General features: G+C 72.0%; 54 protein-coding genes (1 of these 54 cut by a window edge). 16 read left to right on the top strand and 38 right to left on the bottom strand.

The annotated features are described in order from the left end of the window. The 3 genes from ACIBH3_RS25345 to ACIBH3_RS25335 form a co-directional block, all read right to left on the bottom strand. Nucleotides 1–270: the 5' portion of a nuclear transport factor 2 family protein gene (locus ACIBH3_RS25345; protein WP_396314365.1), read on the bottom strand. It extends 213 nt beyond the left edge of the window; only the first 270 of its 483 coding nucleotides appear in the window; the start codon lies at nt 268–270; the stop codon falls past the left edge of the window. 30 nt (nt 271–300) lie between these two features. Further along, nucleotides 301–1,173, bottom strand: coding sequence for a dihydropteroate synthase (gene folP / locus ACIBH3_RS25340; RefSeq protein ID WP_396314364.1), 873 nt, complete (start codon nt 1,171–1,173; stop codon nt 301–303). 335 nt (nt 1,174–1,508) lie between these two features. Beyond that, nucleotides 1,509–3,344, bottom strand: coding sequence for a phosphatidylglycerol lysyltransferase domain-containing protein (locus tag ACIBH3_RS25335; RefSeq protein WP_396314363.1), 1,836 nt, complete (start codon nt 3,342–3,344; stop codon nt 1,509–1,511). Nucleotides 3,345–3,721: 377 nt separating this feature from the next. Here ACIBH3_RS25335 and ACIBH3_RS25330 point away from each other — a divergent pair, with 377 nt between their 5' ends. Next, nucleotides 3,722–4,903: an alpha/beta hydrolase gene (locus tag ACIBH3_RS25330; protein ID WP_396314362.1), complete on the top strand. Its 1,182-nt coding sequence runs from the start codon at nt 3,722–3,724 to the stop codon at nt 4,901–4,903. Between the two features lie 33 nt (nt 4,904–4,936). Next, complete coding sequence (locus ACIBH3_RS25325; protein ID WP_396314361.1) at nt 4,937–5,722, top strand: ferritin-like domain-containing protein; 786 nt, start codon at nt 4,937–4,939, stop codon at nt 5,720–5,722. Nucleotides 5,723–5,740: 18 nt separating this feature from the next. On the opposite strand, the gene folE is transcribed toward ACIBH3_RS25325, so the two are convergent. From folE to dacB, 6 genes are all read right to left on the bottom strand, one after another. Continuing rightward, a complete protein-coding gene (folE, locus tag ACIBH3_RS25320) occupies nt 5,741–6,346 on the bottom strand; it encodes a GTP cyclohydrolase I FolE (RefSeq protein WP_396314360.1) in 606 nt (201 codons plus the stop codon). A gap of 117 nt (nt 6,347–6,463) precedes the next feature. Next, entirely contained in the window at nt 6,464–8,521 is a 2,058-nt protein-coding gene (ftsH, locus tag ACIBH3_RS25315; protein WP_396314359.1) for an ATP-dependent zinc metalloprotease FtsH, read from the bottom strand. A 225-nt stretch (nt 8,522–8,746) separates the two neighbouring features. Further along, nucleotides 8,747–9,301, bottom strand: a complete 555-nt coding sequence (gene hpt / locus ACIBH3_RS25310; RefSeq protein WP_396314358.1) for a hypoxanthine phosphoribosyltransferase — start codon at nt 9,299–9,301, stop codon at nt 8,747–8,749. A 70-nt stretch (nt 9,302–9,371) separates the two neighbouring features. Then, nucleotides 9,372–10,544, bottom strand: a complete 1,173-nt coding sequence (gene tilS, locus ACIBH3_RS25305) for a tRNA lysidine(34) synthetase TilS (RefSeq protein ID WP_396314357.1) — start codon at nt 10,542–10,544, stop codon at nt 9,372–9,374. 279 nt (nt 10,545–10,823) lie between these two features. Then, entirely contained in the window at nt 10,824–11,999 is a 1,176-nt protein-coding gene (locus ACIBH3_RS25300; RefSeq protein WP_396314356.1) for a zinc-dependent metalloprotease, read from the bottom strand. Nucleotides 12,000–12,113: 114 nt separating this feature from the next. Beyond that, nucleotides 12,114–13,835 (bottom strand): D-alanyl-D-alanine carboxypeptidase/D-alanyl-D-alanine-endopeptidase, encoded by a 1,722-nt coding sequence (gene dacB / locus ACIBH3_RS25295; RefSeq protein WP_396314355.1) that lies wholly within the window; start codon nt 13,833–13,835, stop codon nt 12,114–12,116. A gap of 76 nt (nt 13,836–13,911) precedes the next feature. Between dacB and ACIBH3_RS25290 the strand changes: the two genes are divergently transcribed. After that, on the top strand, nt 13,912–14,403 hold the full coding sequence (locus ACIBH3_RS25290; RefSeq protein WP_396314427.1) for an inorganic diphosphatase: 492 nt from the start codon (nt 13,912–13,914) through the stop codon (nt 14,401–14,403). 382 nt (nt 14,404–14,785) lie between these two features. Here the strand turns inward: ACIBH3_RS25290 and ACIBH3_RS25285 are convergent, their stop codons facing one another. From ACIBH3_RS25285 to ACIBH3_RS25275, 3 genes are all read right to left on the bottom strand, one after another. Continuing rightward, a complete protein-coding gene (locus ACIBH3_RS25285; RefSeq protein ID WP_396314354.1) occupies nt 14,786–15,001 on the bottom strand; it encodes a dodecin in 216 nt (71 codons plus the stop codon). A gap of 86 nt (nt 15,002–15,087) precedes the next feature. After that, complete coding sequence (locus ACIBH3_RS25280; protein ID WP_396314353.1) at nt 15,088–16,047, bottom strand: asparaginase; 960 nt, start codon at nt 16,045–16,047, stop codon at nt 15,088–15,090. Between the two features lie 71 nt (nt 16,048–16,118). Beyond that, entirely contained in the window at nt 16,119–16,799 is a 681-nt protein-coding gene (locus tag ACIBH3_RS25275; RefSeq protein ID WP_396314352.1) for an ABC transporter substrate-binding protein, read from the bottom strand. A gap of 440 nt (nt 16,800–17,239) precedes the next feature. On the opposite strand from ACIBH3_RS25275, the gene dtd reads away from it, so the two are divergent. After that, nucleotides 17,240–17,680, top strand: a complete 441-nt coding sequence (gene dtd / locus ACIBH3_RS25270) for a D-aminoacyl-tRNA deacylase (protein ID WP_396314351.1) — start codon at nt 17,240–17,242, stop codon at nt 17,678–17,680. A gap of 38 nt (nt 17,681–17,718) precedes the next feature. Here the strand turns inward: dtd and ACIBH3_RS25265 are convergent, their stop codons facing one another. From ACIBH3_RS25265 to ACIBH3_RS25255, 3 genes are all read right to left on the bottom strand, one after another. After that, entirely contained in the window at nt 17,719–18,681 is a 963-nt protein-coding gene (locus ACIBH3_RS25265; protein WP_396314350.1) for a YgfZ/GcvT domain-containing protein, read from the bottom strand. A gap of 95 nt (nt 18,682–18,776) precedes the next feature. Continuing rightward, on the bottom strand, nt 18,777–19,262 hold the full coding sequence (locus ACIBH3_RS25260; protein WP_396314349.1) for a Fur family transcriptional regulator: 486 nt from the start codon (nt 19,260–19,262) through the stop codon (nt 18,777–18,779). Between the two features lie 110 nt (nt 19,263–19,372). Further along, nucleotides 19,373–19,957: an FABP family protein gene (locus ACIBH3_RS25255; RefSeq protein WP_396314426.1), complete on the bottom strand. Its 585-nt coding sequence runs from the start codon at nt 19,955–19,957 to the stop codon at nt 19,373–19,375. A gap of 279 nt (nt 19,958–20,236) precedes the next feature. Between ACIBH3_RS25255 and ACIBH3_RS25250 the strand changes: the two genes are divergently transcribed. Then, nucleotides 20,237–20,599, top strand: coding sequence for a DsrE family protein (locus ACIBH3_RS25250; protein WP_396314348.1), 363 nt, complete (start codon nt 20,237–20,239; stop codon nt 20,597–20,599). Between the two features lie 13 nt (nt 20,600–20,612). Here ACIBH3_RS25250 and ACIBH3_RS25245 read toward each other — a convergent pair whose 3' ends face one another. From ACIBH3_RS25245 to ACIBH3_RS25215, 7 genes are all read right to left on the bottom strand, one after another. Beyond that, nucleotides 20,613–20,885 (bottom strand): DUF3099 domain-containing protein, encoded by a 273-nt coding sequence (locus ACIBH3_RS25245; RefSeq protein ID WP_396314347.1) that lies wholly within the window; start codon nt 20,883–20,885, stop codon nt 20,613–20,615. Between the two features lie 77 nt (nt 20,886–20,962). After that, nucleotides 20,963–21,253, bottom strand: coding sequence for a DUF1416 domain-containing protein (locus ACIBH3_RS25240; RefSeq protein ID WP_396314346.1), 291 nt, complete (start codon nt 21,251–21,253; stop codon nt 20,963–20,965). A 35-nt stretch (nt 21,254–21,288) separates the two neighbouring features. Then, the gene (locus ACIBH3_RS25235) at nt 21,289–22,122 is read right to left on the bottom strand and encodes a sulfurtransferase (protein ID WP_396314345.1); all 834 of its coding nucleotides are present in this window, start codon (nt 22,120–22,122) and stop codon (nt 21,289–21,291) included. 217 nt (nt 22,123–22,339) lie between these two features. After that, nucleotides 22,340–22,420: an Ms5788A family Cys-rich leader peptide gene (locus ACIBH3_RS25230; protein WP_350517234.1), complete on the bottom strand. Its 81-nt coding sequence runs from the start codon at nt 22,418–22,420 to the stop codon at nt 22,340–22,342. A gap of 329 nt (nt 22,421–22,749) precedes the next feature. Continuing rightward, the gene (locus ACIBH3_RS25225) at nt 22,750–23,463 is read right to left on the bottom strand and encodes a DUF2993 domain-containing protein (RefSeq protein ID WP_396314344.1); all 714 of its coding nucleotides are present in this window, start codon (nt 23,461–23,463) and stop codon (nt 22,750–22,752) included. A 99-nt stretch (nt 23,464–23,562) separates the two neighbouring features. After that, entirely contained in the window at nt 23,563–24,825 is a 1,263-nt protein-coding gene (locus ACIBH3_RS25220; protein ID WP_396314343.1) for a hypothetical protein, read from the bottom strand. Continuing rightward, a complete protein-coding gene (locus ACIBH3_RS25215) occupies nt 24,822–25,139 on the bottom strand; it encodes a MoaD/ThiS family protein (RefSeq protein ID WP_396314342.1) in 318 nt (105 codons plus the stop codon). The genes ACIBH3_RS25220 and ACIBH3_RS25215 overlap by 4 nt, the downstream gene beginning before the upstream one ends. 725 nt (nt 25,140–25,864) lie before the next feature. Here ACIBH3_RS25215 and ACIBH3_RS25210 point away from each other — a divergent pair. The 5 genes from ACIBH3_RS25210 to ACIBH3_RS25190 all read left to right on the top strand — a co-directional run bounded on the left by ACIBH3_RS25210 (nt 25,865) and on the right by ACIBH3_RS25190 (nt 31,478). Beyond that, nucleotides 25,865–26,596: a response regulator transcription factor gene (locus tag ACIBH3_RS25210; protein ID WP_396314341.1), complete on the top strand. Its 732-nt coding sequence runs from the start codon at nt 25,865–25,867 to the stop codon at nt 26,594–26,596. A 178-nt stretch (nt 26,597–26,774) separates the two neighbouring features. Continuing rightward, nucleotides 26,775–27,818 (top strand): LacI family DNA-binding transcriptional regulator, encoded by a 1,044-nt coding sequence (locus tag ACIBH3_RS25205; protein ID WP_396314340.1) that lies wholly within the window; start codon nt 26,775–26,777, stop codon nt 27,816–27,818. A gap of 145 nt (nt 27,819–27,963) precedes the next feature. Beyond that, the gene (locus ACIBH3_RS25200) at nt 27,964–29,121 is read left to right on the top strand and encodes a S1C family serine protease (protein ID WP_396314339.1); all 1,158 of its coding nucleotides are present in this window, start codon (nt 27,964–27,966) and stop codon (nt 29,119–29,121) included. An 87-nt stretch (nt 29,122–29,208) separates the two neighbouring features. Next, nucleotides 29,209–29,982: a response regulator transcription factor gene (locus ACIBH3_RS25195; RefSeq protein WP_396314338.1), complete on the top strand. Its 774-nt coding sequence runs from the start codon at nt 29,209–29,211 to the stop codon at nt 29,980–29,982. Beyond that, the gene (locus ACIBH3_RS25190; RefSeq protein ID WP_396314337.1) at nt 29,979–31,478 is read left to right on the top strand and encodes a sensor histidine kinase; all 1,500 of its coding nucleotides are present in this window, start codon (nt 29,979–29,981) and stop codon (nt 31,476–31,478) included. The genes ACIBH3_RS25195 and ACIBH3_RS25190 overlap by 4 nt, the downstream gene beginning before the upstream one ends. A gap of 54 nt (nt 31,479–31,532) precedes the next feature. On the opposite strand, the gene ACIBH3_RS25185 is transcribed toward ACIBH3_RS25190, so the two are convergent. From ACIBH3_RS25185 to ACIBH3_RS25160, 6 genes are all read right to left on the bottom strand, one after another. Then, nucleotides 31,533–33,371, bottom strand: coding sequence for a bifunctional metallophosphatase/5'-nucleotidase (locus ACIBH3_RS25185; RefSeq protein WP_396314336.1), 1,839 nt, complete (start codon nt 33,369–33,371; stop codon nt 31,533–31,535). 272 nt (nt 33,372–33,643) lie between these two features. After that, nucleotides 33,644–34,993: an ATP-binding protein gene (locus tag ACIBH3_RS25180; RefSeq protein WP_396314335.1), complete on the bottom strand. Its 1,350-nt coding sequence runs from the start codon at nt 34,991–34,993 to the stop codon at nt 33,644–33,646. Nucleotides 34,994–35,037: 44 nt separating this feature from the next. Continuing rightward, entirely contained in the window at nt 35,038–36,606 is a 1,569-nt protein-coding gene (locus ACIBH3_RS25175; RefSeq protein ID WP_396314334.1) for an SCO6880 family protein, read from the bottom strand. Between the two features lie 7 nt (nt 36,607–36,613). Beyond that, complete coding sequence (locus ACIBH3_RS25170; protein WP_396314333.1) at nt 36,614–37,900, bottom strand: hypothetical protein; 1,287 nt, start codon at nt 37,898–37,900, stop codon at nt 36,614–36,616. A 130-nt stretch (nt 37,901–38,030) separates the two neighbouring features. Further along, complete coding sequence (locus ACIBH3_RS25165) at nt 38,031–38,852, bottom strand: hypothetical protein (RefSeq protein WP_396314332.1); 822 nt, start codon at nt 38,850–38,852, stop codon at nt 38,031–38,033. 162 nt (nt 38,853–39,014) lie between these two features. Further along, a complete protein-coding gene (locus ACIBH3_RS25160; protein ID WP_396314331.1) occupies nt 39,015–39,365 on the bottom strand; it encodes a hypothetical protein in 351 nt (116 codons plus the stop codon). A gap of 248 nt (nt 39,366–39,613) precedes the next feature. Here ACIBH3_RS25160 and ACIBH3_RS25155 point away from each other — a divergent pair, with 248 nt between their 5' ends. Both ACIBH3_RS25155 and ACIBH3_RS25150 read left to right on the top strand, forming a co-directional pair. Beyond that, nucleotides 39,614–40,756, top strand: a complete 1,143-nt coding sequence (locus ACIBH3_RS25155) for an NlpC/P60 family protein (protein WP_396314330.1) — start codon at nt 39,614–39,616, stop codon at nt 40,754–40,756. Nucleotides 40,757–40,949: 193 nt separating this feature from the next. Next, nucleotides 40,950–41,696 carry a phosphatase PAP2 family protein gene (locus ACIBH3_RS25150; RefSeq protein WP_396314329.1) on the top strand — a complete coding sequence of 249 codons (747 nt, stop codon included), beginning with the start codon at nt 40,950–40,952 and terminating at the stop codon, nt 41,694–41,696. Nucleotides 41,697–41,760: 64 nt separating this feature from the next. On the opposite strand, the gene ACIBH3_RS25145 is transcribed toward ACIBH3_RS25150, so the two are convergent. Beyond that, complete coding sequence (locus ACIBH3_RS25145; RefSeq protein ID WP_396314328.1) at nt 41,761–41,955, bottom strand: hypothetical protein; 195 nt, start codon at nt 41,953–41,955, stop codon at nt 41,761–41,763. Nucleotides 41,956–42,114: 159 nt separating this feature from the next. Here ACIBH3_RS25145 and ACIBH3_RS25140 point away from each other — a divergent pair, with 159 nt between their 5' ends. Together ACIBH3_RS25140 and ACIBH3_RS25135 are read left to right on the top strand one after the other, a co-directional pair. Continuing rightward, a complete protein-coding gene (locus ACIBH3_RS25140; RefSeq protein ID WP_396314327.1) occupies nt 42,115–42,996 on the top strand; it encodes a hypothetical protein in 882 nt (293 codons plus the stop codon). A gap of 148 nt (nt 42,997–43,144) precedes the next feature. Continuing rightward, nucleotides 43,145–43,393 (top strand): hypothetical protein, encoded by a 249-nt coding sequence (locus tag ACIBH3_RS25135; RefSeq protein ID WP_396314326.1) that lies wholly within the window; start codon nt 43,145–43,147, stop codon nt 43,391–43,393. Between the two features lie 53 nt (nt 43,394–43,446). Here ACIBH3_RS25135 and ACIBH3_RS25130 read toward each other — a convergent pair whose 3' ends face one another. Further along, nucleotides 43,447–43,839: a metal-sensitive transcriptional regulator gene (locus tag ACIBH3_RS25130; protein WP_396314325.1), complete on the bottom strand. Its 393-nt coding sequence runs from the start codon at nt 43,837–43,839 to the stop codon at nt 43,447–43,449. Between the two features lie 294 nt (nt 43,840–44,133). On the opposite strand from ACIBH3_RS25130, the gene ACIBH3_RS25125 reads away from it, so the two are divergent. After that, complete coding sequence (locus ACIBH3_RS25125; protein WP_396314324.1) at nt 44,134–44,754, top strand: DUF47 domain-containing protein; 621 nt, start codon at nt 44,134–44,136, stop codon at nt 44,752–44,754. Nucleotides 44,755–44,759: 5 nt separating this feature from the next. Continuing rightward, nucleotides 44,760–45,755 (top strand): anion permease, encoded by a 996-nt coding sequence (locus tag ACIBH3_RS25120; RefSeq protein ID WP_396314323.1) that lies wholly within the window; start codon nt 44,760–44,762, stop codon nt 45,753–45,755. Between the two features lie 116 nt (nt 45,756–45,871). On the opposite strand, the gene pstB is transcribed toward ACIBH3_RS25120, so the two are convergent. The 8 genes from pstB to mshD all read right to left on the bottom strand — a co-directional run bounded on the left by pstB (nt 45,872) and on the right by mshD (nt 55,705). Further along, on the bottom strand, nt 45,872–46,648 hold the full coding sequence (pstB, locus tag ACIBH3_RS25115; RefSeq protein ID WP_396314322.1) for a phosphate ABC transporter ATP-binding protein PstB: 777 nt from the start codon (nt 46,646–46,648) through the stop codon (nt 45,872–45,874). Between the two features lie 43 nt (nt 46,649–46,691). Continuing rightward, nucleotides 46,692–47,771, bottom strand: coding sequence for a phosphate ABC transporter permease PstA (gene pstA, locus ACIBH3_RS25110; protein ID WP_396314321.1), 1,080 nt, complete (start codon nt 47,769–47,771; stop codon nt 46,692–46,694). Further along, on the bottom strand, nt 47,768–48,748 hold the full coding sequence (gene pstC / locus ACIBH3_RS25105; RefSeq protein ID WP_396314320.1) for a phosphate ABC transporter permease subunit PstC: 981 nt from the start codon (nt 48,746–48,748) through the stop codon (nt 47,768–47,770). Before pstC ends, pstA begins: the two co-directional genes overlap by 4 nt. Before the next feature lie 144 nt (nt 48,749–48,892). After that, complete coding sequence (gene pstS, locus ACIBH3_RS25100; RefSeq protein WP_396314319.1) at nt 48,893–50,032, bottom strand: phosphate ABC transporter substrate-binding protein PstS; 1,140 nt, start codon at nt 50,030–50,032, stop codon at nt 48,893–48,895. 284 nt (nt 50,033–50,316) lie between these two features. Next, nucleotides 50,317–50,796, bottom strand: coding sequence for an NUDIX hydrolase (locus ACIBH3_RS25095; RefSeq protein WP_396314425.1), 480 nt, complete (start codon nt 50,794–50,796; stop codon nt 50,317–50,319). Nucleotides 50,797–51,009: 213 nt separating this feature from the next. Further along, nucleotides 51,010–52,080, bottom strand: coding sequence for a CHAD domain-containing protein (locus ACIBH3_RS25090; RefSeq protein WP_396314318.1), 1,071 nt, complete (start codon nt 52,078–52,080; stop codon nt 51,010–51,012). Between the two features lie 112 nt (nt 52,081–52,192). Continuing rightward, nucleotides 52,193–54,373, bottom strand: a complete 2,181-nt coding sequence (locus tag ACIBH3_RS25085) for an RNA degradosome polyphosphate kinase (RefSeq protein WP_396314317.1) — start codon at nt 54,371–54,373, stop codon at nt 52,193–52,195. A 267-nt stretch (nt 54,374–54,640) separates the two neighbouring features. After that, a complete protein-coding gene (gene mshD, locus ACIBH3_RS25080) occupies nt 54,641–55,705 on the bottom strand; it encodes a mycothiol synthase (protein ID WP_396314316.1) in 1,065 nt (354 codons plus the stop codon). Nucleotides 55,706–55,903 lie beyond the last annotated feature (198 nt).

Genomic DNA, 55,903 nt, shown 5'->3' with positions numbered 1-55,903 from the left:
GACATCGGTCAGGAAGAACTGGATGTACTCCGTGTTCATCATGATCAGCATGTACGAGCGGGTGACCTGGGCCCGTCCGCGCAGCACCGGCCAGCCGGGGTGCACACACACCACCCCGCCCTTGTCGTCGGCCTCCGCGGCCCCGAGCCAGGCGCTCTCCACCGCTTCCAGGTCACCGTTCTCCAGTGCCTCGTACAGCGCCTGGTTGGCCGCCAGGACGGCCTCCCGGTCCGACTCCTGCGAACGCTGACCCGATGTCTCGCCGCTCAACCTGCCGTCACCTGCCACAAACCCTCCCGTTCACCCCAACCGTGCCGCGCGCTGCCAGGCCGCGACCACCCGTACGGCGTCCGCCGTGCCGGCCACGTCGTGCACCCGCACCGCCCAGGCTCCGGCCTGGGCCGACAGGACCGACACCGCAGCGGTCGCGTCGTCGCGCTGCCGCGCCGGGCGCAGCTCCCGGGTTTCCGGGTTGGCCAGCAGCGTACCCAGGAACCGCTTGCGCGAAGCGGCGACCAGGACGGGCCGGCCGAGCTCGGTGAGCGCGGCCAGCCGACCGAGCAGCGCCCAGTTGTGCTCGGCCGTCTTGGCGAAGCCCAGGCCCGGGTCCAGGATCAGCTGCTCCTCCTTGACCCCGGCCTCCAGCAGCGCCCGCATCCGCGCGGTCAGCTCGGCCACCACATCGGTGACCACGTCCCCGTACACCGCCTGGCTGTCCATGTCGGCGGACTGCCCGCGCCAGTGCATCACCACGAACGGCACGCCGGTGTCCGCGATCACCGAGGCCATCGCCGGGTCGGCCAGGCCCCCGGAGACGTCGTTGACCAGCCGCGCACCGGCCGCCACGGCCTGCTCGGCGACACTCGCCCGCATGGTGTCGATGCTGACGACCACACCGGCGTCGGCCAGCTCCCGGACCACCGGGAGCACCCGGCCGAGCTCCTCCTGCTCGGTCACCCGCTGGGCGCCCGGACGGGTGGACTCGCCGCCGACGTCCACCAGGTCCGCGCCCTTCGCGCGCAGCGCGAGACCATGGGCGATCGCGCGCGCCGGGTCGTGCCAGAGGCCGCCGTCCGAGAAGGAATCGGGGGTCACGTTGACCACGCCCATCACGGCACAACGGTCGAGCCGCGGGAGACCGGCCGGCGGGGGGAAGGGCAGCGGGTTGCTCATGGGCCCCATTATTTCTCAAGCGCCCGCTCGCCTCCGGGGCGCTTCGGTCCGGTGCCGACACTCGTCGCTCCCGCGTTCGCTTCGCTCTCTTCCTCGCTCCTCCCTTTCGGCACCGGCGCGCCCCTTCGGCTCGGGGCGCGGCCGGCGGGGGTGAACGTCAGGACACGGGGGTCCGGGCCAAGACGCCGGGGTGGGCGTCAGGGCCGCAGGGGGCGGGGGCGTGGTGGCCCGGGCGAGGGGCCGGGTCGCGGTGGGGACGGCGGCCACGGACGGCGAAGGGCCCCCGCCGGGCGTGGTGCGCTCGGCGGGGGCCCTTGGCGGGGTGTCCGGGTGGCTCAGGCGGCCTCGGTGACCTCCGGGCGCGCCGGTGCGGGCATCAGGCCCTGGCGCTGGCGCTTGCGGCCGAACTTCGGCATGCCGAGGGTGATGAACGCCTCCGCCTGCATCACGGCGAAGCCGATCCGCGGCAGGTCCCGGGTCTGCGGGTAGACCAGGAAGCGCGGCTCCCACGCGGGCTGGAACTTGGCGTTGAACTTGTACAGCGACTCGATCTGGAACCAGCGGGAGGAGAAGACCAGCAGCCCGCGCCAGGCGCGCAGCACCGGGCCCGCGCCGATCCGCTCACCGCGCGCCAGTGCCGAGCGGAACATCGCGAAGTTCAGCGACACCCGCCGCACACCCAGCGCCGGCACGGCCTGGAGTGCCGCGACGATCAGCAGCTCGTTCAGGCCGGGGTCGGCGGCGCGGTCGCGGCGCATCAGCTCCAGCGAGATGCCGTCGGGCCCCCACGGGACGAAGTGCAGCACGGCCTTGAGGTCGTCGCCGCCCTCCCCCTCCGCAGACTCCTTGTGGGCCGTGACGACCACGCACGCGTCGTCGCCCGGGTCGCCGAAGCGGCCCAGCGCCATCGAGAAGCCACGCTCGGTGTCGGTCCCGCGCCAGCGGGCGGCGGCCTCGGCGATCTTGAACTTCTCCTCCTGGGTGAGCTCGGCGACCCGGCGCACCTTGCAGGAGTAACCGTTGCGCTCGATCCGCTTGACCATCTGGCGGACGTTGCGCATGGCCCGGCCGGAGAGCGAGAAGGCGCTGGTGTCGACGATCGCCTCGTCGCCCAGCTCCAGCGCGTCCAGGCCCGCCTCACGGGTCCAGACCTCGCCGCCGACCTCGCTGCACCCGACCACGGCCGGCACCCAGGCGTGCTCGCGGGCCTCGTTCATGAACAGCTTGATCGCGCCGGGCCAGGCCTCGACGTCGCCGACCGGGTCGCCGGACGCCAGCATCACGCCGGAGATCACCCGGTAGGAGATCGCCGCCTTGCCGCTGGGCGAGAACAGCACGCTCTTGTCCCGGCGCAGCGCGAAGTAGCCGAGCGAGTCCCGCTCGCCGTGGCGCGCCAGCAGCGCGCGGACCTTGTCCTCGTCCTCCGCGGTGAGCTCCGGCTCGGGCTTCTCCGGGCGCAGCGCCAGGTACGCGGTGGTGAACGCGGTGAGCAGGCCGAGGCCGCCCAACAGGTACGCGACCAGGTCGGAGACCCGCTCGGAGGTGTAGTCGATCGGCCCCTCGAAGCCGAACAGCCCGTACAGCACGTGCTGGATCCGGTCGAGGAAGCTCGGGTCGTGGATCTCGGACTTCCACCGGACGCTGACGATCAGCAGACCGAGCAGCACGCTGACGGTGCCCATGACGACGAAGTTGGCGACGGCCCGCCAGCGGGTACGCGGGTCGGCCTTGGCGTAGAACTCGCGGCGGTGCACCAGCATCACGGCCAGCAGCACCAGCGAGACCACCGCCGGGCCGACCTGGTGCCAGCGCAGCAGGTGCAGCGCGGCACCGACCGGCAGCAGGACGCAGGCGGCCCGCCAGGCCCGCCGCTTGCGCCGCCGCAGCGCGTGCGCGAGCAGCACCAGCAGCAGCCCGACCATGAGCGTGCCGACCGCCGCGAGCGTGGTCGTCCCGCCGGGCAGCTGCCCGGCGAAGGTCTGCACGCGGCTGTGCCGCAGCCTGGGGAACACCGCGCTGGCGATGTCCAGCAGACCGATCAGCAGACAGGCATACCCGACCACGCTCGGGAGCCAGGCCCGGGGGACGGCGGCGGCTTGGGTACGAAGCGTCTGCAGTCCGCTGCGGCGGGGCTGCTCGGGCGACGGCTCAACGGACACGGGAACGCTCATGGAAGCTCAGCGTAGAGGCTGCGGAGCGCTGTCCTGTCACTCCGGAGGAGGAGTTGTGATGGACCTTCATGCCTATTCCTTAATCAAGCAAGACGCACGTCAAGAAAAGGCCATCGAATGGTAATCCGATGGCGTTCATTGCCCCGCGCGGTTGAGCCGTGGGTGGGGAGTGGACCCTGGTGCCGCGTGGCGCGACCGGGCGCCGGCACACGCGGTACGTACGGTGGACGCCGCATTCTAGGGCGTCGGTTGCGGCCGCCGCAGACGTTGCTCCGGAACGCCGCTGGCGTCCGGTCAGCCTAGCGCCGGTCGCCCCGATTGACGCCGCACCAGACGATGAATCCTGCACCGACAGCGAAACACCGAAGGGCGACGGCATGGAACTGACCAGCGATGCGCTGGTGAACACGCTGCTTGCCGTGGGCGCGGCGTCCCTGCTCACCACACTCTGGGTCTGGCCGCGGCTGGCCCGCCAGCGCCCGCTCCCGATGCTGGGGCGCATCCTGTTACTCGCCATCACCCAGACCACCGTGCTGGCGGTGCTCGCGCTGTCGGTGAACAACTCTTACGGGTTCTACACCTCCTGGGACGACCTGTTGCACCCCGGGGGCGCGGCGCTCGCGCTCACCACCGCCGAACACCAGAAGGGCGCCGCCCCCGACGGCGACGCGCTCGTCCAGCCGGCCCCGCCGAGCGGTCTGGAGACGATCACCGACCTGCCCAAGGGCACGCCGGAGGAGGTCGGCAAGGTGGAGTCGATCCAGGTGACGGGGAAGGACAGCGGCCTGTCCGACCAGATGTTCATCTACTTGCCACCCGAGTACTTCAATCCGAAGTACTCCCGGGTGCGCTTCCCCGTCCTGCTCACCCTCGCGGGTTACCCGGGCACCGCGATGCACCTGCTGCACGAGCTGCCCGTCCCGCAGACCGCCTGGGAGCTCCAGCGCACCGGCCGGATGGCGCCCACCGTCATCGTGATGGCCCGCCCCACCGTCGCCGCGCCCCGCAACACCGAGTGCGTGGACGTCCCCGGCGGCGCGGCCTCCGAGACCTGGTTCAGCAAGGACCTGCCGGCCGCCCTGCGCTCGACCTACCGGGTCAGCCACTCCGCCACCTCCTGGGGCGTCCTCGGCTACTCCACCGGCGGTGGCTGCGCGCTGCGCCTGTCGATGCGCAACCCCGACTCCTACGGCAGTGCCGCCGGGATGCACGCCGAGTTCAAGGTGCCCGAGGGCGCCGGCACCGACGGCAACCTCTTCAACGGCGACAAGGCGCTGAACGACCAGGGCGACCTGACCTGGCGGCTGCAGAACCTCCCGCCGCCCAACGTCGCCGTGCTGGCGGTCAGCACCCGGGCCGAGGAGGACTACCAGGACACCATGAAGTTCCTGGACGTCGCCAAGCAGGCCTCGACGGCACACCCCGAGTTCCGTGTCGACTCGCTGTTCCTCGACGACGGCGGCCACAACTTCGACAGCTGGAACCGCGAGCTGCCCGCGTCCCTGGAGTGGATGAGCGACCATCTGGCACCGCCACAGGACCGCGAGCCGCGCGACTAGCCCCTCGGAACCCGGACCCGTACAGGAGAGCAGATGCTCAGTACCCGATCACTGTTCGACCAGATCTACCGCAACGACGAGGCGTACCAGCTCTTCTGCAGCATCGCCGCCGGCGGGGAGGACCAGGGCGGCTGGGAGAACGAGCGCATCGAGGCGTTGACGACGGATCCGGTGCTGGCTCCCAAGATCGCCCGGCACGGCGCGGACGAGCGCAAGCACGGCCGGATCTTCACCCAGCTGCTGCACAAGCGCGGCCTGGAGAAGGTGGCCGTGCCCGCCGCCGCGGACTACTGCATGCTGCTGGAGCGCCAGGGCATCGGCCTGGCGCACGAGCGGTTGAGGTCCGAGGTGCCGCTGACGGAGCGGGAGATCGTCATCTATCTGGTGCACAGCCGGGTCACCGAGCAGCGCGCCTCGGAGCAGATGCGCCAGTTGGTGAAGGCCTACGGCGACAATCCGGACCTCGCCCGGGCGATGCGGATGATCTCGGCCGACGAGGACAACCACCTCGCGTACTGCCACGAGGAGCTGCTGCGGCTGGCCGCCGCCGGCCACGGCCCGTACATCCGGCACGCCCTGGCGCACACCGCCAAGGGCGAGATCCGCACCCACCGGGATGTCGGGCTCGCCGTGAGCGCCGCGATGGCCCGGATCCTGCGGTGGCCGCGCTGGCAGCTCGCCGTCGTCATGGCCGGGCTGTGGGCGCTCTACCTCTACGACAGCGTGATCGGCTGGCGGCGGATGGTGAGGCTGCGGATGCCCGAGCGCCGCAACGCCCTCGGCGCCCCGGCCCCGCCGCATGCGGAGCACGGATTCTGAGCCGGGGGCCGGGGCGCGTCAGCGGCCGATGATCAGGCTCATCGCCTCGGCGCGGGTGGCCGGGTCACGCAGCTGGCCGCGCACGCACGAGGTGATGGTCTTGGCGCCCGGCTTGCGGATGCCGCGCATCGACATGCACATGTGCTCGCACTCGACCACCACGATCGCCCCGCGCGGTTCGAGTATCCGCATCAGCGCGTCGGCGACCTGGCTGGTCAGCCGCTCCTGGACCTGCGGGCGACGGGCGTAGACGTCGACCAGCCGGGCCAGCTTGGACAGGCCCGTGATCTTGCCGCTGGCGGACGGGATGTACCCGACGTGCGCCACGCCCCGGAACGGCACCAGGTGGTGCTCGCAGACCGAGGTCAGCTCGATGTCCTTCACCAGCACCATCTCGTCGTGGCCGAGGTCGAAGGTGGTGGTCAGGACGTCCTCGGGCTCCTGCCAGAGACCGGCGAATATCTCCTTGTAGGCGCGCGCGACCCGGGCCGGGGTCTCCAGCAGGCCCTCGCGGTCAGGGTCCTCGCCGACTGCGAGCAGCAGTTCCCGGATGGCGTTCTCAGCCCGCTTCTGGTCGAAGGTACCGACGGCGGACGGACCGTCGAGGGTGACCGGGTCGATCATGCGGGCCTCACAGAGTAGCTGGGACTTATGGCGCGGAACGGCACGGAACAGCACGGATGCCGCGCCTCCAGGGTACAAACCCCGGTGACGCGGCATCCATTCCGTCCCGCTCGGTGATCAGCCCTCGCTCGGGGCCTCTCCCGGGACGGGGGGCAGCTTGACGGTGTCGACCACCGGGGCGGCCTCCACCGGAGCGGCGGCGCCGTTGCTCAGCGCCAGCTCCTTCGGGGACTGCACCGGGGGCCGGGTGGACGGCGTACGACGGGAGGAACCCGTCCAGGCCGGCCGGGCCGGGCGCTTCACGATGTGCTTGAAGACCTCGGCGATCTGCTCCTTGTTGAGCGTCTCCTTCTCCAGGAGTTCGAGGACGAGGTTGTCGAGCACGTCGCGGTTCTCGACCAGGATCTCCCAGGCCTCGTTGTGCGCGTTCTCGATCAGCTTCTTGACCTCTTCGTCCACCAGCCCGGCGACCTCTTCCGAGTAGTCGCGCTGGTGGCCCATCTCGCGCCCGAGGAACGGCTCGGAGTTGTCCGAACCGAACTTGATGGCGCCGAGCCGCTCGGTCATGCCGTACTGCGTGACCATCGCACGGGCGGTCGCGGTGGCCTTCTCGATGTCGTTCGAGGCGCCGGTGGTCGGGTCGTGGAAGACCAGCTCCTCCGCCGCGCGCCCGCCCATCATGTAGGCGAGCTGGTCGAGCATCTCGTTGCGCGTGGTCGAGTACTTGTCCTCGTCCGGCAGCACCATGGTGTAGCCGAGCGCCCGGCCGCGGGACAGGATGGTGATCTTGTGCACCGGGTCCGCGTTGGGGGAGGCCGCCGCGACCAGGGCGTGACCGCCCTCGTGGTACGCGGTGATCTTCTTCTCCTTCTCGGACATGATCCGGGTCCGCTTCTGCGGGCCGGCCACGACGCGGTCGATCGCCTCGTCCAGGACGATGTTGTCGATCAGCTTCTTGTCCGAGCGGGCGGTCAGCAGCGCGGCCTCGTTGAGGACGTTGCTGAGGTCGGCGCCGGTGAAGCCGGGGGTGCGCTTGGCGACGGCCGACAGGTCGACGTCCGGCGCGACCGGCTTGCCCTTCTGGTGGACCTTGAGGATCTCCAGGCGGCCCTGCAGGTCCGGACGGTCGACGGCGATCTGCCGGTCGAAGCGGCCGGGGCGCAGCAGCGCCGGGTCCAGGATGTCCGGGCGGTTGGTGGCGGCGATCAGGATCACGCCGCCCTTGACGTCGAAGCCGTCCATCTCGACCAGCAGCTGGTTGAGGGTCTGCTCGCGCTCGTCGTGCCCGCCGCCCAGGCCCGCACCGCGGTGCCGGCCGACGGCGTCGATCTCGTCGACGAAGACGATCGCCGGGGCGTTCGCCTTCGCCTGCTCGAAGAGGTCACGGACCCGGCTGGCGCCGACACCCACGAACATCTCGACGAAGTCGGAGCCGGAGATCGAGTAGAACGGCACGCCCGCCTCACCCGCGACCGCGCGGGCGAGCAGGGTCTTGCCGGTGCCGGGCGGGCCGTACAGCAGCACGCCCTTGGGGATCTTGGCACCGACCGCCTGGAACTTGGCCGGCTCCTGGAGGAACTCCTTGATCTCGTGGAGCTCCTCGACGGCCTCGTCGGCACCCGCGACGTCGGAGAAGGTGGTCTTGGGGGTGTCCTTGGTGAGCAGCTTGGCCTTGGACTTGCCGAACTGCATGACCCGGGAGCCGCCGCCCTGCATCTGGTTCATCAGGAAGAGGAAGACCAGAACGATGATGACGATCGGCAGCATCGACAGCAGCAGGCTGACGAAGGTGCTCTGCTTCTCGGGGCTGATGGTGTAGCCCTCGGCGAGCGTGTTCTGGTCGTTGTCGTTGACCTGGTTCTGCAGGGTCTGCGCGATCTGCACACCCTGGTCGCCGACGTACGAGGCCTGGAACTTGCTGCCCGAGGGGGTCTTGCCCGTCCCCGCGTTGGAGAGGCTCGCGCCGTCCTTCAGCTGGATCTTGATGCTGTTCGAGTCACCGGTGGTGATCTGCGCCGACTTGACCTGCTTGGCATCGATCGCCGCGACGACCTGCCCGGTGTCCACCGTCTTGTAGCCGTTCGAGTCCGAAACGACCTGCATCAGCACAATGACGGCGAGGACGGCCAGCACGATCCACATGATCGGCGCACGGAAGTATCGCTTGACGTCCATCCATGCGGGGCGTTGCCGCCCCGTCCCTCCTGCCACTCAACGGCGCTGTACGGCCGAGGGCCGCCGGCGCATCCGGTCTGTGCTCATGTGAAGAGCGGTTTTATTGGACCGTACCGCAGTGCGACCCCCTCTAGGCGGGAGCACGGCCAGCACGACGTGTTTTCTTGTCCCCCGCTCCAACGGGCGGGAGCGACCTACTGTTCCCGCCCGTAGCCCGAACGGTCCTCAGCCGCCGTACACGTGCGGGGCCAGGGTGCCGATGAACGGCAGATTGCGGAGCTTCTCCTGGAAGTCCAGGCCGTAGCCGACCACGAACTCGTTGGGAATGTCGAACCCGACGTACTTCACGTCGATCTCGACCTTGGCCGCGTCGGGCTTGCGCAGCAGGGTACAGACCTCCAGGGAGGCCGGACCCCGCGAGCCCAGGTTGCCCAGCAGCCAGGACAGCGTCAGACCGGAGTCGATGATGTCCTCGACGATCAGGACGTCCCGGCCGGCGATGTCGGTGTCGAGATCCTTGAGGATCCGCACCACACCGGAGGACTTGGTGCCCATCCCGTACGAGGAGACCGCCATCCAGTCCATCGTCACCTGGGAGTGCAGCGCGCGGGCGAGGTCGGCCATGACCATCACCGCGCCCTTGAGGACGCCGACGATCAGCAGATCCCGCCCGGCGTAGTCCCGGTCGATCCGCTCGGCCAGCTCCAGGAGCTTGGCGTCGATCTCGTCCTTGCTGATGAGCACCTTCGCCAGGTCGGCGCCCATGTCCTTGTCGTCCACCGGGGATACGTCCTCAAACGTTCGGGGTCTGTGTCGGCGGCGGCCAGGCTGCCCCGGGCATGGCTGCCCGTCAGTCGCCCTGTCGCCGAAAGACCAGCGTGCCACACCTGCGGGTGGCCTCGACGCCCCCGGGTAGGTGCAGCGGCCCCTGACCGCGCCAGCCGGTGACCAGCTGGTCGACCGTTTCGAGGTGCCGGGCGAACAGATCGCCCGCCGGACAGCCCGCCCGCAGCGCGGCCCGGCGCAGTACCCGGCGGCGCACGGCGGGCGGCAGTTCGGCGAGCTTGGCGGTGTCCAGGGCTCCTTCGCCCGTACGGAGGTCGCGCTCGGCGAGGGCGGCCCACTGGTCCAGCGCGTCGGCGTCGTCGCGGAACAGCCGGGCGGTGCGGGCGAGCGCCTCGACCACTCCGCCGCCCAGGTGCTTCTCCAGCACGGGGAGCACCTCGTGGCGCACCCGGGAGCGGGTGTAGGCGGGGTCACAGTTGTGCGGGTCGTCCCAGACCGGGATGGCCTGGGCGGTGCAGGCCTGGCGGGTGGCGGCCCGGTCGAGTTCGAGCAGCGGGCGGCGGTAGCGGCCCTTCTGCGCGGGCATGCCGGCCAGCGAGCGCGAGCCGGAGCCGCGGGCCAGCCCGAGCAGGACGGTCTCGGCCTGGTCGTCGCGGGTGTGGCCGAGCAGGACGGCGAGCGCCTGGTGGCGTTCGGCGGCGGAGTCCAGGGCCGCGTACCGGGCGTCGCGGGCCGCGGCCTCGGGGCCGCCGTCGCGTCCGACCCGGACGGGGATCGCCTCGACCGGGTCCAGGCCGAGCGAGCGCAGCCGCTCGGCGACCTGCGCGGCGCGCTCGGCGGAGCCGACCTGCAGGCCGTGGTCGATGGTGACGGCGCCGACCCGCAGGCCCAGCTTGGGCGCCTCGAAGGCGGTCGCGGTGGCCAGCGCCATGGAGTCCGCGCCGCCGCTGACGGCGACCAGGACCAGCGGCGAGCCGGGGGCGGCCGGGGTGCGGGGCAGACCGGAGGGGTGGCGGTGCGCGTTGCCGATCAGGGTGGTGCCCGGATCGGCTCCCGGCCCGGCCTGGCCGGCGGCGCCGACCAGGGCGCCGGCGAGGGAGTCCACGCGCAGCACCTCGCCGGAGGGGCGGGCGGTGCGGGCGGGCGGGGTGAAGGTGGAGCCGGCCTCGGCGGCGAGGTCGGCGAGCGTGCGACGTACGGCCAGGCGTATCGCGGCGACGGCGGGGTGTGGGCCCACGGCGGAGCACTCCTTGACGGAGGGGGAAGGGGACGGCAGGGCGACGGCGGGGACCGCGCGATGCACGCGCCCTGTTACCGGGCGCTCACAGATGGTGGCAGAAACGAGGCACCGGCTACGCCACCCGCGCCACCGGTACGACCACCGTCCCACGTTCGGGTGAATGCAGAAACGTATCCTCACCCGCCATATGCACGATTGGACCAACCGTACGAACAGGTTTGAACGCCGGTGATCACACCTCGCGGCCGCGCTCCCCCGCGTGCCCGGCCGCCCGGCTCAGCGCACCACCCGGGCCACCCAGGCGGCCGGGTTGTGGATCTCCTCCTTGGTGGGGAGCGTGTTGGGCGAGGTCCAGACCCGGTTGAAGCCCTCCATCCCGACCTCGTCGACCACCCCGCGCACGAAGACCGCGCCGTCCTGGTACTGCCGCAGCTTTGCGTCCATCCCCAGCAGCCGGCGCAGCACCAGGTCGAGCCGGTTGGCACCGCGGTCGCGGCGCTGCTGGAACTTCTCCCTGATCTCGCCCACGCTGGGCACCACGGCCGGGCCGACCCCGTCCATCACCACGTCCGCGTGCCCCTCCAGCAGCGACATCACGGCCGTCAGCCGGCCGAGGATCTCGCGCTGCGCGGGGGACTGCACGACCTCCAGCAGCCCGGCGGAGGACGAACCGTCGCCCCGGCCGCCCAGCCCCGTCAGGCCGCCGCCGAGCGAGCCGGCGGCCTCCCGGATCCGGTCCAGCAGCGCGCCCGGGTCGACGTCCGTCTCGGCGAGGAAGGCCTGCACCTCGGACTGGATGTGGTCGCGCAGCCAGGGCACCGCGGTGAACTGGGTGCGGTGGGTCTCCTCGTGCAGGCAGACCCAGAGCCGGAAATCGGCGGGGTTCACGTCCAGCTCGCGCTCGACGTGGACGATGTTCGGCGCGACCAGCAGCAGCCGGCCGGGGCCGGGGCCCCGGGGGCCGCGCCGGGGCTTGTCGAAGAGCGCGGCCGGGCTCTCCGGCGCCTCCACCGGGGGCTCCCCCGGGGCGAAGGTCTCGTACTGGCCGAGCACCTTGGTGGCGAGGAACGCCAGCAGCGCCCCCACCTCGATACCGGTGGCCTTCTCCCCCACCGTGCCGAACATCCCGGCGGCCGCGCTGCCGCTGCGCCGCGCCTGGAGCTTGTCCACCAGCGGCTGGACGATGGTGCGAAAGCCCGCGACGTTCGCCCGCACCCAGCCCGGGCGGTCGACGATCAGCACCGGGGTCGCCGCCGTGAGCAGACTGGTGGAGCGCATGCCGGTGAACGCGCGGACGTGCTCCTCGGCCTCCAGCGCATGGCGCCGCAGCTGGGCCACCACCTCGGCCGCCTGCGCGCGGCTCACCTCCGGGCCCGGCCGCACCAGCCTGGTCGCGGTGGCCACCGCGAGATTCCAGTCGACCATGTCAGCACCGCCGCTCACGCTCGTCATGCCCTCACCGTACGTGCTCCGCCGCACCTGGGGGAGCGCATGCGCCGACGCGGTCCGGGCAATCCGCCCGGGATGCCGACGGCGCCCTGCGGGCGCCCGGCGGGCGGGCGGGGCTCAGTGGCAGCCGCAGGCGCCGAGACGGGCGGCGATCCGGTCCATCGCAGCGCGGGCGGTGTCGGCCGCGGCCGTGGTCCTGGTCATCACGGCGAAGGCGAGCAGCCGCCCGTCCGCGTCCACCACGGTGCCGGCCAGCGTGTTGACGCCGCTGAGGGTGCCGGTCTTGGCCCGGACGATACCGGCCGCCTCGGCGGACCCGGAGCCGGCCGCGAACCGCTTGCCGAGGGTGCCGGTGAAGCCCGCGATCGGCAGTCCGGTCAGCACCGGGCGCAGCTCCGGGTGGTTCGGCGCGGCGGCCAGCGCCAGCAGCTGGACGAGCACCGCGGGCGGGATGGCGTTGCCGGTGTGCAGGCCGCTGCCGTCGTTGAGCACCACGCCGGTCAGCTGGACACCGAGCCCGGTGAGCGCCGTGGTGACGGCCGTGGCCGCGCCCTCGAAGCTCGCCGGCCGGTGGGCGGCCAGCGCGGCCTGGCGGGCCAGCGCCTCGGCGAGGGTGTTGTCGGAGGTGGTGAGCATCCGCTCGACGAGCCGGGCGACGGTTGGCGACTCGACCTGGGCGAGGACGGCGGCGGGCGGGGTGGCGCCCGGGGTCGCGGCGCCGGTGGTGGCCGTGGCGGGGGCGCCCGTGGCCGTGGCGGGGGTGACCTGCTTGGGCTTGCCCTCGACGGTGATGCCCTGGGCCTTCAGCAGCACGGCGAACTGCCCGGCCGCCTGGTCGGCGGGGTCGGCGACCCGGGCCGGCGCGTCCTCGCGACTCTTCGGGTCGACCCTCCCCTCGTCCGCCATCAGCGGCGTGACCATGGCGATGTTGGCGGCGTCGTAGTTCTTGTGCTGCGTGCTGCCGACGTAGAGCGAGGTGTCGTAGCCGAGGCTGACCGTGGTGGTGCCGGCCTGCTTGAGGGCGACGGCGGTCTTCGCGGCCAGCGCCTGGAGCGAGGCGGGCGCCGTGTCCGCGTCGGCCGGCATCCCGCCGAGCTGGACCTGGTCGGCCGGCAGCGCGGTCAGCGTCGGGTCACCGCCACCCACGAGGGTGATCTCACCGGGTGCGGCGCCCTTGACGACCCTGGTGGCGATCCGGGTGTCGGAGGGGACCAGCGACAGGGTCGCGAGCGCGGTCGCCAGCTTGGTGGTGGAGGCCGGCGTGCCGGGGGTGTTCTCGCCGGAGCCGTACAGCAGGTGCCCGCTCGCGGCGTCCGCGACCGCGAAGGTGACGGTGCCGAGCGACTGGTCCTGCAGGGCCGCGGCCAGGGCCTGCCGCAGGCCCTGGGTGGTCGGGGTGGCGGCGCCGTCGTCGTCCGCGGCCCGCAGCACCAGCCCGGCGGCGGGCGGCGCGGGCCGGGCGGACGCCTGCGGACTCGCGAACGGCGAGCCCGTGGGCGCCGCGGGCACGGAGCTGGTGCTGGCGGTGGGCTTGGGCGCCGCCGGGGTGCTGCGGGAGGGATCCGCGCTCGTCCCGCCGCCGTGGCCGTCGCCGTTGTGGCCGTCGTCACGCCTGCCGTCGTGGCCGTCGCCACCCTTGCCGTCGTGGCCGGCGCCGCCCTGGTCACCCGGCTTGCCGTCCGGCCGGGCGTCGGAGCGCCCGGTCGGCGTGGGCCCCGGGCTGGGCTGCGCGTACGCACCACCCGAGTCCAGGACCAGGCTGCCCACCAGCAGCGCCGCCCCGACCACCCCGGCCATCGTTCCTCTGCGCCGACGCGCCACCTTGACCCCCGCTGTCACCGACCGGCCCCTTTCCTGAGCACTCACTCCCGTAGGAGACACTTGGATTCTGTCAGTCCCTACCTTGGAGGAACCGTTGGAGTTCGACGTCCTGATCGAGATCCCGAAGGGCTCCCGCAACAAGTACGAGGTCGACCATGAGACCGGTCGCCTTCGTCTCGACCGGATGCTCTTCACCTCGACCCGCTACCCGGCCGACTACGGCTACGTCGAGGGCACCCTCGCGGACGACGGCGACCCGCTGGACGCGCTGGTCATCCTGGACGAGCCGACGTTCCCCGGCTGCCTGATCAAGTGCCGTGCCATCGGCATGTTCAAGATGACGGACGAGGCCGGCGGCGACGACAAGCTGCTCTGCGTCCCGGCGACCGACCCGCGCTGGGAGCACCTGCGGGACATCCACCACGTGTCGGAGTTCGACCGTCTGGAGATCCAGCACTTCTTCGAGGTCTACAAGGACCTGGAGCCCGGCAAGTCCGTCGAGGGCGCCGACTGGGTGGGCCGTGCCGAGGCCGAGGCCGAGGTCACCGCGTCGATCAAGCGCCTGGCGGACTCCGGCGGCCACTGAGCCACCGACTCCGATCTCGTTCGTTCGAGGCAGCCGAGGGCCGGGGTAGGCGGAGCGATCCGCCCGCCCCGGCCTTCGTCGCGCCCGGCCCCGGTCGCGCCCCGCCGACGCCGCGTGCGGGGGGCGGACCCGGCGGCAGGTTCACCGACAGGTCTACCGACAGAGTGTCGGCATGACGTCGACTCAGGTACGCCCAACGAGAGGAATCGAGGGGCGACCCCTGAACGGCGCCGTCTTCCGTGAACCGGACGGGCGTTACCCGCTCAGCGCCTAATGACCCGACGGCGCATGCGGTCCCGGCCCCGGCAAGCTGCCGCCCGCCGGGGCCGGACCGCTCCTGACGCCGCGCCAGGCCGGGCGGCCGGGCTCCGGCGCCGGCCCGTCAGCCCTCGTCGTCCAGGCGGAAGCCGACCTTCAGACCGACCTGGAAGTGCTGAATCTGCCCCTCCTCCAGGTGCCCCCGGATCTGCACCACCTCGAACCAGTCCAGGTTGCGCAGCGTCCGGGAGGCCCGGTCGATGCCGTTGCGGATCGCGGCGTCGATCCCCTCCCGCGAGGATCCGACGATCTCGGTGACCCGGTAGACGTGCTCGCTCATGACGGCTCCTGAGGTGTGCGGCGGTGCGACGGCCCCCGATCCACCGTGCACCCTGCGGCGGCCCTCCGCACGCCCGATTCCGCCGGTCAGATGACCGCGCGGACCTCGCCCACCGGCACACCACCGCCGAGCAGCGGCGCACTGCCGATCCGCGCCACGGCGCCGTCCGGGGTGCTGACGCCCAGTCGGCGGAGCGCGGCCGCCAGAACCGGGCCGCGTGCCCGCTCGGCGCCGTCGCTGATCTTGAAGGCCAGCGCCCGGCCGTCGGCCAGCGCCACCACCTGGACGGCCTCGGCGCCCATCTTCGACAGCGCGCCGGGCACCGCCCGCATCAGCCAGGTGTCGGCCCGCCGGGTGCCGGCCACGTACTCGGGGTGCGCGCGCATCGCGTCGGCGACCCTGCGCTGCGGGGTGCCGGGCTCTGCGAGCAGCAGCGAGCGGTAGCCGCGCGCCAGGCCGGTCAGCGAGACGGCGAGCAGCGGGGCGCCGCAGCCGTCCACGCCGGCGTGCGCGGCCTGCTCCCCGGTGGCCTCCTCCAGCGCCTCACGGGCCAGCAGCTGGATCGGGTGGGCCGGGTCGAGGTAGGCGTCGGTGTCCCAGCCGTTCGCGACGCAGGCGGCCAGCCAGCCCGCGTGCTTGCCGGAGCAGTCCATCATGATCGGCGCCCGGCCGCCGCCGCCGCGCAGCAGATCCTCGGCCTCCGTCTCGTCCAGCGGCAGGTCGGCCGGCGTCCGCAGCGCGCTCTCGGTCAGCCCGGCGGAGGCCAGGATCGCCCGGACGCCCTCGCGGTGGAACGATTCGGCAGAGTGGCTGGAGGCCGCCAGCGCGAGCATCGGGCCCTCGATCTCCAGCCCGGCGCGCAGGGTGGCGACGGCCTGGAACGGCTTGGCGCAGGAGCGGGGGAAGACCGGGGCGTCGGGCGCGCCGAGCGCGAAGTCGACCGAGCCGTCGGCGGCGAGCAGCACCAGGGAGCCGTGGTGGCGGCCCTCGGTGAAGCCCGAGCGTATGACCTCGGCCAGGACGGGCAGGGCTGCGGACTGCGACATGGAGGTGGCTGCCTTCCGGGACGTGAGGGTTGGCCGGGCCGCACCCCGCCCCCGTCGCGGCCGCCGCTCGGTCAGAGGGAGCCGCCCGCGAGCAGGTCGTCGACCCGGGCTTCCCCTTCACGGTACCTGCGGGTGATTTCGGCGCTGCAGTCGTCCGCCGTGCGTTGCAGGATCTGCCGCCGCCCGGACACCTCGCGCTCGTGGGTGCGCAGCCGCTCCAGCGCCGCGAGCAGCTTCTCGGCGGGGTGCGCGGTCAGGTCCGCGAGCAGGACGTCACCCATCAGGGCGTCCGCCTGCACCTGGTACTGCTCGCCGCGCGGCGGCCCGAGCGTGACGTGCCGGGCGGAGCTGCGGACGGAGGACGGCGCGTCGGTGAGGATGGCCGGCAGGCGGTCGAGCAGGGCGCCGGTGTCCTCGCCGCCCGGCGGGCCGGCCTTCCGGTCGCCGGCCGGTCGGCGGTCCAGTTCGGCCCGCAGGATGTCCATCCGGCCGTGCAGCAGGCGGCGGAGGTAGGAGAGGTCGGCCTCCTGCTCCTGGGCGTCCCGGCGCAGGGTGCGCAGCTGCTCCAGGCCGAGCTGTTCGAGGGCGAGCCGCTCCGGACCGGCCCCCCCGGTGGACGCCCCCGCCCCCGGAGCCCCCGCGCCGGGCTGCTCCCGGCCCGGCTGCGGTACGCCGCGCCGCGCCGCGCCGGGGCCGTGCGCGCAGGTCGGCTTCTGTCCCGACCGACCTTGCGCCGCGCTGCTCGCGTCCATCAACCAACCACCTGCCGTTGTCCTGATCCCGCCCGCTCACGGCACCCGTCGCGTGCCGTGTGTCCGGTCCCGTCCCTGGTGTGCCGTCTGCTTGCACGCCCGGGCGCCCCCGAGGGTTCCCGCCGGGCGCAGATGCCACCCGCCAGGGCGAACCCGCCAGAACGGCTGACCGACCGACTCGGCCGCCCGGCCGGACCGGGCCCGTCGCGGCGAGCCTTGGCGCCCCGGGCCGTGCTACCGCCCCCAGCGTGCCACCCGTCCCGCGCATGTGCACCACTCGTGCACCCGAACGGCCCCCTGGCGAAACGAGGGTGGCTGATACGACCAGCACTTTCCGCAGAGAGATCGGTGTCCGCCGGGGCGCAGGCGCACACCACCCGGCGTACGCCCTCCAATCACGCGCCCCATGGGCCCGTACCCGCCTCCGGCAGAATGGGCGCATGCGAGCAGTGGTGCAGCGAGTGACCGAGGCCAGGGTGACGGTGGCCGGGGAGAGCGTCGGATCGATCGAGGGCCCGGGCCTGTGTGTCCTGGTCGGGGTGACCCACGAGGACACCCCCGCCAAGGCCGCCCAGCTGGCCCGCAAGCTCTGGACGCTCCGGCTGTTCGAGGCCGACGGCGAGGGCGTCGAGCAGTCCTGCTCCGACCTGGGCGCGCCGCTGCTGGTGATCAGCCAGTTCACCCTGTACGGCGACGCCCGTAAGGGCCGGCGCCCGACCTGGAACGCGGCCGCGCCCGGCCCGGTCGCCGAGCCGCTGGTCGACGAGGTGGTGGCCCAGCTGCGGGCGCTCGGCGCCAAGGTCGAGACCGGCCGCTTCGGCGCCGACATGCAGGTGGCACTGGTGAACGACGGCCCGTTCACCGTGATCGTCGAGGTCTGAGCCGCCCGGCCCGGCCCGGGCCGGCCGCCCCGGCCGCGCTACTGCGGGACGACGACCTCCTGCGCGGCCGGCACCGTACCGGCCAGCAGCAGCGCGTCCACCGGCACGTTGCGCTTGACGATCGCCAGCGCGATCGGACCCAGCTCGTGGTGACGCGCCGAGGAGGTCACGAAGCCGAGCGCGCGGCCCTGCGGGTCCGAGGCCAGCCGCACCTCGGTGCCGTGCGGCGGCAGCGACTCCTCGGTGCCGTCCAGGTGCAGGAAGACCAGTCGGCGCGGCGGGCGCCCCAGGTTGTGCACCCGGGCGACCGTCTCCTGGCCCCGGTAGCAGCCCTTGTTCAGGTGCACGGCGGTGGCCAGCCAGTCCACCTCGTGCGGGATGGTGCGATGGTCGGTCTCGAAGCCGAGCCGCGGCCGGTGCGCCTCCACCCGCAGTGCCTCGTACGCCCACACCCCGGCCGCCGGGCCGTAGCCCTTGGTCAGCGTGGCGAGCTCCGCGCGCGGCAGGAAGAGGTCCCGGCCGTACGGCAGCTCGCGGACAGCGGCGGCGCCATCGGCGGACGCGGACGACCCGGCCGGCAGGTGCACCACCGCGTAGTCGGCGGTCGCGTCGGCGACCTCCACCCGGTAGAAGAACCTCATGCTCGCCAGGTACGCCAGCAGCGCCTGCTGGGTGCCGGGCTCGACGTGTACCCAGGTGGTGGCACCGTCGTCGACCAGGTACAGCGCATGCTCCACGTGCCCGTGCGGGGAGAGCACCAGCGCCTCGGTCGCCTGCTGCGCCGGCAGCGCGCTGACGTGCTGGGTGAGCAGCAGGTGCAGCCAGCTGAGCCGGTCCTCGCCGGTGACGGTCAGCACGCCCCGGTGCGAGAGGTCGACGAAACCGTTGCCCTCGGCGAGTCGGCGCTGCTCGCGGAAGATGTCGCCGTAGTGGGCGGCCACGCCCTCGTCGGCTCCCTCGGCGGGGACGGCACCGGGCAGGGCAAGCAGCGGGCTCTTCATACCGGTCAGCTTAGACCGGCGGTGAAAGGGCGGGTGGCGGCAGGCGGAGCCGGCGGCCTGTGCGGCCGGCGGGGCGGGCGCGCGGCCCGGGAGGCTCAGGACGCAGTGGTGGCGGAGCCGGACCCGGGTTGCTGGAGCTTGGCGGTGCAGTCGGCGCAGCGGCCGAAGATGGCGAAGTGCTTGAGGTCGGTGTCGAAGCCGTGCTGGGCGCGCAGGCTCTCGATCAGCGGCGCGGCGATCGCGGTGTCGGTCTCGGTGACCTGCTGGCAGTCCCGGCAGACCAGGTGCAGGTGGTGGTGGCGGCCCGCCAGGTGGTACGTGGGGGCGCCGTGCCCCAGGTGGGCGTGCGAGACCAGGCCGAGCTCCTCCAGCAGCTCCAGCGTCCGGTAGACGGTGGAGATGTTCACACCGCTGGCCGTCTGCCTGACATGCCCGAGGATCTCGTCCGGGGTGGCGTGGTCGAGCACGTCGACGGCCTCCAGCACCAGCTGCCGCTGCGGTGTCAGGCGGTAGCCGCGCTCGCGCAGATCGGCCTTCCAGTCTCCGGAGAGGTGCCACTCGGTGGTGCCGGTGTTCGCCACGATGCTGTCCCTGCCGAGGTCGAGGTCCTGAAGCAAGTGTAGGGACCGGCCGGCGGCCGGTCCCTACCCACGCGTGCGGATCGGCGCGGGAGGCGAATCCCGGACGCGGATCAGCGGAAGAACGCGATGCCGTCGTCCGGCAGGTCGTTGATGTCCTTGACCAGCTGGGCCGGGCTGAGCACCTTCTTCAGCTGCGCGGACATGTACGGCCGCAGCGGCACCTCGGGCGCCGCCTTCTCGCCGACCCAGAGCAGCTCGTCGTTGACGAAGCCGTACAGACGCTTGCCACCGGAGTACGGGGCGGAGCCCTCGATCCGGGCGACGGCGTCGGTGCTCACGTCGATCTGCGGCTTGCCGTCGGCCAGCTCGCCGTACCAGATCTCCACGGTGCCGTCGTCGCGGACGGAGGAGATCTCGATCCCGCGCGCGCCACTGGTGCCGTGCGGGTTGCTGGTGATGCGCCAGAAGGAGTACTCGGTCTCCAGCGGACGGACCTTCTCACCCTCGTTGTTCAGCACCCAGGTGCGGGAGCGGAACTCCAGGAAGGGCCGGCCGTCGTGCCGGATGACGACCTCCTGGCCGAAGTTGCACTTCTCGCTGCCGGGGAAGTCGTAGACGCCCGCGCCCTCCCAAGTACCGAGGAGGAAGGCGAGCGGGACGACGTCCTTGTGGAGGTCAGAGGGGATCTCGATCATGTTCCTGGTCACTGTCGTCGGTGTGGGACTTCCTCAACCGTACGGCAGACGGGATCAGCGCTGGCCCTGGTACAGCTTCATCACCGAGAAGACGGCGAACCAGGTGATCAGCACGGCCATCAGGGCCAGCAGGCCGTCGAAGAACATTTCCAGACCGGACACGGGGCACTCCCATTGCGGCGACAGTGGCGGTAGCGGGCAGTTATGACGGCGCGAGTCTATCGGCCGGGGGTGGGGCGGTCTCGGTGAGCCCTGCCACGTCGCGGCTAAGGTGTCGCCATGTCGAAGAAGCTGGTCATCAAGGTCACGGCCGGGGCGGACGCACCGGAGCGTTGCTCGCAGGCGTTCACGGTGGCGGCGGTGGCCGTCGCCAGCGGGGTCGAGGTGTCACTGTGGCTGACCGGGGAGTCGTCCTGGTTCGCGCTGCCGGGGCGCGCCGCGGAGTTCGAACTCCCGCACGCCGCGCCGCTGCCCGACCTGCTGGAGTCGATCCTGGCGGCCGGCTCGGTGACGCTGTGCACCCAGTGCGCGGCCCGGCGCGGGATCGAGCAGAAGGACACCGTCGAGGGTGTCCGGATCGCGGGCGCCCAGGTCTTCGTCAGCGAGATCATGGCGGACGGCGTACAGGCGCTCGTCTACTGACGTCCGCCGCCGTTCACGGCCGCTGCTCGTGGTCGGGGCTGTCCCGGTCGTGGCCCGGCTCGTCCCACTTCGGGTCGTCCCAGCGCGGGTCGTTCCACCAGTCGTCCTCGGGGTCGCGCTTGTTCGCGAAGACCGCGGCGGCGGGCGGGATGACCATGGCGAAGACGCACATCCCGATCGCGGCGGGGACGGACCAGAACCGCACGACGCCCCACGCGAGGACGAACGTCAGCAGACAGACGCCCATCATCACGAAGTAGCGGACGTGCCGCCGGTGTGCCTGCACACCTCCACGGTACGGCCGAGGGCCCCTGCCGCGGCAGAGGCCCTCGGTGAATCCGCCGACCAGGTCGGCGGGCGGTCTCAGACCGCGATCGCGACCTCGACGGCCGACCCCTGGGAGGCGACCACCTTGCGGTCCACGGTCTGCCCCGGGACGAGCGCGCGCAGCGTCCACGTGCCCGGACGGGCGAAGAAGCGGAACTGTCCGGTCGCCGAGGTGGGCACCTCGGCGGTGAACTCGCCGCCCTCGTCGAGCAGTCGGACGTAGCCGTTGACCGGCTCGCCGTCGCGGGTCACCGAACCCTGGATGATCGTCTCGTTTGCCACGTCAACTCCTGCCAGGTCCGGGCCGCCGGCCTTCGCACCACACATGTCAGTTCTCCTTACGACTTACGGGTGGAGCGGGCTCAGTTGCCGAGCTCGATCGGCACGCCCACCAGGCTGCCGTACTCGGTCCAGGAGCCGTCGTAGTTCTTGACGTTCTTCTGGCCCAGCAGCTGGTGCAGCACGAACCAGGTGAGCGCGGAGCGCTCGCCGATGCGGCAGTAGGCGATGGTGTCCTTCTCCAGGTCCACGCCCTCCTCCTGGTAGAGCGCGCGCAGCTCGTCGTCGCTCTTGAAGGTGCCGTCGTCGTTGGCGTTCTTCGCCCACGGGATGTTGCGGGCGGACGGGACGTGGCCCGGGCGCTGCGACTGCTCCTGCGGGAGGTGGGCCGGGGCGAGCAGGCGGCCGGAGAACTCGTCGGGCGAGCGCACGTCGACCAGGTTCAGCGTGCCGATCGCGGCGACGACGTCGTCACGGTAGGCGCGGATCGCGGTGTCCTGGGCCTTGGCCTTGTACTCGGTGGCCGTGCGGACCGGCACCTCGGCGACCAGGTCGCGGGAGTCGAGCTCCCACTTCTTGCGGCCGCCGTCCAGCAGGCGGACATCGCCGTGGCCGTACAGCTTGAAGTACCAGTAGGCGTACGAGGCGAACCAGTTGTTGTTGCCGCCGTAGAGCACGACGGTGTCGTCGTTGGCGATGCCCTTCTCCGAGAGGAGCTTCTCGAAGCCGGCCTGGTCCACGAAGTCGCGGCGCACCGGGTCCTGGAGGTCCTTCTTCCAGTCGATCCGGACGGCGCCCCGGATGTGGTTCTTCTCGTACGCGGTGGTGTCCTCGTCGACCTCGACGATGACGACCTTCGGGTTGTCCAGGTTGGCCTGGACCCAGTCGGCGTCTACCAGGACGTCGCTGCGGCTCATGGTGATGATCTCCATCCGGGGGCGGTTTGCGGAAGGTACGGCGGGGAGGTTCGACGGGACCGGTCCGAATTCTTGTCCGAATAGTGGGACGGAACCGGGTGCAGGTCGGGGCGAACTCAGGTCTGCGAGATGCAGTGGCAATGGTCGGCAACAAGGGCCGGTCCGGATCGCCGGGAAGTGCGGCGGCGGGCGAGAACTGCCCGAAAGGGCCGCCCGGTTAGCGCATTCGACACAGACAGGCAGCCACGCGGCACAGGTCTACCGCCCGCCGCTTCGTGAGGTCCGTCTGTCGCTTCATGCGGTCGATGCTAGGGACACGGGAGGCCCGCTGTCATTAGCGTATCGAATAGTGAGACCAATTGAATCGAATACTGAGATTTGGCCTCGTCTTGGCTTACGGGGAGCGGGCCGGAGCCCTCACAGTCACCCGTGGACGCCGGACACCACCGCCTGCGCGGGCTCGCGCTGGACAGCGCGTCTCGCGGAGCGGGACGGAAGGGTGGCGTGGGGAGGCTGTGACCCGCGGGGCCGCCGGGGCGGGTCGCCGGGCTCGGCCGGGCGCAGCAGCGCAGATGCGGGGCGCAGGTGCGGGCGCACCGGGGGCGCGCGGCCGCGGCGCGCGCAGGCTCAGCCGACGAGCTTGAGGCCGGTGCCCTGGAAGGTCAGCTTCAGGCCGTCCGGCTGCGGCACCGCGTCGGCCAGCTTCAGCCCGGCCGGCAGCGCGCCCAGGCTGAAGCCCACCGGCTGGATGTGCTGACCGGTGGCCCCGCCGATCATCGAGGCGAGGCCGGTCAGCTGGAACCCGTCGGTGGTGACGGTGTTGTCCTTGACCCGCACCGTGCCCTCGCCGACCTGCATCGGCCCCAGCGCCGCCTTGATCTTGCCCGGCCCCCCGTAGGAGAGCGACAGCCGCGTGTTCCCGGGGATCAGCTTGCCCGCCTCCGGGACGAACTGGGACGCGGGCGGCAGCAGCCGGCCCAGGTCCGCGTAGGTGATCAGGCCGCTGCCGGTGCCCTTGGAAACGGTCGCGTTGTCCAGGCTTCCGCTCACCTCGACACCCGAGAGCTCGGCCTTGAAGGAGTGCAGGGCCACCTGCTGCCTGCCGTCACCCACCGTCAGCTCGTCGGCGGACAGGTGCACGTCGTCGAGCTTCATGGACAGCACCTGGGTCAGGAAGGGGAATCCCTCGATCGACACCTCGGGCCGCGCGCTGAGCTTGCCGCTCTTCACCAGCTGGTCGGCGGCCTGGTCCTCGGCCACGCCGACGGCGATCCGGTCGGCGCCCACCAGGAGACCCGAGAGCACCACCAGACCGATCGTCAACTTCTGCCAACCACGCATCGCACTCCCCCGTCGCCGCTCACCGCCCTACGGTCGCACAGTCGTACGACGCTCGGCCCGGAATCCTGGTTCCGGGCCGAGCGCTCCGCTACCGGCGGCTCAGCCCGCCAGCAGGCGGCTGCCGAGCCACACCAGCGGCGCGGCGACGGCCAGCGGCAGCGCCACCCCGGCCGTCATGTGAACGAACCGGGACGGGAAGTCGTACGCGGCGACCCGGCGGCCGACCAGCGCGCCGACACCCGCGAGCGCCCCCAACGCGGCGGGCGCGCCGACCAGCAGACCCAAGCCGGCAGCTGCCGCCACCCCCAGCAACGGGGCCAGCACCTTCGGCCCGGGCAACGGCAGCGTGGACAGCACGGTGGCCGCCGCCACCGCCCCCACCGCGGCCGGCACCCAGTCCGCCAGCAGCAGCGCGGAGCAGAACACCGTCACCACCGTCGCCGAGCCCAGCACGGTCAGCGCGTAGAAGCGCTCGGCCGGGTCGGAGGGGCGGAACGTCTGGAGCACCAGCACCAGCAGGAAGAACCCGCCGAGCGTGCCCACCGCGGCGGCGGCCCCGCCGTTCACATCCGTCAGCAGCATCGCCGCGTCGGCCGTGAATCCGGCCAGGGCGGCCAGCGCGATGCCCTGGCGGGCCGGCCACATGCCGTTGAGCCGGAACCAGCCGGCGGCGGTCAGGGCCTGGAGCAGCGCCACCACGAGTGCCAGCGGCACCCGGCCGAGCCCGAGCGCGGCGCCGCCGGCCAGCAGCGCGGCCAGCGCGGCGGTGATCAGGGCGGGCTGCAGGCCCGGCTCGATGATCGGCGAGCCCGTCCGCACCACCCCGGGCGCGGCGGGCGCGGGCGCGGGCGCGGCAGGCGCCGGCGGCTGCGGGGCGGCGACGGACTGCGGCGGGTACGGCGCGGGGTCGTGCTTCGGGTACACCGGCAGCTGCTGGGTCTCCGGCTCGGGGTACGCCGCCGGGAAGGCCTGCGCGTACGGCTGCGCGGCGCCCGCCTGGACGGTGCCCGCCTGCCCGTACGGCTGTTGCTGCTGCGCGGGGGCGTACGGCTGTTGCTGCGGCTGCGGGTACGGCGGCTGCGCCGCGTACGGGTGCGGCGCCTGCTGCTGTCCGGCCGGCGCGTACGGCTCGTGCGGTGCGTGGAGCTGATCGTCCTGCGGGTATCCGGCCGGCGCGGGCCGGCCCGCCTGGGCGGCGTACGGCGCCTGCTCCGGCGCCGGCCAGCCCGGCACGCCGTTCGGGTACGACTGCGAGCCCGGCTGCGGGTACGACTGCGCACCCGGAAGCGGCCCGGGATTCGGGCCGGGCCGCAGGTGCGGGTACTGATCGGGGTGCTGGTAGCCCTCGCTCACGCCGCTCACCCGCCCGCGAAGGGTGGGAGAACCTCGACGGTGCCGCCCTCGGTGAGGGCGACCGTCGTGTGGTCGCGGCCGCCGACCGGGGCGCTGTCGACCAGGAACGAGCTGTGCCCGAGCACCTGGAGGAAGCGGGGCCGGTCCGCGTGCCGCTGCCGCGCCTGCTCCAGCGCCTGCGCGAGGGTCCCGGCCCGGTAGGGCTCCTCGGCCAGGCCCGCCTCCGCCTTGGCGGCGGCCCAGTAGCGGATCGTCCCGCTGACCCCGCCGGCACCCGCCCCGGTCGGGGCCGGGCCGCTGGTGGGCTCGGTGGTCGCAGCCATGGCAACCCTTCCTCGTCGTCCTCGCCCGGTCCGGTCGTCCCGGCCCGGTGTCCCCGTCGGGGCCCGTCTGTCACCCACCCGAAAGGGTGTACGCACCCGGTGCGGGCGATCTGCCCCCAATGATGGCCTGTCCGCCGGGGTGCGCGGCAATCGCCCTGGCCAACCGGGTGTCCGCCCAGCGGACACCGTGTGGCGGGGCTCACCCGCACAGCCGCCGAAGTGGCCCATCCCTCGCCGCGGGCCCCTCCCGGTGCGGGGCGTGGTCGGCTATTCTCGTGGCGTAAGGGATCCGGGCAGAGTCGCCCCCGGGTCCTTTTGTGCTTTCAGGACGCCAGTACGGATGTCCTCGCGAGCCCGCGGTCCACCTCCGCGGGCGGCCGCGGGGCCGCCCCGCCGCCAGCGCACAACGGAGTGCGCGCAGCCGGCCGGGGCGTCGGAACCGGCATCGGGCCGCCGCCCGGTGCGGGAACAGACCGGAGGGTTCGCGGGATGAGCAGGGCAGCAACGGAGCGCCAGGGGTTGCGGGACCTCTGTCGCACGCCCCGTACTGCCGTGCGCGCCGGCAAATCCCCCGGATCCTTCCCGGCGAACGCTCCCTCCCTCACGCCGCCCGCCGCCGCCCCGCAAGGGACGCGCACCGGGCGCCACCTCCACGCACCAGCGCCATCCGGCTGTGGCGGCAGCCGCAACGCGACCGCGACGACCCGGAAAGGGGACTACCGGGTATGAGTTCTCTTCTTCTCCTCACCAACGCGCTCCAGCCCTCCGCGGAGGTGCTGCCGGCTCTCGGCCTCCTCCTGCACACCGTCCGGGTGGCGCCCGCCGAGGGCTCCGCCCTGGTGGAGACCCCCAGCGCCGACGTCATCCTGGTGGACGGCCGCCGGGACCTGCCGCAGATCCGCAGCCTGTGCCAGCTGCTGCGCTCCACCGGTATCGGCAGCCCGCTGATCCTGATCGTCACCGAGGGCGGCCTGACCGCCGTCACCGCCGAGTGGGGCATCGACGACGTCCTGCTGGACACCGCCGGTCCGGCCGAGGTCGAGGCCCGGCTGCGGCTGGCCATGGGCCGGCTCCAGGTGGTCGCCGACGACAGCCCGATGGAGATCCGCAACGGCGACCTCTCGGTCGACGAGGCGACCTACTCCGCCAAGCTCAAGGGCCGGGTGCTCGACCTCACCTTCAAGGAGTTCGAGCTGCTGAAGTACCTGGCCCAGCACCCCGGCCGGGTCTTCACCCGGGCGCAGCTGCTCCAGGAGGTCTGGGGCTACGACTACTTCGGCGGCACCCGGACGGTGGATGTCCACGTCCGCCGGCTGCGGGCGAAGCTGGGCGTGGAGCACGAGCAGCTGATCGGTACCGTCCGCAACGTCGGGTACCGCTTCGTGGTGCCGGAGAAGCCGGACAAGGGTGAGCGGCCAGGCCTGGAGCAGCGGTCCGCCACCTCCGTGGAGGCCTGAACAGGGGCCTGAACAGGGGCGCGGCCAGGGAGCCGGCGGCCCGCCGCCCACGGGCGCGGCCGCCGGGCGGAATTCCCGCCCGGCTTTGTCCGTTACATCCGAATCCTTCCGGCCCTGGCCTGCCGAAAGGATCTCGGCCCCCTGCCCGGCCGGCACGCCACACGCGTAGACTCCCCTCGTGGCCAAAGTGACGCGCGACGATGTAGCCCGACTGGCTGGGACCTCGACCGCGGTCGTCAGCTACGTCATCAACAACGGGCCGCGCCCGGTCGCGCCCGCGACCAAGGAGAAGGTGCTCGCGGCGATCGAGCAGCTCGGCTACCGGCCGAACAGCGTCGCCCAGGCGATGGCCTCCCGCCGCACCAACCTGATCGGCATGGTCGTCCCCGACGCCCGGCAGCCGTTCTTCGCCGAGATGGCGCACGCGGTGGAACGCGTCGCCTCCGAGCGCGGCAAGCTCGTCCTGATCGGCAACTCCGACTATGTCGACGACCGCGAGATGCACTACGTCCGCGCCTTCCTCGGCATGCGGGTCTCCGGTCTGATCCTGGTCAGCCAGGGCGCCCCGCAGCAAGCCGCCAAAGAGTTCGCCGCGATAGAGGGCGCCAAGGTGGTGCTGCTGCACCGCCGCCCCGAGGCGATCGACGACGTGTCCGTGGTGACGGACGACGTGGGCGGCGCCGAGCTCGCCGTACGCCACCTGCTGGAGGTGCACGGCCACCCGTACGTGGCCTGCTTCGGCGGCCCGGTCGACTCCCCCGCGCCCGGCGACCCCGTCATCGACCACGTCGAGGGCTGGCAGCGCGCGATGGACTCGCATGAGCTGCCGACCGAGCGGCACCTGATCGACGCGCCCTTCCACCGCTACGGCGCCTACCAGGTCGCGGTGGAGCTGCTGCGCACGCCGGACCGACCATCGGCCATCTTCTGCTCCACCGACGACCAGGCGATCGGCGTGCTGCGGGCCGCCCGCGAGGTGGGCCTGCGGGTGCCGGAGGACCTCGCGGTGGCCGGCTTCGACGACATCCCCGAGGCGGCCCTGGCCGACCCGCCGCTGACCACCGTCGCCTCCGACCGGGACGCGATGGCGCGCGCCGCCGTGGACCTGGTGCTGGACGACTCGCTGATGGTGCCGGGTTCGGACACCGAGCGGGTACGCAAGTTCCCGTCCCGCCTGGTGGTCCGCCGCTCCTGCGGCTGCGGCGGCACCGAATCGCTCTGAGCCGGCCCGTGGCCGCCGCGCCCCGGTCGGCGGTGCCCTGCGCCTGCGCCTGCTGACCAGGCTTTATGAGAAGTCAACGGGCTTCTCGGGCCGTTCTGAGACCGCTCTCATCGGACTCTCATCCACCGGGCGGATTTTGGTGCCCATGAACGAGCAGCAGCAAGGCACCCAGCCCGGCAGCACCCCCTCGTCCGGCTACGCGGGGTGGGCCCCGCCGACGCCCCCGGCCGCGGCCACCCCGTCCCCGGCCACCCCGACTCCCACGCCCACGCCCGAGCACGCGCCGCCGGTACTGGAGGGCACGGTCGTGGGCCCCACCTACGTCGAGGACCACTCAGGCGCGGGCTGGGGCACCCCTCCCCCGCCGCCGGCCGGGCCGGCCCACGCGGGCGGCCCCGGCGGACACGCCCGCCGGGGCATGCTGCGCGGACGGCTCGCACTGGTCACCGCCGTGGCAGCGGTCGCCGCCGTCCTCGGTGGGGTCACCGGCGGTGCGATCGCCGCCCAGGAGCGCGGTGGCTCCGTGGCGAACACCGCCACCGTCGCGGCCCCGGTCGCCGCCAGGTCCGACGGCAGCGCCGACGTCGCCGCGATCGCGGCCGCCGTCTCGCCCAGCGTCGTCCAGATCACCGTGAAGACCGCGAGCGGCACCGCCACCGGCACCGGCGTCGTCCTGAACACCGACGGCCAGATCCTCACCAACTACCACGTCATCTCCGGCGCGGCCGGCGGCGGCACGGCCACCGTCACCTTCAAGGACGGCTCCACCGCGAACGCCACCGTCACCGGCACGGACAAGTCGCTGGACATCGCCGTGATCACCGCCTCCGGCGTCAGGAACCTCACCCCGGCCACCCTCGGCGACTCCGGCGCGGTCGCGGTCGGCGACGCGGTGGTGGCCATCGGCAACCCCGAGGGCCTGACCGGCACCGTCACCTCGGGCATCATCAGCGCCAAGAACCGGCCCGTCACCGTCCAGGTCGACGAGGGCACCACCCGCGGCAACGGCGGCTTCGGCTTCCCCAACCTGCCCGGCCAGCGCGGCAGCGCCGCCACCGGCGGGGACACCGCCTCCTACCAGGCCTTCCAGACCGACGCCGCGCTCAACCCCGGCAACTCCGGCGGGCCGCTGATCAACACCGCCGGCCAGGTGATCGGCATCAACTCCGCGATGTACTCCGCCACGGGCTCCAGCTCGACCGCCGACTCCAGCACCGCGGGCAGCGTCGGCCTCGGCTTCGCCATCCCGATCAACGACGTCAAGCAGGTCCTGCCGAAGCTCCAGGCCGGCCAGAACGTCTAGCCCCACACCGGACACACACTGGGCGGACAATTGCCCTACCCATCGCTCTCCCCGGACATCCGCACCGACGAGAAAGGGCAACCGCCCATGACTCCCCCCGCCGACGACCGCACCCCCGCCGAGGCCGGCCCAGCCCCCGCCCGCCTCCTCGTGGTCGACGACGAGCCCGCCCTGCGCGACGCCCTGGAGAGCAGCCTCGCCTTCGAGGGTTACGAGGTCACCACCGCCACCGACGGCTACGAGGCGCTGGACGCCGTCGAGCGCGAGAAGCCCGACCTCGTCCTGCTCGACATCATGATGCCCAGGATGGACGGCCTCACCGCCGTCCGCCGGATGCGCTCGCGCGGCGACACCGCGCCCGTGCTCATGCTCACCGCCCGCGACGCCGTCGGCGACCGGGTCACCGGGCTCGACGTCGGCGCCGACGACTACCTCGCCAAGCCCTTCGAACTCGACGAGCTGCTCGCGCGGGTCCGCGCACTGCTGCGGCGCAACGCCCTCGCGGCCGAGGCCGCGGCCCGGGCGGCGACCGCCGAGGACGACAGTGAGGTGCTGGCCTTCGCCGACCTGCGGATGAACACCGCGACCAGGGAGGTCACCCGCGGCGGCAGGCCGGTCGAGCTGACCCGCACCGAGTTCATGCTGCTGGAGATGTTCCTGTCGCACCCCCGGCAGGTGCTGACCCGTGAGCAGATTCTCAAGGCCGTGTGGGGCTTCGACTTCGAGCCCTCCTCCAACTCGCTGGACGTCTACGTGATGTACCTGCGCCGCAAGACCGAGCAGGGCGGCCAGCCCCGGCTGATCCAGACCGTCCGCGGCGTCGGGTACGCCCTGCGCCAGCCCGCCGGCGTCGCCGCGTGAGCGATACCCCGCCACCCCTGCTGCCGCCGAGGCCCGCAGGCCCGGCCCGGCGCGCCTGGCAGCGGCTCAGCAGCTGGTACCGCGCCCGCAGCCTGCGCACCCGGCTGGCCGCGCTGACGGCCGCGGCGGTGGCGGTGGCCATCGCCCTGTCGGCGCTGGCCTGCTGGTTCATCGTGGAGCAGCGGTTGTACAGCCTGGTGCGGGCCAACCTGACGTCGGCGCAGCCACTGCCGCGGGACGTGCCGGTGCAGTGCGACGTCACGCCGCAGGCCGCGCTGAACCGGGTCGTCGCCGGGCAGCAGGAGCACGGGCCGCCGGGACAGCCCGGTCTGGTCGAGGCCCAGTTCGTCTCCGCCGACGGTACCGAGGTCTGCCTTCCCACCTGGTCGACCAAGGCCATCGTGCTCCAGCAGGGCGACCTCGACGCGGTGGCCTTCAGGCCGGGTCACAGCGAGATCCGCTCCGGCTACTTCACCGACGGCACCCCGGCGCTGGTCAAGATCGCCCGGTACCCGGTCGGCCGGCAGGGCGGGGTGATGCTGACCGCCGCCTCCACCAAGCCCATCGACGAGTCGCTGAACCAGCTCGCCCTCATCCTCGGCGTCGTGGCCGCCGTCGGCATCGCCGGCGCCGCCGTCATCGGGCGGCTCGTGGCCCGCTCGGCGCTCAAGCCGGTCGACCATCTCACCGACGTGGTCGAGCACATGGCCCGCACCGAGGAGGTCGGCACCACCATCCCGGTCAGCGGCAGCGACGAGATCGCCAGGCTCGCCTCCTCGTTCAACTCGATGAGCACCGCGCTGGCCAACTCCCGCGACCGCCAGACCAGGCTGATCGCCGACGCCGGGCACGAGCTCCGGACGCCGCTGACCTCGCTGCGCACCAATGTCGACCTGCTGATCCGCAGTGACGAGACGGGCCGCCCGCTGCCCCCGGCGACCCGCGCCAAGCTGCTGGGCAGCCTGAAGGCACAGATGCAGGAGCTGACGCTGCTGATCGGCGACCTGCTCCAGCTCTCCCGCCCGGACTCGCCCAGGCCCGGCCAGAACCGCGCGGTGGTCGCGCTGCACGAGATCGCCGGGCGGGCCGTGGAGCGGGCCCGGCTGCGCGGTCCGGGGCTGGCCTTCGAACTGAGCGCCGAGCCCTGGTACGTGCACGGCGACGGCGCCGCGCTGGAGCGGGCGGTGATCAACCTGCTGGACAACGCCGTCAAGTACAGCCCCCCGGGCGGCACCATCGAGGTGCGGCTGTCCCAGGGGGTGCTGACCGTCCGCGACCACGGGCCCGGCATCCCGCCGGAGGAACTGCCGTACGTCTTCGACCGCTTCTGGCGTTCGCCGTCCTCGCGTCAGCTGCCCGGCTCGGGCCTGGGGCTGTCGATCGTGGCGCAGACGGTACGGGACACGGGGGGCGAGGTGGCACTCGGGCCGGCCGGGGACGGCGGTCCGGGGGCGCTGGCGACGGTCCGGCTGCCGGGGCAGCCGAGCGCCGGATGACGCGAACGGGCGGGGCGCCCCGACAGCGCCCCGCCCGTTCCCACCGGCTACCGGTCAGTCGATGTCGACGTCCGGGCCGATGATCTTGATGCGGTCCTGAGCCGGAACGGCCAGCGGCTTGCCCGCCGAGCTGTTGGCACCCAGGTACGCGGCGAAGAGGTCCAGGTCGGACGCGCCGACCAGCTTCTCCGTGCCGGCCGCGAAGGCCGGGAAGCCGTCGCCGCCGCTGGCCAGGAACTCGTTGGCCGCGACGCGGTACTTGGCGGCCTGGTCGATCGCGGTGCCGTTCAGCTTCACCGAGTCGACCACGAGGCGCTCCGCACCCGCCTTGCGCATGTCCAGGGTGTAGGTCAGGCCCTTGGAGGACTGCAGGATCCTCGGCGCCGCGCCGTTGGAGCCGCTCACCTGCTGCTGGAGCAGCTGGATGACCTGAGCGCCGGTCAGCGTCTTGACCTGCATCATGTTGGTGAACGGCTGGACGGTGAACGCCTCGCCGTAGGTCACCACCCCGTCGCCCTCGCTGCCCGAGGCCTTGTAGACCAGGTCGGAGCGGATACCGCCGGGGTTCATGAAGGCGATCTGCGCGCCGCCCTTGTCGGGCGCGGACAGACCGGCCAGCTGGGCGTCGGCGATGACGTCACCGAGCGGCTTCTCCAGGGCGCTGCTGCCACGCCCGTTGATGTCACCGGCGATGTAGCCGAGCGAGCGGCCGGCGACCGGCGCCGCCAGCTTGGAGTAGTGGTCGATCAGCGCGGTCATGTCCGGCGCCTTGGCCACGGTGCGGCGCACCACGTGGTTCGCGGCCTTCACCGACGGACGCACGATGGTGCCGGTGCTCTTGTCGAGCTTGAGGTCGATCTCGGTGTAGAGCCGGCCGAAGGAGGCCGCGCTGGTCACCGAACGCGGCACGCCCTGCGGGTCGGGGATGGTGCAGGCGTACGCGTTGTGGGTGTGGCCGCTGACGATGGCGCCGATGGCCGGGTCGAGGTTCTTGGCGATCTCGACGATCGGGCCGGAGATGCCCTGGCCGGAGGCACCGCAGTCGTAGTTGTACGTGGTGCTGGCCGGGTAGCCGCCCTCGTGGATGAGCGCGACGATCGAGTTGACGCCCTGCTTCTTCAGCTCGGCGGCGTACTTGTTGATCGTCTCGACCTCGTCGCCGAACTTCAGGCCCTTGACGCCCTCGGCGGTGACGACGTCCGGCGTGCCCTCCAGGGTCGCGCCGATGAAGCCGATCTTCACGCCCTGCGACTTGGTCACCCAGTACGGCGCCAGGATCGGCTTGCCGGTCTTCTGGTCGGTGACGTTGGAGGCCAGGTAGTTGAAGTTGGCGCCCTTGAACTTGCGCCCCTTCTCGTAGCAGCCGTCCGTCGGGTGGCAGCCGCCGTCCTGGAGGCGCAGCAGCTCCTTGGCGCCCTCGTCGAACTCGTGGTTGCCCACGGCGGTGACGTCGAGTCCGAGCTTGTCCATCGCCTCGATGGTCGGCTCGTCGTGGAACAGTGCGGAGGTCAGCGGGCTGGCCCCGACGATGTCGCCGGCGGCCACGGTGATCGAGTCGTCCGCGGGGATGCGGGCCTCGCGCAGCGCGGTCGCCAGGTACTCGATGCCGCCGGCCGGGGTGGCGACGGTCTTGCCGGTCGCCGGGTCGATCTCCGTGATGTTGCCGGAGGAGCCGGCCGGGGGCTCCAGGTTGCCGTGGAAGTCGTTGATCGCCAACAGCTGGAGGTTGACGGTCTTCTGACGCTTGGCCTCGGCGGCCTGGGCGGCGCTCGGCACGACCACCGTGGCGAGCAGACCGGCGGCGGCGACTGCGGAGAGCGCCGCGCGGCGGTATCTGACGTTCCTGGACCTGCTGCTGAGCAGGTCGCTACCGGTCTGACCGGCATTGGGCATGTGGGTCCCCTGCACCTGGAGGGCCCCGTTGCGGACGGGGCCGGGCTGGTGGGCAATGTTGCTCGTGATCCGTGCAGCCTAGGGTCAACGCGCGTAGCTGTCAGGTCCCTGGACGTAACGAGAGGGTTACCTACCGACGACGGGAACGCTGCCGGCCGGGCGGATGACCACCCGCCGGTCGATCCGTACACGCACCCAGCCGTGTTCACCGGCGCCACCGACGCTCTGACCGATCGACAGATCGGCCGCCGCCCCACTACCAGTGAGTAGCCTCACACCCCGGGCTCGGCCGCCAGGTGCCGCTCGGCCCGGTCCCGCTCGGCCACCGCGTCCTCCGTCATCGCCCGGTCCGTGTAGACCAGCGGACGCTCCGCCTCGGTGATGATGTGCTTCACCACCTGGACGTTGCCGTTCACGTCCCAGACCGCGATGCCCGGCGAGAGGGTCGGGATGATCTCCACCGCCCAGCGCGGCAGGCCCAGCACCCGGCCGGTCGCCCTGGCCTCCTCCGCCTTCTGCATGTAGATCGTCCGGGTGGAGGCCATCTTCAGGATCGCCGACGCCTCCTTCGCCGCCGCGCCGTCCACCACGTCCGACAGGTGGTGCACCACCGCCACGAAGGAGAGCCCGAGCCGGCGGCCGAACTTCAGCAGCCGCTGGAACAGCTGGGCCACGAACGGGCTGTTGATGATGTGCCAGGCCTCCTCGACCAGGAAGATGCGCTTCTTCCGGTCGGGCCGAATCCAGGTGTGCTCCAGCCAGACACCCACGATCGCCATCAGGATCGGCATCGCGATCGAGTTGCGGTCGATGTGCGAGAGGTCGAAGACGATCAGCGGGGCATCCAGGTCGATGCCGTCCGTCGTGGAGCCGTCGAACATCCCGCGCAGGTCACCGTCCACCAGCCGGTCCAGCACCAGCGCCACGTCCAGACCCCAGGCCTGCACGTCGTCCACCGCCACCCCGAGCGACTCCACCGAGGAGAGTTCGGGGTTGCGCAGGGTGGTGATGATGTCGTCCAGCACGGGCTGACGGTCGGTCACCGTCGCCACCACATGGGCGTGCGCGGCCTTCAGCGCGAAGCCGGCCCGCTCCTCCAGGCCGCGGCCCATCGCCACCTCGATGATGGTGCGCAGCAGCGACAGCTGGCCCGTGGTGGTGATCGCCGGGTCCAGCGGGTTGAGCTTCACCCCGCCGTCACGGGCCGCCATCGGGTCCAGCCGGATCGACTTTATGCCCAGCGCGTTGGCGATCAGGTTCCATTCCCCGACGCCGTCCTCGCCCTGCGCGTCCAGCACCACCACCTGCCGGTCGCGAAAGCGCAGCTGCCGCAGGACGTACGTCTTCTCCAGCGCCGACTTGCCGTTGCCCGACTCGCCGAGCACCAGCCAGTGCGGCGCCGGCAGCTGCTGGCCGTACAGCTGGAAGGGGTCGTAGACGTACCCCTTGCCGCTGTACACCTCCCGGCCGATGATCACCCCGGAGTCGCCCAGCCCCGGCGCGGCGGTGGGCAGGTAGACCGCCTGCGCCTGCCCCGTCGAGGTGCGCACCGGCAGCCTGGTGGTCTCCACCTTGCCGAACATCAGGCTGGTGAAGGAGTCGGTGAGGTTGCCGAGCGCCATGACGGGGGGCCTCCAGGGGGAATCAGCGAGGGATCAGTGGCGGATCAGCGGCGGATGCCCGTGGCGAACGGGAGGGTGTTGACGAACGCCCGGTGGTGCTCGCGGTCGCACCACTCCAGCTTGAGGTAGCTCTTGCCGGCCGACGCCCGGATGGTCCGCTTGTCCCGGGCCAGTGCCTCCGGACTGCGCGAGGACACCGTGATGTAGCCGACCAGGTTCACCCCGGCCGCGCCCGAGGCCAGGTCGTCACCGCGCTGGTCCACCCGGCCGGTGTGGGCCAGGTCGCGCGGGTCGACCGTACGGTTCATCTTCGCGGCCCGGCTGGCCTCCGCCTCGTCGTTCGTCTTCTCCGTCAGCATCCGCTCGATCGCCACGTCGGTCGGCTCCAGGTCCATGGTCACGGCCACGGTACGGATCACGTCCGGGGTGTGCACCAGCAGCGGCGCCAGGAAGTTGACGCCGACCGGCGTCAGCGGCCACTCCTTGATCCAGGCCGTCGCGTGGCACCACGGCTCGCGGGTCGCCGACTCCCGGGTCTTGGCCTGGAGGTACTGCGGGTGCGTGGCGTCCAGCTCGGCCGGCCAGGCGTTGCGCTGCGACATCGCCTGGAGGTGGTCGATCGGGTGGTCCGGGTCGTACATCGAGTGCAGCAGCGAGGAGAGCCTGGCGTGGCCCAGCGGCTGACGCACCCTGATGTCCGCCTCCGCCAGCCGCGCACAGATGTCGGTCAGCTCACGCGCCATCACCGAGGCCAGCCCGTCGTCGTCCCTGGCCCGCCGGCCGTTCGCGGTGCGGCCCATCGCGTGCGCCTCGGCCGCGAGGTCCCGGGTGTAGTGCATACAGGCGACCAGGTAGGCGCGATGCTGCTCGGAGGAGGTGGAGACCATCGACTGCAGCTGGTCGTAGGAGTCCTGGAGCCAGCGCGGCGCGGCGTGGTCACCGCGCCGTTCGACATCCTTGGCGTGCGCGTCCGGGTCCGCGGGCAGCGTCCGGGCCAGGATCTGCAGCCTGGTCACGAAGCCGTCGCCGTTGGCGACATGCTTGAGCAGCGTGCCGAACCGGTCGACCAGCGTCTCCTGGTCCTCGGAGTCCCGCAGGCCGACGCCCGGCCCCTCGATCTCGATCGCCGCGGTGACCGTCCGGCGCTCCAGGTGCATCAGCACCCCGACCTCGTCCGGCCCGAACGGCGCCGACAGCCACCGCAGCCGGCCCACGCCCGGCGGCGGGCCGACCTCGACCTCGCGGCCGTCCAGCCCCGTCCCGGCCTCGACCACGTTCGACTGCCAGACGGCCCGCCCACTGCGCACCGTCCGGCGGTAGGTGCGGTTGATCTCCACCCACTTGTAGAAGGTCCGCCGGCGGTACGGCACGTACACCGCCATGATGGCCAGCAGCGGCAGCCCGACCAGGCCCGCGATGCGCAGCGGCAGGATCGGCATCAGCAGGCCCCAGAGCATGCCGAGGAACGCCCCGAAGATGATCAGCACGACCTCGCCGGACTCCCGGTTGCGGCCGATCGGGGCGTTCGGGCGGGACTTGCCGATCAGATAGGTGCGGCGCTGGTGCACATACGGCTGGGCGTACTGGGCGCCGTACTGGCCGTCGCTGCTCACTTACCCCTCACCCCCCCTTCGCTGGATTGCTGTCGCGGATCGGGGCCGGAGCGGCCGCCTGCGGCGGGGGCGCCGGGGCGCGGGTGGCGTGCGCCGCGATGCCCGGGGCCACCGAGGAGCCCCCGGCGCCGCCGGAGCCCGAGGCGTTGGCGGCCTGCGGGCCGCCGCCGCGGGCGCCGTGGGTGCTGATGCCCTGCTTGACCAGGTTCGCCGTGCCGTTGATCGTCGCCGAGCCGGCCCGGACCGCACTGGCCCTGGCCTGGCGCATGTTCATCATCTCGTCGCCGAAGCCCGGCACGAAGCGGTAGACGGTGGCGCTGGCGAAGATCGACAGGAACAGGATCGACAGCCCGGACAGCACCTTGGCGAAGTCGTCGGTGGCGCCGGCGCCGGTCGCGACCGCCCCGGCCAGCCCGAGGATGATCACGATGATCGGCTTGGCCAGGTCCACCGCGACCATCACGCCCGCCCAGCGGCGCACGTGCTTCCACAGCTGCTTGTCGACCAGCCCGGCGTAGACGGCGGTGCCCAGCAGCGCGCCGACGTACAGCATCGCGGCGCGGATCAGCAGCTCGATCCAGAGCACGGCGGCGGCCAGCACGGCCACCAGCGAGACGATGATCAGGATCAGCGGGCCGCCGCCCGTGTCGCCCTTCTCCAGGGTGTCCGCGAAGCCCCCCAGGTAGGTGCCGGTGTCGGACTTGGTACCGGCGGCGATCGCCGCCGTCAGGCCGTCGGTGGCGCTGACCACCGTGTACAGGATCAGCGGGGTGAAGGCGGAGGCCACCACCGTCAGCCAGAGGAAGCCGATCGCCTCGGAGAACGCCGTGGTGAGCGGAGCCCCCCGCACGGCGCGCTTGGTGACGGCGAGCAGCCAGAGCACCAGGGTGATGATCGTCGAGCCGGCGAAGACCACCGCGTACTGCTGGAGGAACGAGGCGTTGGTGAAGTCGACCTGGGTGGTGCCGTCGATCGCGCCGGAGAGCTTGCGCACCACCCAGCCGGCCGCCTGGGCGCAGCCCTTGGCGAGCGAGCCCAGCGGGTCGGTGACGCTGCCGACGGTGCCGCTGCCGGGGATGACGACGGCGCCGTTCGGGGCGCATCCCGCGTCGCTGCCGGGGATCGGCAGGCCGACCGTCTGGCAGGGCGCGGGGGTCGGCGTCGGGGTCGGCGTCGGGGTGGCGGTCGGCGAGGGCGGCGCGGCGAACACCCGCTGGGCGCCCAGCAGCGCCGCCAGCTGGACGGCGGCGAGCGCGCCGGCCAGCGCGCCGGCCCTGCGGGCGGCCGGCCGCACCGCTGGTCGCCCGGCGGAACCGCCCGCACGGCCGGCGGGACGGCGGACGGTGGGCCGGGTCGCGGTGGGCCGGGTGGCGGTGGGCCGGGCCGCGGTAGGTCGGGTGGCGGCGGTTCGGGTGGCGGACGGGTCAGCGGGCAAAGCGGAACCCCCCGTACTGCTGGACGGCACCGGTGATCTCCTCGGCGGTAGCGGCCTGCTGGTCGCCCGGCACCGGGGCAGGGCCCTCCCGGCTGGCGTAGTCGGTGAGCTTCCAGTCGCTGCCGGTCCAGCGCAGGCTGAGCGTGAGGGTGAACCAGTTCGCCGCCACCGGCCGGGTGGAGCGCTCGCCCGCCAGACCGGTCAGCCTGGTGCTCCAGACCTCGACCTTGGTCTCGGCGTCGCCGTAGCCGACCGACTTGGTGCCCACCGGGATGGTCCGGCTGACGAAGGTGAGGCCCTTGGGCGCCCTGCCCTGCGCGTCCAGCCCGTAGCGGGCGGCGGTGTCCCCGTTGAAGCCCTGGTCCAGCCGGCTCTGCAGGGCGGGCTCGGCGGCCGGGTCGGCGACGGTGCTGACGGTGGTGTGCCGCGCGTCGGTGCGGAACATGTCGGCGCTGCCGAGCGCGACGGCGAAGTTGGCGGCCGCCGACTGGGCGCCCTGGTCGGTGTGCGGGTAGCCGTTGGCGATCCCGTTGCTGGTGGTGCTGACGGGCTCCTGCCCGCTCGGCTCCAGGCTCGACCCGGCGCCGGCCGCGCCGCTCGCCCGGTCACCGGAGGGCGCGGTGGCGCCGCCGCCCCGGTCGGCCTTGCCCCGGTTGGCGATCGAGATCGCCACGACCAGCAGGGTGACCACCGCGAGGACCGTCAGCAGGGTCCGCACCGGCCTGGCCTGACGCGCACTCACCGGGTAGGAGGACTGTTCTCCGACCGGTAGCCGCGTACGGGTGTGCGGCTGGTCGTCGGACAACGGCACGGCGGCCCTCCTGGTGCGGGGAGCCTGGTGGCGGCTCCGGTTGGGCTCCTCCGGCCCGCTGGTGGGCTAGGAGGGCGGACTCCTGGCGGGACTCCTGCTGGGACTCCCGGCCGGCACGGCCGGGCCGACGGCGACCGGCGCGGCAGCCGGACTGTCCGATCGTCAGATGGCCATGCCGTACACAATGGTGAACAGGGTGCCCAGTGATCCAATGATGAACACGCCGGTCAGCCCGGCGATGATCAGCCCCTTGCCCTGTTCGGCGCTGAAGGTGTCCCGCATGGCGGTGGCGCCGATCCGCTGCTTGGCCGCGCCCCAGACCGCGATGCCCAGGCAGCCCAGGATGGCCACGGCCATGACGACCTCCACCATCACCCGGGCCTCGGACCCGAGAGTGGCGAACGGCCCCCAGTCCGGGGCGATCCCGCCGATGATGGTGTCGATATTGGCTTTCTTCGGTGGGTCCTCGGCCAGGTGGCCGATCGCAAAGCTGTCCACGCTGCTCAGGTTCATTTCCATCTCACCGCCCGATCAGGCAAATTCAAGGCCCCCGACCCCTTCGCGCGAAGGGCCGGTACCTATTCTTGGCCAGATCTGATGTCGACTTGGCTGCTTCTCGCGGATTGGGTCGTGAGGTATGGGACACGTACGCCAGGATGTCCATCGTACGAAGGATAGCGCTCACTCTTTGTATCTCTGATGATTGCGCTGAGCAACGCCTTCCGGGACACTTCGACTGACGACTCGTCGGGATGGTGCTGATGGTACTCCGGAAGGCCGGTACGGCCGCCGCTGCCGCAGGAGTTGCCGCCTTCGGCTTCGTCGGGCTGATCACCATGGGCACCTACGCGGCCGGCGGCACCCCACCGGCCTCGTCCAACCAGATCGGCCTCTCCGCCGGCACCGTCCCCGCCGCCTACCAGGGCCTGATCCAGCAGTGGGGCACGCACTGCCCCGAGATCTCCCCGCCGATGCTCGCGGCCCAGCTCTACCAGGAGAGCGGCTTCGACCCCTCCGCCCGCAGCCCCGCCAAGGCCTACGGCATGGCCCAGTTCCTGGAGAGCACCTGGGCGACCTACGGCGTGGACGCCAACAACGACGGCAAGAAGGACATCTGGGACCCTGCGGACGCGATCGCCTCCGCCGCGACGTACGACTGCGCGCTCGCCCGGGACGTCGCCAAGGTCCCCGGGGACCGCCAGTCCAACCTGCTCGCCGCCTACAACGCGGGCCCGTACGCGGTGATAGAGGCCGGCGGGGTGCCGCCGTTCAAGGAGACCCAGGGCTACGTCCGCAGCATCAAGGCCCTGGCCCGCAGCTTCGCCGCGCCCAGCGGCACCCTGGAGGTCTCCGCCCAGGCCGCCGGCGCCATCTACTTCGCGCAGAACGTACTCGGCACCCCGTACCTCTGGGGCGGCGAGGGCCTGCCCTCGCAGGGCGGGCGCTTCGACTGCTCGGGGCTGACCCAGGCGGCGTACGCCAGCGTGGGCATCACCCTGCCGCGCGTGGCCAACGACCAGTGGTACGCCGGGCAGCACCCCTCCCGGGACCAGCTGCGCCCGGGGGACCTCGTCTTCTTCGCCAACGACCTGAACGACCCGCGCAGCATCCACCACGTCGGCATCTACGTCGGCGGCGGCTACATGATCAACGCGCCGCACACCGGCGCGGTGATCCGCTACGACAAGATCGACACCAGCGAGTACATCGGCGCCACCCGGGTGACCGCCGACGGCGCCGAGGCCCTGCCGGTGCGCGGCGCCGACGGCAGCATCACCGGCAAGGGCTGGCCGGGCACCCAGGGGACCCCGGCCCCCGCCGCCACCACCCCGGCACCCGCCGGGCCCGCCGCGGCGGCGGCCGCCGCACCCCCCGGCGCGCCGGCGGCCCGCGCGAAGACCTGAGCGGGCCGAGCGGGCCGAGCGGGTCATCGTGTGAGTACGACGTGGACGCTGAGTCAAGTTTCCATAACCGCGCGTTTCCGTGGAACGCTGTGCCCCGGCTATGACGTTGTGTCCGGTGGTTCTGTGTCAGCTCGCTGAGCTGGGCCGACCCCGGCGGGAACCACAGGTGCAGCAGACCAGAAGGAGGTGCGGCGTGCCGACGCCGCTTGCCGACCCGAGCAACCCGGACCTCGGCCTGCTCTACGCCATCAACGGCCTCGCCAAGTCCTCACCCGCCTGGCTGGACAGCCTGGTCTCCTGGATCGGCGAGTACGGCATCCTGCTGGGCCTGGCCGCGCTGGGCCTGACCGGCTGGCTCCAGGCCCGCCGCCGGCCCGACGCCCCGGTGGCCGTCGCCGGGCTGCTCTGGGCGCCGCTCGCGGTGGCCGTCGCCGAGCTGGCCAACCTGCCGATCGCCGCTATCGTGCACCGGCCGCGCCCCTTCGTGGACCACACCGGCCTGGACGTGCTGGTGGAGGGCAAGGAGGGCACCTACTCCTTCGTCAGCGACCACTCGACGATGTCCATGGGCATCGCGGTGGCCCTCTTCCTGGTGAACCGAAGACTCGGCTGGATCGCCGGCGGCCTGGCGCTGCTCCAGGGCTTCTGCCGGATGTACATGGGCGTGCACTACCCCACCGACGTCATCGGCGGGTTCGCGCTGGCCACCGCCGTGGTGCTGCTGCTCGCCCCGATCGCGATGGCCGTCCTGGTGCCGCTCTGCCACGCGCTGGCCCGTACCCCCGCCGCCCCGCTGATCAGGGCCAAGGGCAGCGGTGGCAACGGCGGTGGCGGTAGCGGCAGGTCCGGCGGGAACCGGCCGGGTGGGGGCCGGCGACGGCGCGCCGCCCGGCCCGCCCCCGCCGGGGAGAAGCCGCACGAGTCGGACCTCGCGGCCTAGGCCTGGCCCCGGGCACGACGGCACGGTCCTGGGGGGAGCCGCCGACGGGCCCGCTCGCGGCGGCTCAGACGTGACCCGGGGCCCCGGACGCGGCGAGGTGGGCCGCGCCCTCGCGGCGGGCGAGGTCCCGGGAGCGTCTGGCCGGGGAGTACCAGCCGCAGCTGCATCTGGCGAAGCAGAAGGATCCGCGCTCGGAGATCTCCACGCGGTGCTCCGACGTGAGGGCGGCGCCGGACAGCGGCGGCAGCTCGATGTGCACGTGCCTCACCGTAACGCGCTACCCACCCGGCGCGCGACGGCGTCCGCGCGCCGGGTACCGCGTAACCGGCTCGCGCCCAACTCGTTTGACCGGCAAGAGCTCTGCCCACCCGGGGTGGTGGCTTTCCGGGCAGTCGGGCCCGAGGGGGTTGTCGCGCGAATGAACAAGCCGAACCAGCGCCGGCTGGTGTCACAGCTCCGGTCGGCGGCCCGGGCCGCCGTGCTCACCGCCGCCATGGGCGGCCTCGCCGCCTGCGCGGGCGGCCCCGGCGCGGCCTCGGCGGACGAGCGGAGCCCCGTCGCCGACCAGCTCGCCGCGGATCCGCTGGCGGCCGTACGCGGCACCGCCGACATCACCGGCCGCACCGGCTCCGCCCGCGCCGCCACCGAGCTGGTCACCGAGTCCGCCGAGAAGAAGGCCTCCTTCACCGGCGCCGGCGGGTACGACTACGTGAAGCGGATCGGCCGGCTGGAGGTCGCCGTGCCGCCCGGGGCGGCGACCTCGGGCAAGATCGTCGAGGTGGTCCTGCCCGGCACGGTGTACCTGCAGAACAGCGGGGCCAGGATCCCCGAGGGCAAGTGGGTGAAGCTGGATGTCCGTCAGCTTCCCGACGGGAACCTGGTGAGCAGCGGCGCGACCGACCCGGCCAGCGCCGCCGGAGCCCTGCGCGGCGCGCAGAAGGCCGAGCTGGTCGGCTCCGAGACGGTCGCCGGGGTGGCCCTCAAGCACTACCGGGGCACCCTGGACCTCATCAGGGCCGCCGAGGCGACCGGCGGGCGCGGCGCGGACGGCCTGCGGACGGCGGCCCAGACCTTCACCGCCAAGGACGTCCCGTACGAGGCCTGGCTGGACCCGCAGGGGCGGCTGCACAAGGTGGTGGAGGTGTTCTCCTTCGCCGGGGTGGCCGGCTCCAAGGAGGCGAAGGACCAGGTCAAGGTCACGTCGACGGTCTCCCTCTCGGACTTCGGCAAACCGGTGGACGCCGCCGAGCCGGCGCCGACCGACATCTACTCGATGAAGCCCACCGAGCCGGCCAAGTAGTCCACGCGGGCCCGCCGGGGCGCCGTCCCACCCGTTTCGGCTGCACGGAGATGGCCCGTCCGTGCCATGTGGACGCGCTCCGGAATGCCTAGGCTGGCTGACGGGTGGCTGCCGCCCGGGCTGTCAGGGCGCTGAAGGGGTGGTGCAGGTGGTGTCGTCCTCAAGCGGCCGGGAAGGCGGCCACGACGACGCGGCCCTCGACGAGATCGAGCTGGCCGGTGAGTTGATGATCGCCGCGACCGCCAGCACCGGGGAGCGGCTGCCGACCGAGCGGATCGACGAGGTCCTGCTGGAGCGCCCCGGCCAGGCCGCCGCCGGGCCCGCCGACCCATCGCGACCAGCACAACCGGTGGAGCCGGTACGGCCGCAGCAGCCCGGGCGGCCGCCCGCGGGCTGACGCGCCGGCGCAGCCGACGCCGCCCGCCGTCCAGGCCTGCCGACGCCGCGGCCTCAGCTGCGCAGCAGCCGGCCGATCGCGGCCGTGGCCTCGGCGACCTTGGCCTCCAGCTCGGCCCCGCCCTCCTCGGCCGCGGCCGCCACGCAGTGCCGCAGATGCTCCTCCAGCAGCGAGAGCGCGAAGGCCTGCAACGCCTTGGTACTGGCCGAGACCTGGGTGAGCACGTCGATGCAGTAGACATCCTCGTCGACCATCCGCTGCAGCCCCCGGACCTGCCCCTCGATCCGGCGCAGCCGCTTGAGGTGGGCGTCCTTCTGCGCGCTGTACCCGTGCGGCCCGGCGGGTGTACCGGAGTGCGGCCCCGGGTGCGCGCCGGTGTCCGCGGCCGGCTGCGGCACCGGCTGCGCCTCGGGCTGCATGTCGGGTTGCGTGTCCGTGGTGGTCATCCGGCCCGCCTTCGTAGGGGTGGCTGCGTCGGCCTCCAGTGTCCAACACCGGAGGTCCGGACGGTGTTCCTCCGTACGGGCGGCGCCCCGCAGCCCCGGCGCAGCGCAAGGGTGTTCCGGGCGAGGTTCCGTCAGACTGGTGGCTCATGTCGCCAGCTGGGTATACCGTCCGGCAGACCGGCCGCGGCGGAGTGGAAGAGGAGTCTCCGGTTCACCGCCGTCACCCCGTTTGCGCAGTTCCGGCCGCTTGCACCTAGCATCGTTCAGTCCCTACCCCGCACATCGGAGATTTCCGTGCGTTTTAGCCTGACCCCGAAGGAGACGAGCTTCTACGACATGTTCACCGCCGCGGCGGAGAACCTGGTCGTCGGATCGAAGCTCCTGCTGGAACTGCTGGGATCAGACGTGTCGGCCCGCGCGGAGATCGTCGAGCGCATGCGCGCCGCCGAGCACGCTGGTGACGACACCACCCATGCCGTGTTCCACCAGCTGAACTCCTCCTTCATCACGCCCTTCGACCGTGAGGACATCTACAGCCTGGCGTCGTCGCTGGACGACATCATGGACTTCATGGAGGAGGCCGTCGACCTGGTCGTGCTCTACGACATCGAGACCCTTCCCAAGGGCGTGGAGCAGCAGATCGAGGTGCTCGCCCGGGCCGCCGAGCTGACCGCCGGGGCGATGCCGAACCTGCGCACCATGTCCAACCTCACCGAGTACTGGATCGAGGTCAACCGACTGGAGAACCAGGCGGACCAGATCCACCGCAAGCTGCTCGCGCACCTGTTCAGCGGCCAGTACGAAGCCATCGAGGTGCTCAAGCTGAAGCAGGTCGTGGATGTGCTGGAGGAGGCGGCGGACGCCTTCGAACACGTCGCCAACACGGTGGAGACCATCGCCGTCAAGGAGTCCTGACCAGCGTGGACACGGCAGCACTCATCGCCGTCATCGGCGTTGCCTTCTTCTTCACGTACACCAACGGCTTCCACGACTCGGCGAACGCCATCGCGACCTCGGTCTCCACCCGGGCGCTGACGCCCAGGGTGGCGCTGGCGATGGCCGCGGTGATGAACCTGGCGGGCGCCTTCCTCGGTACCGGCGTCGCCAAGACCGTCTCCGAGGGCCTGATCGAGACGCCGTCCGGCCCCCAGGGCATGACCGTCCTGTTCGGGGCCCTGGTCGGCGCGATCACCTGGAACCTGACCACCTGGTACTTCGGCCTGCCCTCGTCCTCCTCGCACGCGCTCTTCGGCGGCATGGTCGGCGCGGCACTGGCCGGCGGCACCGAGGTGATCTGGAGTGGCGTGATCGACAAGATCATCATCCCGATGATCGTCTCGCCGATCGTGGGCCTGCTGGCGGGCTATCTGGTGATGCTGGCGATCCTGTGGATCTTCCGCCGGGCCAACCCGCACCGGGCCAAGCGCAACTTCCGGGTCGCGCAGACCGCCTCGGCCGCCGCGATGGCGCTGGCGCACGGTCTGCAGGACGCGCAGAAGACGATGGGCATCGTCGTCCTGGCCCTGACCATCTCGGGTCACCAGACCACCCAGGAGATCCCGGTCTGGGTGAAGATCTCCTGCGCCACGATGCTCTCGCTGGGCACCTACGCGGGCGGCTGGCGGATCATGCGCACGCTCGGCCGTAAGATCATCGAGCTGGACCCGCCGCAGGGCTTCGCGGCCGAGAGCACCGCGGCCACGATCATGTACATCACCTCGTACGTCTTCAAGGCGCCCATCTCCACCACCCACGTGATCACTTCGGCGATCATGGGTGTCGGGGCCACCAAGCGGATCCGCGCGGTCCGCTGGGGCGTCGCCAAGAACATCGTGCTCGGCTGGTTCATCACCATGCCGGCCGCCGCGCTGGTCGCGGCCGTGGCCTACTGGATCACCGATCTGATCTTCGGCTGACGCCGCCACCACAGCCGGAAGGGCCCGCCCCCACATCTCGGGGGCGGGCCCTTCCTCACGCTCCGCGGCGGCACCGCCATGCAGCACCACGGAGCAGTCCTGGTACGGCGCTCGGCTCAGCCGAAGCGACCGGAGATGTAGTCCTCGGTCGCCTGCACCGAGGGGTTGGAGAAGATCCGCTGGGTGTCGTCGAGCTCCACCAGCTTGCCGGGCTGGCCGACGCCCGCCAGGTTGAAGAAGGCGGTGCGGTCGCTGACGCGGGCCGCCTGCTGCATGTTGTGGGTCACGATGACGATGGTGAACTGGGACTTCAGCTCGCCGATCAGGTCCTCGATGGCGAGGGTGGAGATCGGGTCCAGGGCCGAGCAGGGCTCGTCCATCAGCAGCACCTGGGGCTCGACCGCGATGGCGCGGGCGATGCAGAGCCGCTGCTGCTGGCCACCGGAGAGGCCGGCGCCCGGCTTGTTCAGCCGGTCCTTGACCTCCTTCCAGAGGTTGGCGCCCTGGAGGGACTTCTCCACCACGCCGTCCAGCACCGACTTCTTCTTCACGCCGGCGAGCTTCAGCCCGGCCGCGACGTTGTCGTAGATCGACATGGTCGGGAACGGGTTCGGGCGCTGGAAGACCATGCCGACGGTGCGGCGCACGGCCACCGGGTCGACGTGCGAACCGTACAGGTTCTCGTCGTCCAGCATCACCTTGCCCTCGACGCGGGCGCCGGGGATGACCTCGTGCATCCGGTTGAGGGTGCGCAGGAAGGTCGACTTGCCGCAGCCCGACGGGCCGATGAAGGCCGTCACCGAGCGGGGCTCGACGGTCATCGAGATGTCCTCGATGGCCTTGGTGTTGCCGTAGTAGGCGGACAGTCCGCTGACGTCGATGCGCTTAGCCATGATCGTTCGTCTTCTCTCGTCTTCTTCGTACGTCAGTCGGTCGTCAGTGCCCGGCCTTGGGCGAGCGCCACCGTGCGATGCCCCGGGCGATGAGGTTGAGCCCCATCACGAAGGCGATCAGCACCAGTGCGGCACCCCAGGCTCGGGCGTACCCGAAGTCGTTGTTCACCACGGCGTACTGCTGCCAGATGTACATCGGCAGCGACTGCTGCGGGTCCTTGAACGGATTGCTGTTGATCACGTCCGAACCGAACACCAGCATCAGCACCGGGGCGGTCTCGCCCGTGATGCGGGCGACCGCCAGCATCACGCCGGTGGTGATACCGCCGATCGCGGTCGGGATCACGACCCTCAGGATGGTCTTCCACTTCGGCAGACCGAGCGCGTACGAGGCCTCCCGCAGCTCGTTGGGAACGAGCTTGAGCATCTCCTCGGTCGAGCGTACGACGACCGGCATCATCAGAATGGCCAGCGCGAGGCTGCCCGAGAAGCCGGAGTAGTTGAAGCCGAGGGCGAGGTTCCACAGCGAGAGGATGAACAGACCGGCGACGATCGACGGAACACCCGTCATGACGTCGACGAAGAAGGTGACCGCCTTGGCGAGCCGGCCACGGCCGTACTCCACCAGGTAGACGGCCGTCAGCAGGCCGATCGGCGCAGCCATCGCGGTGGCCAGCGCGACCTGCTGCAAGGTCCCGATCAGGGCGTGGTAGATGCCGCCGCCGGGGCCCGCGGAGCGCACGCCCTTCATGGAGTGCGTCAGGAAGTAGGCGTCGACGACCGCGATGCCCTGCTGGATCGTGTAGAACGTCAGCGTGGCCAGCGGGACGACGGCCAGCACGAACGCGACCCAGACCACCGAGGTGGCCAGCCGGTCCTTGGCCTGGCGGCGACCCTCGACCCGGGCCGAGATCACATAGCTGATGATCACGAACAGGATGGCCGAGATCAGGCCCCACTGGATGTGGCTGGCCAGGTCGAAGCCGACGCCGATGGCGCAGCCCAGCCCGATGGACAGGGCGGCGATGGCGGGCGGGGCCCACTTGGGCAGCCGCGCGGCGGTCAGGCTGCGAGGCAGCGGCCGGGAGTCGGCCGCCGGAGCGGTGGTGGTCACAGCACTCATCCGTTGGCCCCCGAGTACTCCTTGCGGCGCGCCACGATGATCCGGGCGGCGCCGTTCACCACGAGGGTGATGACGAACAGGACGAGGCCGGAGGCCATCAGCGCGTCGCGGCCGAAGGGCTGGGCCTCGCTGAACTTCAGCGCGATGTTCTGCGCGAAGGTGCCGCCACCCGGGTCGAGCAGGTGCAGCGAGAGGATGCTGTTGGAGGAGAGCACGATCGCCACCGCGATGGTCTCGCCGAGCGCGCGGCCCAGGCCCAGCATCGAGGCCGAGATGATGCCCGGCCGGCCGAACGGCAGCACGGAGGTGCGGATCATCTCCCAGCGGGTCGCGCCGAGCGCGAGCGCCGCCTCCTCGTGCATCCGCGGGACCTGCCGGAAGACCTCACGGCTGACCGCGGTGATGATCGGCAGGATCATGATGGCGAGCAGGATGCCGACGGTGAGCAGGTTGCGCGGCGTGGTGCCGACCCGGCTCTGGTCGAAGATGTACGTCCAGCCCAGGTACTGGTCCAGCCAGCTGGTCAGGCCGTCCAGGTGCGGGACGAGGAACAACGCGCCCCACAGGCCGTAGACGATGCTCGGCACGGCGGCCAGCAGGTCCACCAGGTAGGCGAACGGCTGGGCGATCCGGCGCGGCGCGTAGTGCGAGATGAAGAGCGCGATACCGATCGCCACGGGAACGGCGATCACCATGGCGATCACCGCGCTGACGATGGTGCCGAAGGCCAGCACCGCGATGCCGAACACCGGCTTCGGCGCGTCCGGCGTCCACTCGAAGGTGGTGAGGAAGTTGCCCTCGTTCTTGGACAGCGCGATACCCGCGCGCCAGGTCAGGAAGCCCGCGATGGCGGCCATGATGACCAGCAGCAGGATGCCCGAGCCCCGGGCGGCGTTGAAGAAGATCTTGTCGCCGAACCGGCTGTCTTTCCGGCGCAGGCGGGCCCTGCCGGGTGCGGCAGGGGGAGATGAGGTCATTGGTGTACTCCGGTCTGGTGGTGCTGCCCCGAGGGGGCGGCACCATGGCGGCGGTGCCCCGGACGTTGTTCTCGGTCGATGTTCACCGGCGGGCGGCCCCGGCCCCCCTCACCCACGGGGCCGCCCACCGGTAGCACTGCAGGGTCAGGCCAGGGTCGGGATGACCGCGTTGACCTTGCCGGTGAGCTCCTTCGGCAGCGGCACGTAGCCGGCCTCGCCGATGGCCTTCTGACCGGCGTCGCTCGCGCCGTAGGTCAGGAAGGACTTCAGGGTCTCGAGGGTCTCGGCCTTGTTGCCCTTGTCACACACGATCTCATAGGTGACCAGGACCAGCGGGTAGGAGCCCTCGTCCTTGGTCGCGTAGTCGAGGGTCAGCGCCAGGTCGCTGCCGGTGCCCACGATCTTCGCCTTGGCGAAGGTGTTGGCGGCGTTGGCGGCGGTGGCCTCGACCGGTGCGGCGGCGCCGGTGTTGATGGCGGCGCTCTTGAGGTTGTTGGTCTGGGCGAAGGAGAGCTCGGCGTAGCTGATCGAGTTCTTGACCTGCTTGACCTGGGCCGCGACACCGGCGCTGCCGTTGGCCGACTGGCCGCCCTTGCCCGCCCAGGTCTTGCTGGCGGGGTAGGACCAGGCGCCACCGGAGGCCTTGGCCAGGTACTTGGTCAGGTTGTCGGTGGTGCCCGAGTCCTCCGAGCGGTGGAACGCCTGGATGTCGGCGTCCGGCAGCTTGGCGTCCTTGTTCAGGGCGACGATCGCCGGGTCGTTCCACTTGGTGATCTGCGAGTCGAAGATCTTGGCGACGGTCGGGCCGTCCAGGACCAGCTTGTCGACACCCTCGACGTTGAAGACGATCGAGATCAGGCCCGCGACCATCGGCAGGTTGATGCCCTGGCCGCCGGTGCAGACCGCCTTGGTGGCGTCGGCCTCGGCCGGCTTCAGCGCCGAGTCGGAGCCCGCGAACGCGACCTTGCCCTGGGTGAACTGCTGGATACCCGCGCCCGAGCCGCCACCGCCGTAGTTGATCGTGCTGCCGGAACAGGCGGCGCCGAAGTTCGTCTTCCACACGTCGATGGCGTTGGCCTGCGCCGTGGAACCCGCGGCGACCAGCGAGCCCGCCTTACCGCAGGCGATGGCCGCGGCCGAGGTGGACGAACCGGTGCCGGAACCGGTGCCGGCGTTGTTGCTGGTGTTGTCGTCCGAACCGCAGGCCGCGAGCGACAGCGAGCTGACGAGCGCCATGGCACCGATGGCGAGGGCCTTGGAGCGGCCGTTCCGCTGGAGCTTCACAGGGTGTCCCTTTCTGAGGCAATTCCGGCGCCCGGAGCGTGTCTGAACACGTGTGACGGCGCTGGTGCTGCTGTGGTCCGGGGCCCGTTCGGCCCTCCGGTAGACCCGAAGTTAGGGCGGGCAGGTGACGCGTCACCCGGTCGCAAGTGAACGGGGAGTGAACCTCGCACGGATGGCAGGAAACAGGGCCAGGTAGTAACGGTTGCGTCACGAGCAGGGTGCGGCTAGATCACCGCGCCGCCGGGTCCGCCCACCACGCCACCGGGGGCGCCCCGGGCCGGAACTCAGGCCCCGCGGGTCTTCCCGGCCTTCTCCGCCTTCTCCGGCCGCTCCGCCTTCTGCCGCACCGGCCGCGCCCCCAGCACCTCCAGCAACGCGTCCACCAGCACCCGGTCCCGCTCATGCGTCAGCCGCGCCCGCGCCTTGCCCGCCGGCAGCCACTCCAACCGGTCCACCTCACGGTTGGGGGTGAACGACCCGGCCACCGGCACCGCCGCCCAGTACCGCACCTCCTTCGGCCGGCCCTGCGCCAGGTAGTGCTGGGCCGGCAGCTCCACCCCCAGCACACAGCGCATCCCGGTCTCCTCCCACACCTCCCGCAGCGCCGCCTGGGTCCATCCCTCGCCCGCGTCCAGCTTGCCCTTGGGCAGACTCCAGTCGTCGTACTTCGGCCGGTGGATCAGCGCCAGCCTCGGCCGGCCGATCCGCTTGCCGCCCTTCTTCGCCCGCCCCGGCAGCCACAGCACCGCCCCCGCCGCCAGAATCGTCTGGCCGCGCCCCGACTTGCCCGCACCCCGCGCCGCGTCCTGGTGCGACTGCGCCGCCGACGGCGGCCACCCGGGCGCCCCCTGCTTGGCCTCCCGCAGCCTGCGGCGCTGCTCCGCCCCGCCCGCGACCGAACGCCGGCCGGCCACCGCCATCCGCGCGGCGCCCATGCTGCCGTCGTCGCCGTACTCACTGCTCAGGCGGTTGCCCATTCATGCCATCCGTGGTGCTGGGGGCTCCTCCCAGCCGTCGATGCTGGGCGAGATGTCCGGCCACTGGCGGCCGAAGGCGTACCGAGCCGCCTCCACCTCCAGTCGTTGATCAGCATGCACCACTCCCAGGACGTACGCCGTTGCCGGGGTGATCCTCGGCGTGCGCGCCGCCGTCGCGGCGTGCGCGGCCGCGTCCGCCGCGTCCTGGTGCAGGGCCAGCGTCACGTCCAGCGCGTCCAGCCCCTCGGCCGGGCGCGCACACACCTCCAGCGCGTAGCGGGCGCGTTTGAGCAGGATCCGCACCTGGTGCCAGGGCTCGTCGTCGGCGGCCATCAGCGCGTCCGCGTCCAGCGCACCCCGGGCCGCCGGCACCGAGCCGAGCCGGCGCATCCCGTCCCCGCCGTACGGCGTGGCGGCCCGGTGCAGCGGCAGCCGCTCGGCGCCGGCGCCGAGCGCGGCCAGCGCCGCCGTCGCCTGCGGCAACAGCACCACCGCGGCCCGGCCGTCCGCCTGCGCCAGCAGCGGTACCTCCCCCACCAGCAGGGTCATCCGGTCCGCCAGCGCGTGCAGCCGCGCCGAGCGAAGCTCCTGGAGAACGCTGGAGTGCACCCGGGTACGGGCCAGCGTCAGCTGTCGGTCGAGCAGCGCCCTGGCCTTGGGCGCCCCCGCGTGACCCGCCAGCATCCCCGGCCCGCGCAGGCCGGAGCCCGGCTCGGCGCCGCTCAGGGTGTCCAGTGCGCCCAGCAGCCGGGCCGAGCGGCGGACGTAGCCCGGCTCCTGCGCCAGCAGATTGAGCAGCCAGCGCAGCTCCGTCCGCGACTCCTGCGCCCAGGCGGGCTCGAAGGTCGCGGCGAAGGTGTGCAGCACGCCGCCGATCCGCCGGACCGCCCGCAGCAGATCCTCGGTACCCGCCGAGCTCGCCGCCACACTGCCGGGTCTCGCGCCGACCTCGCCGACCGCCTGCGGCAGGGCTCGCAGAAACGCCCCCGCCTGGGCGGTCAGATGGCTGGAGAGGATCTCCCCGGCGGTCGCTGTGGACGCCGCCAGGGCCGTCATCTGCGCATCGGTCATGGCTTGGTGAATCCCCGTCCCCCCGAGGACGCTCGCCCCGGGGCTTGGTGGCCGACTGCTCAGCCGTCGGTAGGGCCTGCGAAGAAGCCTGCGATGGAGCCCCCGGCCGGCCTCACCGGCTCACCGCCGACGCCCGGCGGCGCTGGCGGGAGTCGATGAGCAGGTCCTGCACATGCCGCAGCCGCCGTCCGTCGGCGTCCTGCGAATGCCGCGTCCAGGACCCGTCGGGCCCCAGATGCCAGGACTCCGTCTCGTCCGAGACGCCGAGGTCGATCAGCTCGGAGAGCTCGGCCCGGTGCGCCGGGTCGGCGACCCGCACCAGCGCCTCGATCCGGCGGTCCAGGTTGCGGTGCATCATGTCGGCGCTGCCGATCCACACCTCCGGATCGCCCCCGTTGCCGAAGACGAAGATCCGCGAGTGCTCCAGGAACCGCCCGAGCACGGACCGGACCCGGATGTTCTCGCTCAGCCCCTCCACGCCCGGCCGGATCGCGCAGATCCCGCGCACCCACACGTCCACCGGCACCCCGGCCTTCGCGGCGCGGTACAGCGCGTCGATCACGGCCTCGTCGACGATCGAGTTGACCTTCATCTTCACCGACGCCGGGCGGCCGGCCCGCAGGTGGTCGATCTCGCCGTGGATCCGCGCGATCAGCCCGTCCCGCAGCCCGCGTGGCGCGGTCAGCAGCCGCCGGTAGGACTCCCGGCGGGAGTAGCCGGAGAGCCGGTTGAACAGGTCCGAGAGGTCCGCCCCGACCTGCGGGTCGGAGGTCAGCAGGCCGATGTCCTCGTACAGCCGGGCCGTCTTGGGGTGGTAGTTGCCCGTCCCCACGTGCGAGTAGCGCCGCAGCGTGTCGCCCTCCTGGCGCACCACCAGCGACAGCTTGCAGTGCGTCTTCAGCCCGACCAGCCCGTACACCACGTGGCAGCCGGACTCCTCCAGCTTGCGCGCCCACTTGATGTTCGCCTGCTCGTCGAACCGCGCCTTGATCTCCACCAGGACCAGCACCTGCTTGCCGGACTCGGCCGCGTCGATCAGCGCGTCGACGATCGGCGAGTCACCGGAGGTCCGGTAGAGCGTCTGCTTGATGGCCAGCACGTCCGGGTCGCCGGCCGCCTGTTCCAGGAAGGCCTGGACGGAGGTCGAGAAGCTGTCGTACGGGTGGTGCAGCAGGACGTCCCGTTCACGCATCGCGGCGAAGATGTCCGGCTGGGAGGCCGACTCCACGTCGGTCAGGCCGCGGGCGGTGCCGGCGATGAACTTCGGGTACTTGAGCTCCGGACGGTCCTGGTCGGCGATCCCGAACAGCCCCGTGAGGTCCAGCGGCCCCGGCAGCGGGAACACCTCGGCCTCGGTGATGTTCAGCTCGCGCACCAGCAGGTCCAGGATGTACGGGTCGATGGACTCCTCGACCTCCAGCCGGACGGGCGGGCCGAAGCGCCGGCGCATCAGCTCCTTCTCCAGCGCCTTGAGGATGTTCTCGGTGTCGTCCTCCTCCACCTCCAGGTCCTCGTTGCGGGTGACCCGGAACGCGTGGTGGGCGAGCACCTCCATCCCCGGGAACAGCTCCTCCAGGTGCGCCCCCATCACGTCCTCCAGCGGCACGTACCGCTGCGGCGAGGCCTCCAGGAAGCGCGAGAGCGACTGCGGCACCTTCACCCTGGCGAAGTGCTTGTGACCGGAGACCGGGTTGCGGACGACGACGGCCAGGTTGAGGCTCAGCCCCGATATGTACGGGAAGGGATGCGCCGGGTCCACCGCGAGCGGCGTCAGGACGGGGAAGATCTTCTGCCGGAAGAGCGTGTGCAGCCGCGCCTGCTCCTTGTCCGCCAGCTCCGACCAGCGCACCAGCTCGATGCCCTCGGTGGCCAGGTCCGGCAGCACGTCCTGCTGGAAGGCGGCGGCGTGCCGGGCCATGAGCTCCCGCGAACGCCTCCAGATCAGGTCCAGCACCTCGCGGGGCTGGAGCCCGGAGGCCGAACGCTGGGCGACCCCGGTGGCGATCCGGCGCTTGAGGCCCGCCACCCGCACCATGAAGAACTCGTCCAGGTTGCTGGCGAAGATCGCCAGGAACTTCGTGCGCTCCAGCAGCGGGATCTGGGGATCCTCGGCCAGTTCCAGCACGCGCTCGTTGAACGCGAGCCAGCTGCGCTCACGATCGAGGAAGCGTCCCTGCGGCAGCTCCTCGAACTCCTGCTCGCCGTCCGGCAGGGGCTCCGTGGGCAGCCCCAGCGCGGAGGACATCCGTGCCGGTGACGGCAGCGGGACAGAGACGGGGCGGGGAACGCTCATGGGCTCCAGCTCCTCCAGCAGGTCGCAGTCCGGGTGACTCGGTCGGTCCTCGTCCTCATGCAGTACCGGCTCCCGCGCGCCCGGCAGAGCCGGGTGCGGGGCCTGGTCAGGGTCGGCCTCCGGTGTGAGGCCTGCCTGCTGCCGGCCGGCCACGGGGTTTCGGCCGACGCTGCGCGAGCGAGACACTACGGACTTCATCCTGTGATCTTCGCGGCGGTAATTGAATCCACGGTAAACACCGCATGGCCGGGAGGAAAGCTGAGTCGGTCAGGGCCGGGGCCGCCGGGTGGCGGACTCGCGATCCTCGCGGTGCTGCACGCGGTACATCAGGTCCACCTCGTGGATGGTGAATCCCAATCGTTCATATACCCGCACAGCGGCCGGGTTGTCGGCATCCACGTAAAGAAGTACGGTCTCCAGCCCGCGGTCCACGGCCAGGTGCCGAAGGCCCGCCGCCGTCAGCGCGCGGCCCAGGCCGCTGCCCTGCTCGGCGGGGTCGACCCCGACCACGTACACCTCGCCCAGGGCCGGCTCGGTGTCGGTCGCCGGGTGCACCTTCGTCCAGTGGAAGCCCACCACCCGTTCGCCGCGGGTGGCCAGGAAGAAGCCCGCCGGGTCGAACCACGGCTCGGCCACGCGGTCCGCGAGATCGCGCTCCGTCCAGGCGCCCTGCTCGGGGTGGTGGGCGAAGGCCAGCGCGTTCAGCCGCAACCACTGCGCGTCGTCCGCCCCGGGACGGAAGGTACGCAGGGTGATGCCCTCGGGCAGCGCCACCCCGGCCGGGCCGGCCTCGGCCTCCCCCGCGCGGGAGAGCCCGCGGCGCATCTGCCGGAGCTCGCGGACGAGCTCGGCGCCGTAGTGCTCCGCGAGGTGGCGGGCCGCCGGGTGGCCGCCGTGTGCCCAGAAGTCCACGTACTCGCCCTCGGCCTCGTCGAGAACGGTGTCGATCAGGTGCCGCCCGAAGCCCCGGCCGCGGAAGGCCGGCGCCACCGCCAGCTCCGCACTCGGGACCGCGCCGGGGGCGGACTCGTCGAGCTGCGCATAGCCGGCGTCGGCCTGGAGCGGGTCGGCGAGGCCGTTACGGCGCTCCTCGAACTGGATGAAGTGGGTGACGCCCGGCCTGGCGACGTCCGAGGAACGCAGCCGCAGCCGCCCCTGCTCGGAGACCGCCTCCCGACCGTCCTCCACCTGCGCGGCGGCCAGCACGTGCAGCGCGCTGTCCCGCCAGCCCGACCGCAGCACCGGACCGGCGACGATCCCGCTCTCCCCGATCCCCGGCGCCCTGAAGTAGAACCGTTCCCGCGCGGGGCTCGCCCCTGTCTCAGCATCCATGACCTGACCCTACGTCACGGCCGCCGGACGGCTGCCGGGGGCGGATTCGCCGGGATTCCCGGCCGGAAAGCCTCCGGAAATGCAGCCCCCAAACGCAGCAGAGCCCGGAAACGCAGAGAACCCCCACCCGGAATCGGGTGGGGGTTCTCTGTGAATGATTGTTCGGCGGCGTCCTACTCTCCCACAGGGTCCCCCCTG

It is taken from the genome of Kitasatospora sp. NPDC050543, from assembly GCF_044457565.1.
GTDB lineage: Bacteria > Actinomycetota > Actinomycetes > Streptomycetales > Streptomycetaceae > Kitasatospora.
This window is presented reverse-complemented; position numbering and strand designations above follow the sequence as displayed.

What these genes read in the sequence shown, in the direction of transcription:
- folP (WP_396314364.1), bottom strand. Translation starts at nt 1,173, where the DNA reads ATGAGCAACCCGCTGCCCTTCCCCCCGCCGGCCGGTCTCCCGCGGCTC.
- ACIBH3_RS25335 (WP_396314363.1), bottom strand. Translation starts at nt 3,344, where the DNA reads ATGAGCGTTCCCGTGTCCGTTGAGCCGTCGCCCGAGCAGCCCCGCCGC.
- ACIBH3_RS25330 (WP_396314362.1), top strand. Translation starts at nt 3,722, where the DNA reads ATGGAACTGACCAGCGATGCGCTGGTGAACACGCTGCTTGCCGTGGGC.
- ACIBH3_RS25325 (WP_396314361.1), top strand. Translation starts at nt 4,937, where the DNA reads ATGCTCAGTACCCGATCACTGTTCGACCAGATCTACCGCAACGACGAG.
- folE (WP_396314360.1), bottom strand. Translation starts at nt 6,346, where the DNA reads ATGATCGACCCGGTCACCCTCGACGGTCCGTCCGCCGTCGGTACCTTC.
- ftsH (WP_396314359.1), bottom strand. Translation starts at nt 8,521, where the DNA reads ATGGACGTCAAGCGATACTTCCGTGCGCCGATCATGTGGATCGTGCTG.
- ACIBH3_RS25300 (WP_396314356.1), bottom strand. Translation starts at nt 11,999, where the DNA reads ATGACGAGCGTGAGCGGCGGTGCTGACATGGTCGACTGGAATCTCGCG.
- ACIBH3_RS25285 (WP_396314354.1), bottom strand. Translation starts at nt 15,001, where the DNA reads ATGAGCGAGCACGTCTACCGGGTCACCGAGATCGTCGGATCCTCGCGG.
- ACIBH3_RS25280 (WP_396314353.1), bottom strand. Translation starts at nt 16,047, where the DNA reads ATGTCGCAGTCCGCAGCCCTGCCCGTCCTGGCCGAGGTCATACGCTCG.
- ACIBH3_RS25275 (WP_396314352.1), bottom strand. Translation starts at nt 16,799, where the DNA reads ATGGACGCGAGCAGCGCGGCGCAAGGTCGGTCGGGACAGAAGCCGACC.
- dtd (WP_396314351.1), top strand. Translation starts at nt 17,240, where the DNA reads ATGCGAGCAGTGGTGCAGCGAGTGACCGAGGCCAGGGTGACGGTGGCC.
- ACIBH3_RS25265 (WP_396314350.1), bottom strand. Translation starts at nt 18,681, where the DNA reads ATGAAGAGCCCGCTGCTTGCCCTGCCCGGTGCCGTCCCCGCCGAGGGA.
- ACIBH3_RS25255 (WP_396314426.1), bottom strand. Translation starts at nt 19,957, where the DNA reads ATGATCGAGATCCCCTCTGACCTCCACAAGGACGTCGTCCCGCTCGCC.
- ACIBH3_RS25250 (WP_396314348.1), top strand. Translation starts at nt 20,237, where the DNA reads ATGTCGAAGAAGCTGGTCATCAAGGTCACGGCCGGGGCGGACGCACCG.
- ACIBH3_RS25240 (WP_396314346.1), bottom strand. Translation starts at nt 21,253, where the DNA reads ATGTGTGGTGCGAAGGCCGGCGGCCCGGACCTGGCAGGAGTTGACGTG.
- ACIBH3_RS25235 (WP_396314345.1), bottom strand. Translation starts at nt 22,122, where the DNA reads ATGAGCCGCAGCGACGTCCTGGTAGACGCCGACTGGGTCCAGGCCAAC.
- ACIBH3_RS25230 (WP_350517234.1), bottom strand. Translation starts at nt 22,420, where the DNA reads ATGAAGCGACAGACGGACCTCACGAAGCGGCGGGCGGTAGACCTGTGC.
- ACIBH3_RS25225 (WP_396314344.1), bottom strand. Translation starts at nt 23,463, where the DNA reads ATGCGTGGTTGGCAGAAGTTGACGATCGGTCTGGTGGTGCTCTCGGGT.
- ACIBH3_RS25215 (WP_396314342.1), bottom strand. Translation starts at nt 25,139, where the DNA reads ATGGCTGCGACCACCGAGCCCACCAGCGGCCCGGCCCCGACCGGGGCG.
- ACIBH3_RS25210 (WP_396314341.1), top strand. Translation starts at nt 25,865, where the DNA reads ATGAGTTCTCTTCTTCTCCTCACCAACGCGCTCCAGCCCTCCGCGGAG.
- ACIBH3_RS25200 (WP_396314339.1), top strand. Translation starts at nt 27,964, where the DNA reads ATGAACGAGCAGCAGCAAGGCACCCAGCCCGGCAGCACCCCCTCGTCC.
- ACIBH3_RS25195 (WP_396314338.1), top strand. Translation starts at nt 29,209, where the DNA reads ATGACTCCCCCCGCCGACGACCGCACCCCCGCCGAGGCCGGCCCAGCC.
- ACIBH3_RS25185 (WP_396314336.1), bottom strand. Translation starts at nt 33,371, where the DNA reads ATGCCCAATGCCGGTCAGACCGGTAGCGACCTGCTCAGCAGCAGGTCC.
- ACIBH3_RS25180 (WP_396314335.1), bottom strand. Translation starts at nt 34,993, where the DNA reads ATGGCGCTCGGCAACCTCACCGACTCCTTCACCAGCCTGATGTTCGGC.
- ACIBH3_RS25160 (WP_396314331.1), bottom strand. Translation starts at nt 39,365, where the DNA reads ATGAACCTGAGCAGCGTGGACAGCTTTGCGATCGGCCACCTGGCCGAG.
- ACIBH3_RS25155 (WP_396314330.1), top strand. Translation starts at nt 39,614, where the DNA reads ATGGTACTCCGGAAGGCCGGTACGGCCGCCGCTGCCGCAGGAGTTGCC.
- ACIBH3_RS25140 (WP_396314327.1), top strand. Translation starts at nt 42,115, where the DNA reads ATGAACAAGCCGAACCAGCGCCGGCTGGTGTCACAGCTCCGGTCGGCG.
- ACIBH3_RS25130 (WP_396314325.1), bottom strand. Translation starts at nt 43,839, where the DNA reads ATGACCACCACGGACACGCAACCCGACATGCAGCCCGAGGCGCAGCCG.
- pstB (WP_396314322.1), bottom strand. Translation starts at nt 46,648, where the DNA reads ATGGCTAAGCGCATCGACGTCAGCGGACTGTCCGCCTACTACGGCAAC.
- pstA (WP_396314321.1), bottom strand. Translation starts at nt 47,771, where the DNA reads ATGAGTGCTGTGACCACCACCGCTCCGGCGGCCGACTCCCGGCCGCTG.
- pstC (WP_396314320.1), bottom strand. Translation starts at nt 48,748, where the DNA reads ATGACCTCATCTCCCCCTGCCGCACCCGGCAGGGCCCGCCTGCGCCGG.
- ACIBH3_RS25090 (WP_396314318.1), bottom strand. Translation starts at nt 52,080, where the DNA reads ATGACCGATGCGCAGATGACGGCCCTGGCGGCGTCCACAGCGACCGCC.
- ACIBH3_RS25085 (WP_396314317.1), bottom strand. Translation starts at nt 54,373, where the DNA reads ATGAGCGTTCCCCGCCCCGTCTCTGTCCCGCTGCCGTCACCGGCACGG.
- mshD (WP_396314316.1), bottom strand. Translation starts at nt 55,705, where the DNA reads ATGGATGCTGAGACAGGGGCGAGCCCCGCGCGGGAACGGTTCTACTTC.